This window comes from Corynebacterium breve, from assembly GCF_030252165.1.
GTDB classification, from domain to species: Bacteria; Actinomycetota; Actinomycetes; order Mycobacteriales; family Mycobacteriaceae; genus Corynebacterium; species Corynebacterium breve.
The window spans coordinates 456552-514222 of record NZ_CP126969.1 but is presented as its reverse complement, the minus strand read 5'-3'; the positions used below and the strand labels follow the sequence as shown (position 1 = coordinate 514222).

General features: G+C 58.6%; 59 protein-coding genes (2 of these 59 cut by a window edge). 23 read left to right on the top strand and 36 right to left on the bottom strand.

Annotated features, from left to right (window positions below):
* Window positions 1–1201: the 3' portion of a zinc-dependent metalloprotease gene (locus QP027_RS02590; RefSeq protein ID WP_284825766.1), read on the top strand. Its footprint begins 206 nt before the window's first position; only the last 1201 of its 1407 coding nucleotides appear in the window; its start codon lies off the left edge, out of view; its stop codon occupies window positions 1199–1201.
* Here the strand turns inward: QP027_RS02590 and QP027_RS02585 are convergent.
* A complete protein-coding gene (locus QP027_RS02585; protein WP_284825764.1) occupies window positions 1198–1686 on the bottom strand; it encodes a M48 family metallopeptidase in 489 nt (162 codons plus the stop codon). The two genes, QP027_RS02590 and QP027_RS02585, sit on opposite strands and share 4 nt — an antisense overlap.
* 65 nt (window positions 1687–1751) lie before the next feature.
* On the opposite strand from QP027_RS02585, the gene QP027_RS02580 reads away from it, so the two are divergent.
* Window positions 1752–2618: a TOMM precursor leader peptide-binding protein gene (locus tag QP027_RS02580; RefSeq protein WP_284825763.1), complete on the top strand. Its 867-nt coding sequence runs from the start codon at window positions 1752–1754 to the stop codon at window positions 2616–2618.
* Here QP027_RS02580 and QP027_RS02575 read toward each other — a convergent pair.
* From QP027_RS02575 to QP027_RS02540, 8 genes are read right to left on the bottom strand one after another with little or no spacing between them, the layout of a single operon-like run.
* Window positions 2593–4638 (bottom strand): ATP-dependent DNA helicase UvrD2, encoded by a 2046-nt coding sequence (locus QP027_RS02575; protein ID WP_284825761.1) that lies wholly within the window; start codon window positions 4636–4638, stop codon window positions 2593–2595. The genes QP027_RS02580 and QP027_RS02575 overlap by 26 nt on opposite strands.
* Window positions 4639–5397: an NAD(+) diphosphatase gene (locus QP027_RS02570; RefSeq protein ID WP_284825759.1), complete on the bottom strand. Its 759-nt coding sequence runs from the start codon at window positions 5395–5397 to the stop codon at window positions 4639–4641.
* An 8-nt stretch (window positions 5398–5405) separates the two neighbouring features.
* Window positions 5406–6503 (bottom strand): potassium channel family protein, encoded by a 1098-nt coding sequence (locus QP027_RS02565; RefSeq protein WP_284825757.1) that lies wholly within the window; start codon window positions 6501–6503, stop codon window positions 5406–5408.
* Between the two features lie 3 nt (window positions 6504–6506).
* A complete protein-coding gene (locus QP027_RS02560; protein WP_284825755.1) occupies window positions 6507–9785 on the bottom strand; it encodes an ATP-dependent helicase in 3279 nt (1092 codons plus the stop codon).
* Complete coding sequence (locus QP027_RS02555) at window positions 9778–12819, bottom strand: ATP-dependent DNA helicase (RefSeq protein ID WP_284825753.1); 3042 nt, start codon at window positions 12817–12819, stop codon at window positions 9778–9780. Before QP027_RS02555 ends, QP027_RS02560 begins: the two co-directional genes overlap by 8 nt.
* 21 nt (window positions 12820–12840) lie before the next feature.
* The gene (locus QP027_RS02550; RefSeq protein ID WP_284825752.1) at window positions 12841–13542 is read right to left on the bottom strand and encodes a hypothetical protein; all 702 of its coding nucleotides are present in this window, start codon (window positions 13540–13542) and stop codon (window positions 12841–12843) included.
* 37 nt (window positions 13543–13579) lie between these two features.
* Complete coding sequence (locus QP027_RS02545; RefSeq protein WP_284825750.1) at window positions 13580–14527, bottom strand: DUF3152 domain-containing protein; 948 nt, start codon at window positions 14525–14527, stop codon at window positions 13580–13582.
* Window positions 14528–14547: 20 nt separating this feature from the next.
* A complete protein-coding gene (locus QP027_RS02540; protein ID WP_284825748.1) occupies window positions 14548–14772 on the bottom strand; it encodes a DUF3107 domain-containing protein in 225 nt (74 codons plus the stop codon).
* Window positions 14773–14874: 102 nt separating this feature from the next.
* Here QP027_RS02540 and QP027_RS02535 point away from each other — a divergent pair, with 102 nt between their 5' ends.
* Together QP027_RS02535 and QP027_RS02530 are read left to right on the top strand one after the other, a co-directional pair.
* Window positions 14875–16164, top strand: coding sequence for a DEAD/DEAH box helicase (locus tag QP027_RS02535; RefSeq protein ID WP_284825746.1), 1290 nt, complete (start codon window positions 14875–14877; stop codon window positions 16162–16164).
* The gene (locus tag QP027_RS02530; protein WP_284825745.1) at window positions 16165–17385 is read left to right on the top strand and encodes an Rv3212 family protein; all 1221 of its coding nucleotides are present in this window, start codon (window positions 16165–16167) and stop codon (window positions 17383–17385) included.
* Here QP027_RS02530 and QP027_RS02525 read toward each other — a convergent pair.
* Window positions 17382–17819 (bottom strand): hypothetical protein, encoded by a 438-nt coding sequence (locus QP027_RS02525; protein WP_284825743.1) that lies wholly within the window; start codon window positions 17817–17819, stop codon window positions 17382–17384. The two genes, QP027_RS02530 and QP027_RS02525, sit on opposite strands and share 4 nt — an antisense overlap.
* 551 nt (window positions 17820–18370) lie before the next feature.
* Between QP027_RS02525 and QP027_RS02520 the strand changes: the two genes are divergently transcribed.
* Entirely contained in the window at window positions 18371–18634 is a 264-nt protein-coding gene (locus QP027_RS02520; RefSeq protein ID WP_284825742.1) for a WhiB family transcriptional regulator, read from the top strand.
* A gap of 104 nt (window positions 18635–18738) precedes the next feature.
* Window positions 18739–18813 (top strand): 50S ribosomal protein bL37, encoded by a 75-nt coding sequence (locus QP027_RS12330; RefSeq protein WP_370513275.1) that lies wholly within the window; start codon window positions 18739–18741, stop codon window positions 18811–18813.
* 57 nt (window positions 18814–18870) lie between these two features.
* Here the strand turns inward: QP027_RS12330 and rsrA are convergent, their stop codons facing one another.
* The gene (rsrA, locus tag QP027_RS02515) at window positions 18871–19116 is read right to left on the bottom strand and encodes a mycothiol system anti-sigma-R factor (protein ID WP_284825740.1); all 246 of its coding nucleotides are present in this window, start codon (window positions 19114–19116) and stop codon (window positions 18871–18873) included.
* A 29-nt stretch (window positions 19117–19145) separates the two neighbouring features.
* On the bottom strand, window positions 19146–19730 hold the full coding sequence (locus tag QP027_RS02510; RefSeq protein WP_284826891.1) for a sigma-70 family RNA polymerase sigma factor: 585 nt from the start codon (window positions 19728–19730) through the stop codon (window positions 19146–19148).
* A gap of 91 nt (window positions 19731–19821) precedes the next feature.
* Here QP027_RS02510 and ybaK point away from each other — a divergent pair, with 91 nt between their 5' ends.
* Window positions 19822–20325, top strand: a complete 504-nt coding sequence (ybaK, locus tag QP027_RS02505) for a Cys-tRNA(Pro) deacylase (RefSeq protein ID WP_284825739.1) — start codon at window positions 19822–19824, stop codon at window positions 20323–20325.
* Here the strand turns inward: ybaK and QP027_RS02500 are convergent.
* Genes QP027_RS02500 through QP027_RS02490 form a run of 3 tightly spaced genes read right to left on the bottom strand, consistent with a single transcriptional unit; the run spans window position 20322 to window position 22381 of the window.
* The gene (locus tag QP027_RS02500) at window positions 20322–20978 is read right to left on the bottom strand and encodes an SOS response-associated peptidase (RefSeq protein WP_284825737.1); all 657 of its coding nucleotides are present in this window, start codon (window positions 20976–20978) and stop codon (window positions 20322–20324) included. The two genes, ybaK and QP027_RS02500, sit on opposite strands and share 4 nt — an antisense overlap.
* 1 nt (window position 20979) lies before the next feature.
* The gene (gene hypD / locus QP027_RS02495; protein WP_284825736.1) at window positions 20980–22104 is read right to left on the bottom strand and encodes a hydrogenase formation protein HypD; all 1125 of its coding nucleotides are present in this window, start codon (window positions 22102–22104) and stop codon (window positions 20980–20982) included.
* Window positions 22105–22111: 7 nt separating this feature from the next.
* Window positions 22112–22381: a HypC/HybG/HupF family hydrogenase formation chaperone gene (locus QP027_RS02490; protein ID WP_284825735.1), complete on the bottom strand. Its 270-nt coding sequence runs from the start codon at window positions 22379–22381 to the stop codon at window positions 22112–22114.
* A 99-nt stretch (window positions 22382–22480) separates the two neighbouring features.
* Between QP027_RS02490 and hypE the strand changes: the two genes are divergently transcribed.
* Entirely contained in the window at window positions 22481–23569 is a 1089-nt protein-coding gene (gene hypE, locus QP027_RS02485; protein ID WP_284825733.1) for a hydrogenase expression/formation protein HypE, read from the top strand.
* Here the strand turns inward: hypE and hypF are convergent.
* Complete coding sequence (hypF, locus tag QP027_RS02480) at window positions 23552–25726, bottom strand: carbamoyltransferase HypF (RefSeq protein WP_284825732.1); 2175 nt, start codon at window positions 25724–25726, stop codon at window positions 23552–23554. The two genes, hypE and hypF, sit on opposite strands and share 18 nt — an antisense overlap.
* Before the next feature lie 32 nt (window positions 25727–25758).
* Here hypF and QP027_RS02475 point away from each other — a divergent pair, with 32 nt between their 5' ends.
* From QP027_RS02475 to QP027_RS02450, 6 genes are all read left to right on the top strand, one after another.
* Window positions 25759–26100, top strand: coding sequence for a hydrogenase maturation nickel metallochaperone HypA (locus tag QP027_RS02475; RefSeq protein WP_284825731.1), 342 nt, complete (start codon window positions 25759–25761; stop codon window positions 26098–26100).
* A gap of 27 nt (window positions 26101–26127) precedes the next feature.
* Window positions 26128–26892, top strand: coding sequence for a hydrogenase nickel incorporation protein HypB (gene hypB / locus QP027_RS02470; protein ID WP_284825730.1), 765 nt, complete (start codon window positions 26128–26130; stop codon window positions 26890–26892).
* Window positions 26893–27075: 183 nt separating this feature from the next.
* Entirely contained in the window at window positions 27076–28242 is a 1167-nt protein-coding gene (locus tag QP027_RS02465; RefSeq protein ID WP_284825728.1) for a hydrogenase small subunit, read from the top strand.
* Between the two features lie 3 nt (window positions 28243–28245).
* Window positions 28246–29994, top strand: coding sequence for a nickel-dependent hydrogenase large subunit (locus QP027_RS02460; RefSeq protein ID WP_284825726.1), 1749 nt, complete (start codon window positions 28246–28248; stop codon window positions 29992–29994).
* Window positions 29991–31151, top strand: a complete 1161-nt coding sequence (gene cybH / locus QP027_RS02455; RefSeq protein ID WP_284825724.1) for a Ni/Fe-hydrogenase, b-type cytochrome subunit — start codon at window positions 29991–29993, stop codon at window positions 31149–31151. Before QP027_RS02460 ends, cybH begins: the two co-directional genes overlap by 4 nt.
* Entirely contained in the window at window positions 31152–31631 is a 480-nt protein-coding gene (locus QP027_RS02450) for a hydrogenase maturation protease (RefSeq protein ID WP_284825723.1), read from the top strand. It begins immediately after the preceding gene.
* Here QP027_RS02450 and QP027_RS02445 read toward each other — a convergent pair.
* Window positions 31607–31951, bottom strand: coding sequence for a hydrogenase maturation nickel metallochaperone HypA/HybF (locus QP027_RS02445; RefSeq protein WP_284825721.1), 345 nt, complete (start codon window positions 31949–31951; stop codon window positions 31607–31609). The two genes, QP027_RS02450 and QP027_RS02445, sit on opposite strands and share 25 nt — an antisense overlap.
* Window positions 31952–31985: 34 nt before the next feature.
* Here QP027_RS02445 and QP027_RS02440 point away from each other — a divergent pair, with 34 nt between their 5' ends.
* The 4 genes from QP027_RS02440 to rsgA are packed head-to-tail and all read left to right on the top strand — an operon-like array spanning window position 31986 to window position 35648.
* On the top strand, window positions 31986–33086 hold the full coding sequence (locus QP027_RS02440; protein ID WP_284825719.1) for a nickel-dependent hydrogenase large subunit: 1101 nt from the start codon (window positions 31986–31988) through the stop codon (window positions 33084–33086).
* Window position 33087: 1 nt separating this feature from the next.
* Window positions 33088–33348: a HypC/HybG/HupF family hydrogenase formation chaperone gene (locus QP027_RS02435; RefSeq protein ID WP_284825717.1), complete on the top strand. Its 261-nt coding sequence runs from the start codon at window positions 33088–33090 to the stop codon at window positions 33346–33348.
* Window positions 33349–33376: 28 nt separating this feature from the next.
* On the top strand, window positions 33377–34648 hold the full coding sequence (gene aroA / locus QP027_RS02430) for a 3-phosphoshikimate 1-carboxyvinyltransferase (RefSeq protein ID WP_284825715.1): 1272 nt from the start codon (window positions 33377–33379) through the stop codon (window positions 34646–34648).
* A complete protein-coding gene (gene rsgA, locus QP027_RS02425) occupies window positions 34641–35648 on the top strand; it encodes a ribosome small subunit-dependent GTPase A (RefSeq protein WP_284825713.1) in 1008 nt (335 codons plus the stop codon). The genes aroA and rsgA overlap by 8 nt, the downstream gene beginning before the upstream one ends.
* On the opposite strand, the gene QP027_RS02420 is transcribed toward rsgA, so the two are convergent.
* The 3 genes from QP027_RS02420 to QP027_RS02410 all read right to left on the bottom strand — a co-directional run bounded on the left by QP027_RS02420 (window position 35641) and on the right by QP027_RS02410 (window position 37723).
* Window positions 35641–36723: an HNH endonuclease signature motif containing protein gene (locus tag QP027_RS02420; RefSeq protein WP_284825712.1), complete on the bottom strand. Its 1083-nt coding sequence runs from the start codon at window positions 36721–36723 to the stop codon at window positions 35641–35643. The genes rsgA and QP027_RS02420 overlap by 8 nt on opposite strands.
* Before the next feature lie 93 nt (window positions 36724–36816).
* Window positions 36817–37311, bottom strand: a complete 495-nt coding sequence (locus tag QP027_RS02415) for a DUF6912 family protein (RefSeq protein ID WP_284825711.1) — start codon at window positions 37309–37311, stop codon at window positions 36817–36819.
* 1 nt (window position 37312) lies between these two features.
* The gene (locus tag QP027_RS02410; protein WP_284825710.1) at window positions 37313–37723 is read right to left on the bottom strand and encodes an HAD family hydrolase; all 411 of its coding nucleotides are present in this window, start codon (window positions 37721–37723) and stop codon (window positions 37313–37315) included.
* Between the two features lie 132 nt (window positions 37724–37855).
* Between QP027_RS02410 and QP027_RS02405 the strand changes: the two genes are divergently transcribed.
* A complete protein-coding gene (locus QP027_RS02405; protein ID WP_284825709.1) occupies window positions 37856–38221 on the top strand; it encodes a hypothetical protein in 366 nt (121 codons plus the stop codon).
* A 6-nt stretch (window positions 38222–38227) separates the two neighbouring features.
* On the opposite strand, the gene secA is transcribed toward QP027_RS02405, so the two are convergent.
* From secA to QP027_RS02360, 9 genes are all read right to left on the bottom strand, one after another.
* Window positions 38228–40768 (bottom strand): preprotein translocase subunit SecA, encoded by a 2541-nt coding sequence (secA, locus tag QP027_RS02400; RefSeq protein ID WP_284825707.1) that lies wholly within the window; start codon window positions 40766–40768, stop codon window positions 38228–38230.
* Between the two features lie 152 nt (window positions 40769–40920).
* Window positions 40921–41592, bottom strand: coding sequence for a ribosome hibernation-promoting factor, HPF/YfiA family (gene hpf / locus QP027_RS02395; RefSeq protein ID WP_284825705.1), 672 nt, complete (start codon window positions 41590–41592; stop codon window positions 40921–40923).
* Between the two features lie 88 nt (window positions 41593–41680).
* Window positions 41681–42103 (bottom strand): ComF family protein, encoded by a 423-nt coding sequence (locus QP027_RS02390; RefSeq protein WP_284825703.1) that lies wholly within the window; start codon window positions 42101–42103, stop codon window positions 41681–41683.
* Window positions 42104–42282: 179 nt separating this feature from the next.
* A complete protein-coding gene (lpqB, locus tag QP027_RS02385) occupies window positions 42283–43998 on the bottom strand; it encodes an MtrAB system accessory lipoprotein LpqB (RefSeq protein WP_284825702.1) in 1716 nt (571 codons plus the stop codon).
* Window positions 43998–45566, bottom strand: a complete 1569-nt coding sequence (gene mtrB / locus QP027_RS02380; RefSeq protein ID WP_284826890.1) for an MtrAB system histidine kinase MtrB — start codon at window positions 45564–45566, stop codon at window positions 43998–44000. Before mtrB ends, lpqB begins: the two co-directional genes overlap by 1 nt.
* A 6-nt stretch (window positions 45567–45572) precedes the next feature.
* Window positions 45573–46256 carry an MtrAB system response regulator MtrA gene (mtrA, locus tag QP027_RS02375; protein WP_284825701.1) on the bottom strand — a complete coding sequence of 228 codons (684 nt, stop codon included), beginning with the start codon at window positions 46254–46256 and terminating at the stop codon, window positions 45573–45575.
* A 12-nt stretch (window positions 46257–46268) separates the two neighbouring features.
* Window positions 46269–46871, bottom strand: coding sequence for a dTMP kinase (locus QP027_RS02370; protein ID WP_284825699.1), 603 nt, complete (start codon window positions 46869–46871; stop codon window positions 46269–46271).
* 13 nt (window positions 46872–46884) lie between these two features.
* Window positions 46885–48312: an adenosylhomocysteinase gene (gene ahcY, locus QP027_RS02365; RefSeq protein ID WP_284825697.1), complete on the bottom strand. Its 1428-nt coding sequence runs from the start codon at window positions 48310–48312 to the stop codon at window positions 46885–46887.
* A 99-nt stretch (window positions 48313–48411) separates the two neighbouring features.
* Complete coding sequence (locus QP027_RS02360) at window positions 48412–48765, bottom strand: DUF4259 domain-containing protein (RefSeq protein ID WP_284825695.1); 354 nt, start codon at window positions 48763–48765, stop codon at window positions 48412–48414.
* Window positions 48766–49126: 361 nt separating this feature from the next.
* Between QP027_RS02360 and QP027_RS02355 the strand changes: the two genes are divergently transcribed.
* Both QP027_RS02355 and QP027_RS02350 read left to right on the top strand, forming a co-directional pair.
* Complete coding sequence (locus QP027_RS02355) at window positions 49127–49306, top strand: hypothetical protein (RefSeq protein WP_284825693.1); 180 nt, start codon at window positions 49127–49129, stop codon at window positions 49304–49306.
* A 61-nt stretch (window positions 49307–49367) separates the two neighbouring features.
* Complete coding sequence (locus QP027_RS02350; protein ID WP_284825692.1) at window positions 49368–49868, top strand: hypothetical protein; 501 nt, start codon at window positions 49368–49370, stop codon at window positions 49866–49868.
* Here QP027_RS02350 and manA read toward each other — a convergent pair.
* The 4 genes from manA to QP027_RS02330 form a co-directional block, all read right to left on the bottom strand.
* Window positions 49865–51034: a mannose-6-phosphate isomerase, class I gene (gene manA / locus QP027_RS02345; protein ID WP_284825691.1), complete on the bottom strand. Its 1170-nt coding sequence runs from the start codon at window positions 51032–51034 to the stop codon at window positions 49865–49867. The genes QP027_RS02350 and manA overlap by 4 nt on opposite strands.
* A 16-nt stretch (window positions 51035–51050) precedes the next feature.
* On the bottom strand, window positions 51051–52043 hold the full coding sequence (locus tag QP027_RS02340; RefSeq protein WP_284825689.1) for a hypothetical protein: 993 nt from the start codon (window positions 52041–52043) through the stop codon (window positions 51051–51053).
* A 20-nt stretch (window positions 52044–52063) separates the two neighbouring features.
* Entirely contained in the window at window positions 52064–53425 is a 1362-nt protein-coding gene (locus QP027_RS02335; protein ID WP_284825688.1) for a phosphomannomutase/phosphoglucomutase, read from the bottom strand.
* A gap of 71 nt (window positions 53426–53496) precedes the next feature.
* The gene (locus QP027_RS02330) at window positions 53497–53943 is read right to left on the bottom strand and encodes a DUF3499 domain-containing protein (RefSeq protein ID WP_284825686.1); all 447 of its coding nucleotides are present in this window, start codon (window positions 53941–53943) and stop codon (window positions 53497–53499) included.
* 93 nt (window positions 53944–54036) lie between these two features.
* On the opposite strand from QP027_RS02330, the gene QP027_RS02325 reads away from it, so the two are divergent.
* Entirely contained in the window at window positions 54037–54507 is a 471-nt protein-coding gene (locus QP027_RS02325) for a metallopeptidase family protein (protein WP_284825685.1), read from the top strand.
* A 21-nt stretch (window positions 54508–54528) separates the two neighbouring features.
* Here the strand turns inward: QP027_RS02325 and QP027_RS02320 are convergent, their stop codons facing one another.
* The 3 genes from QP027_RS02320 to QP027_RS02310 form a co-directional block, all read right to left on the bottom strand.
* A complete protein-coding gene (locus QP027_RS02320; protein ID WP_432418617.1) occupies window positions 54529–54819 on the bottom strand; it encodes a WhiB family transcriptional regulator in 291 nt (96 codons plus the stop codon).
* Window positions 54820–55122: 303 nt separating this feature from the next.
* The gene (gene manB / locus QP027_RS02315) at window positions 55123–56202 is read right to left on the bottom strand and encodes a mannose-1-phosphate guanylyltransferase (RefSeq protein WP_284825684.1); all 1080 of its coding nucleotides are present in this window, start codon (window positions 56200–56202) and stop codon (window positions 55123–55125) included.
* Between the two features lie 47 nt (window positions 56203–56249).
* Window positions 56250–57182: a glycosyltransferase family 2 protein gene (locus tag QP027_RS02310; protein WP_284825683.1), complete on the bottom strand. Its 933-nt coding sequence runs from the start codon at window positions 57180–57182 to the stop codon at window positions 56250–56252.
* 133 nt (window positions 57183–57315) lie between these two features.
* Here QP027_RS02310 and QP027_RS02305 point away from each other — a divergent pair, with 133 nt between their 5' ends.
* Window positions 57316–57671, top strand: partial view of an LCP family protein gene (locus tag QP027_RS02305; protein WP_284825682.1) — the 5' end (the start) only. 1213 nt of this gene lie beyond the right edge of the window; the window shows 356 of its 1569 coding nt (coding positions 1–356); the start codon lies at window positions 57316–57318; its stop codon lies off the right edge, out of view.

The following is a 57671-nucleotide window of genomic DNA, read 5'->3' as shown; positions in this document are numbered from 1 at the left end:
CGTCAACTACGACATGGCGACGCGCACAGCTCGCCAACATATCGGCAAGCAAAATTCGATCTCCGAGGGCGACCGCAACGCCGTCGAGGAGTCGGTTCGCCTCGCCGACCTGTGGCTTAACGACGCAACGACGCTGCCTACTTCCGAAGGCCGCATCGAAGCGTGGAATGCCGAGGACTGGCTTGAGAACACCATGGCGATGTGGAAGCGCTTGGTCTCCCCTGTCGCTGAGCAAATGAACCGCGCACAGTTAGATTCCATGCCGGCCGAGGCTCGCGAGATGCTAGGCCCCATGGCGCAAATGTTCAACCAGATCAACAGCATGCAGTTTGGTCTGCAGCTTGGCCATGCGCTGGGGGATCTCTCGGTCCAATCGCTTACTGGCTCGGACTTTGGACTGCCCGTGGCACCAGCTGGGACCACTGCTATCTTGCCGGGCAACATCGCCAAGATCTCGCGCGACCTGAACGTCCCTGGCCAGGAAGTGCTGGTCTACATCGCCGCGCGTGAAACCGCACGCCAGCGCCTATTCAAGCATGTGCCGTGGCTCGTGGAGCGGCTCGTTTCCTCCGTCGAGGAATATGCGGCCGGCTTAGAGATCGACACCTCCCATCTCGAGGAAGCCGCTCGTGGGCTCGATCTTGAATCCAACGATCCGGCTGCGATCCAGGACGCGATTCAACAGATGCAAGGAATGGATCTCTCTCCGAGGATTCGTTCACGCAATGCCGGTGCCACTGCGCGTATGGAAACGCTGCTCGCTCTCGTCGAGGGCTGGGTGGATCTTGTTGTTACAGAATCACTCAAGGAGCGCTTTCCTTCTGAGGTTGCGATGACGGAGGCGTGGCGTCGACGTCGCGCTACCGGTGGTTCTGCTGAGCAGGCATTTGCAAAGGTCGTCGGCATTGAGTTCGCCACCCCTCGCGTGGATAAGGCAACCGATCTTTGGACTCGCGTAACCAACGCCGTTGGCATCGAGCGACGCGACAAAGTCTGGGACCACCCGGATTTCCTGCCTACCGCAGAGCACCTGGAAAACCCGGCGGCATTCATCGATGCGCTCTTAGACGATGCCCCAGACACCAAGTTTGATGAGGAAATCGCCAAGCTCGAAGAGATGCTGCGCAACGAACCTTCAACGGAGGAGCGCGAAGAAGGCGATGGCTTGGACGACGGTCGCGACGACGGCACAGAGCTCTAGCCGAACCGCTGATACGCCTCTAGGTAGCCCTTGGCCCGCTCGGCTCTGGGCACCCTGTCTGCCCACTCCCAGAACTCTGCGCTGTGCCCGGTGATGAAGGTGTGGGTCAATTCGTGAACAATTACGGAATCCAACACCCAATCAGGAACGATTTTCAACCGATCGCTGATTCGGATATCGCCGGTTGAAATGGTGCACGACCCCCACCGCGAATTCTGATTAGATACCCAACGTATCGATCCGATGGTGGCGCGTCCCTCCAAAAGGTCTTTGTTGAGCATCTCTGCACGCGCTAGGAGATCATCGTCGCTCAGGCGTGTGGACTGGGTTTTCTTGGCAATCTTCGCCAACATCTCGTCGACAGCTTCTTGCTCTTGCTGGGCGGTGAAAGACGCAGGGATGCGAATTTCTATCACATCGCCTTTTTGCCGCGCCTGGATCGTGCGCCGGCGTTTTGTGGACCGGATGACTCTCACCTTCGACATGACAGCTGATTCTAGCTGTGTTCCAATGATTCAAAGCGATGCCATCTCAAGGGGGAGAGAGAATCGTGAATCAACGCCATCACATCACCACTGTTTCCTTGGCGCCGGGCACACACGTCTTCGCGCGCGATGCCACACACGTCCAATTCGGCATGGATGCCACCCGCGCCGGAATCATCGAAACACCCCACGCTGAGCGTCTCGCCGTCGTACTATCACGGCTCTCCTCTCCTGTGCGCGTGTCCGCGCTGATCGACGAAATCACCACCCACACCGGCGTCCACCCCACACAGGTCCAGGTACTTCTCGACGAACTCATCGACTACCGCATCCTGCGCGCCACAGAACGACGAGCCATCTACGTCGTCGGGCACAGCACCCTCGCCCGCGCTTTGGTGGGTCACTTCACGCAGCTCGGTTTCACAGTGCGCCGACCCTTGCGCAGTGAATCCGACGGAGAGTTCCTTACTCACTGTGTTCCAACCGTGCCGCTGGTGATCGTCGATAAGCTTGCTTATTCACGAGGTTTAGCGAAACACTTGGTCCAACCCCACAGAACCGTCATTCCCGTTAATGTGGTGGATCACCGTGTGCTTATCGGCCCGGTGCGGATGCGCGGTACAGGCGCGTGTCTTTTGTGTCTGCAGCTTCGACTCACCGACATTGATGAAGAGTGGCATCGAATTACTTCCTTGTTTCAATCCGGCCCGCCGCGCCCCGACCCCACCGTGATCTCCGCAGGAGTGGCAGAAACAAGCGTCTTGTTGCGCCGAGCGATCAAGGCGGATGTTCCCGCGGGGGTCACGCTTGAGCCAGTGTCGGGAGGCGAACTGATCGTGGTGGATCCGTTTGGGGGCGGGACTCGTCGTGAAGCAATTGCACAACACGGCCAGTGCCCGGCGTGTTCTAGCGAAACTGGCTCAGGACGCTAAGCACCCCGTCGCCGTAACTGTCTACCTTGGACGGGCCCACACCGGAGATATCGAGCATCTCGGCATGGTCGCGTGGCATGGCTTCGGCGATGGACATCAAGGTGGCGTCGGTGAAGATCATGAACGCTTTCATGTTGTGCAGGCGGGATTGATCGAGGCGCCATTCCTTCAGCGCGAAGAAGACGTCTTCGTTGAAACCGGGTTCACAATCCTCGTGGCGGCCGAGGCTTTTCTCCGCCGGCGAATTCAGCCCGAGACCGCACACGCGACACCGTTTGGACCGTCGCAGTCGCTCCGGAGTCTTTTCCACATCCAGCTCGGGCACGATCCCGTCGAGAAAGCGCGAACGCTTGCGAGACTTGTGCCCACCTTCCTGCCGTGCCAGCGCCCACGAAAGGTGCAGGTGCTCGCGCGCACGAGTGACACCCACATAAAACAGGCGGCGCTCTTCCTCGATGTGCTCGTGCCCGGCCTTGATCGCGTGGCTGATGGGCAGTGTGTTCTCTACCAAACCGGTGAGGAAGACCGCGTCCCATTCAAGGCCCTTGGCGGCGTGCAGGCTAGCGAGTGTCACGCTATCGACGTTCGGCGGATGCTTTGCGTCGGCCCTGCGTTTCAGGGACAGTAGGACCTCGGTGAGCGTTTCGGCCTCGCCCGAGCGGACAATCTCTTCGATGAGGTCGACCAGTGCACCCAACGACTGCCACCGCTCGCGAGCTTGCGCGCCCTGGGGCTCGGTCGGAGTCAGACCAAGGGGCGCGAACACTTGACGGGCGACATCCACCGGATTTTCCGAGGCTAAGTGCGAACGCGTTGCCGCAATGAGCGCGTTGGTGGCTTCACGAATCTCCGGTCGCGTAAAGAAACCCTCGCCGCCGCGAACTTGATAGACAACGCCGACGTCCGAAAGTGCTTGCTCGAACGCAGCCGACTGCGCGTTCACACGGTACAGGATGGCGATCTCGCGAGCTGACACGCCGGAATTGATCAACGAAAGGACTTTGCCGGCAACCTCGCGGGCTTCGGTTGGCTCGTCGTCGTAGGCGGTGAAAGTAGGCTGCGGACCATTATCGCGCATTCCGATCAGTTCGAGCCTGGTGCCTGCGACTCTGCCAGTGGCTTTGCTGATGACGCTGTTGGCCAAATCCGTGATTTCCGGGGTGGATCGGTAGTCTCGTTGAAGCTTGACCACCGTGGCGTTGTCGTACGTGCGCGAGAAGTTCAGCAGGTAATCCGGTGTGGCGCCGGTAAAAGAATAAATCGTTTGGTTTGCGTCTCCAACCACTGTGAGGTCGTCGCGGTCGCCGAGCCATGCTTCTAATACACGCTGTTGCAGGGGCGTGACGTCTTGGTATTCGTCGACGACAAAAGTGCGGTACTGGCTGCGAAATTCCTGCGCCACGCTAGGCGCGTTTTCTAGGGCACCCGCGACGTGCAAAAGTAGATCTTCGAAGTCCAGGAGCATCCCCTCAGAACTGGACTTCAAAGATTCGTAGTCGCGGTATACCTGGGCAACCTTCGCCTCGTCGGCTGGAGGGGTGCGGTGGTGTTGTGCAATCTTCTCTGCATACCCATCGGCGCTAATGAGCGATGCCTTTGCCCACTCAATCTCTGAGAGCAAGTCGCGCACTTGGTCACGGTCGGCGGGCAGTCCGGCGTTGCGGGCCGCGCGCCCAACGAGGGAGAACTTGTTGTCGATCATCTTCCACGGTAGGTCCCCTGCGATCTGTGGCCAGAAGTAGCGCAACTGGCGCATCGCCGCAGAGTGGAACGTACGGGCCTGCACTCCTCCGATCCCCATGTCGCGCAGCCGATCGCGCATCTCGCCTGCAGCACGGGTGGTGAAGGTGACCGCTAGTGTTCGTGCGGGCGTGGCCATGCCTTGGTCGATCAGATGCGCGATGCGGTAGGTAATTGTGCGGGTTTTGCCCGTTCCTGCGCCAGCCAAAATGCATACTGGCCCACGTGGGGCGGTCGCTGCAATCCTTTGGTCCTCGTCAAGATCATCGAGGTTGATCACTTATTTTTCACTCCGAATCTCATAATTGCCACTCGCCCATTGTTCGATCAAGGTTCGCGCCAATGAGCTCGGCATGGGCAGTTTCAATCCACCCAAATCATTTCGCGTAGCCCAGATGACCTCGGCCAGCTCTTCGTCCGTTTCTCTCACTGGGGTGTCATCTTCGGTCTGCGCAAAGAACCCGACCATGAGTGTCGACGAAGGAGCCCATGGCTGCGAACCAGCATAGGTGATGCTGTGCACGCGTCGGCCTGTTTCTTCCAATACCTCACGGTAAAACGCCTCCTCGAGGTCTTCCCCGTGTTCCACGTAGCCCGCGATGCAGGAAAAGAATCCTGGCCGGTGCCGATTCATACCCAACAGGATTGCATCGCGCGAAGGATTCTCCACCACGCCGATGACCGCTGCGTCCAAGCGCGGAAAGATGGGGAGGTCTCGTGCACCCCGAGACACGAATCCGTGGGCATCGAATGTCACACGCGAGCCGTCGCGCGGGTCGTACAGGTATTGCTCGCGATTATTCAGCAATGCGACGGCATGTGCGACCACGCGATCAGTGGCAAACCTGTGGGCCGTGGACACTCCCCGCACAGCAACATGCTTTACGACGTGACGTGGCACCCGCACCGCGTACACCTCATCGGTTACCCGAATCGCAGCACCCAGGCCTTCGCCTTTGGCATCGGCGATATAAAGCGGCCTGCCCTGCTGGTCTAGCGGGAAGCGTCCGCGATCGTCGATAAGCAAGATGCGTGGCATTGCTGGGGCTATGCCTCCGGGCGTTCGAAGTTTTCGGTGGTGTAACGGATGTAGAGCAAACGGTCGCCCGGCTCGACGGTCTCGGCCTCCGGGGAATCGATGCGATAAAGCTCGCCAGAGCGTACAACGCCCAGGACAATGTCAGCGAGGTGACGTGGGTTGGCCCCCACCTCGTCGTCAGTGATGTGGCGTTCGGAGACCGCAAAGCCTTCATCGGGGCTCAACAGGTCTTCCATCATCTCCACCACCGTTGGTGTCACGGTTGCCAATCCGAGAAGGCGGCCCGCGGTTTCGGAGGAAATCACGACAGAGTCTGCACCCGACTGGCGCAGCAGGTGCTGGTTCTCGTTCTCGCGCACACTGGCGACGATCATCACCTGTGGAGCAAGCTCGCGTACGGACAGCGTGACCAATACCGCCGTGTCATCGCTTGATGTTGCAACCACGACGGATTTTGCGCGCGTGACACCAGCGATCTTCAAGACATCAGACTTTGTGCCATTGCCGTTGACTGCGACTAGGCCTTCGCTTTCCGCACGGGCGAGCGCTTGGGGATCCGAGTCGATGACGACGATCTTGCTCGGTGAAAGACCGTCCGCGATGAGGGCATCCACTGCGGAACGGCCCTTGGTACCAAAACCGATGATGATCGTGTGGTTGCGCATATTTTTCCTCCAACGTTGGATTTGCAAGGACTTACGAGAATCCTCGGTAAGCACCGACAAGGTCGTGCCGACCAAAAGCATCAGGAATAGCACTCGCAGCGGGGTGATTAGGAAAATATTGACCAAGCGGGCGCTTTGCGTGACCGGCGCGATGTCGCCGTAGCCCGTGGTCGACAAAGACACCGCCGCGTAATACAACGAGTCGATGAAGGACATCTCCTCGGAATAGCCACCCTTATGAACGTAGACCGCTAGCGCCGTCACGACCAGCAAGATGATGGCGTAGGAGAAGCGTCGCGCGAGAAGCCCCCACGGGCTCGCGCTGTGCTGACCTGGGATGCGGATGACGCCTAAGAGGGCATGGTCAGGTAGATCAGTGAGCTCTACGTCTCCGCGGAATCTTTCGCGGAACCGTGGGCTAACCCCTGTTTTTCTGCTCACAAGTTATTGTCCCTTCTTCCTGTCTTCTGAAGAGAACTCTAGTAGGTCTTCCAGCTCAACCCGATCCGGCAGGTGATCCGGCGCGAAATCTTCTCCGCTGCGAACATAATAAAACACGGTGTGGACATCCTTGTCGTCATTCACGATGCGCTGCCACGCTTCCCTATACACGGCCAACTGGATCTTCGCCGTATCCATATCGCGGCCCTGTGGCTTCTGGCCCGTCTTCCAGTCCACCACCCACCAAGCGTCGTCTTCGTAAAACACTGCATCCATGCGTCCGCGCACCACAGAATTGCCGATCGCAATTTCAAACGGATGCTCAATGAACTGCGGTGTCTTGCGCGCCCAGTGACTCTTCTCAAAGGAGGCTTTCAACTCCGCCAAGATCGCTCCGTCAACATCCGACTCGTCGTTGCCAGGCAATTCGTTCTCGTCCAGCAATGGTCGTTCGCCAAAGAAGTCCTCCAGCCATTCATGAAATGCTGTTCCTCTCTTGGCGTACGCATTGGGTTTGAAGGGCACGGGTCGGCGCGCTCGACGCGCAAACTGCTCCGGATCGGCTTGGATGCTCACAACATCGGAAGCCGTCAGCTCGCCTGGCATTTCCACTGCCACGTCGGCTTGGCTAAGCGCCTGGTGTTCGTCGATAAGCGAGGTCGTGTCGCGTTCCCACAATCCAAACAGTTCGCCTTCTTGCGCCCCAGGTAGATTCTGTAACGCACTCGCCACGTCGGCTGCAGCCGCTTCTGCCTGCTTATCGACGAACACCTGTGGCCACTTTCCGATCTCCACCACAGGAGCTGGCTTCTCCGCCTTTTGGTTCTCAGCATCGCCGTCTGCGTGAGCCCACGCAACGATGTCTTCATCTGGCACAAGCTTCTTGATGGACTCGAAATGTTCATACGGACCGACAAACTTATTTCGGCTGACCTTCTGCCCGCCGGTGACGATGAGATCGTCCTCCGCACGCGTAATCGCTACATAAAACAACCGAGTTGCTTCTTCTTGATTGTTCGCACGGACTTCTTTCAAATATTCCTTACCCAACGCCTCAAATTCAGCTTTGTCATCGGCCTCGGCGACCGCGGTGAATTCCTCATCCGGCAGGCGCTGCACTTGGGTGAGAAAGGTCTCCGCTTGCGCGTCGTAGGTGCTTGCGTCCGCGTGCACCACCGCGACGGTTCCCCACTCCAGCCCCTTGGCCTTGTGTGCGGTGAGGATTTGCACGCAGTTGGCAGTAACAGTGACATTGCCGGGATCGAGCCCGTCTTCGTGTTCTTTTGCTAGAGCAAAGAAGTCCAAGAGGCCGTCGAGGCTGGCACCTGGGTACTTGGCTACCTCATCGGCGAAACGATCGAGGTGGATCGTCCCCGCTGCGGATTGCCGAGCGAGTACTTCAGTTCGAATACCAAACACGGAAATAATATCCGCGAACAGATCGGGCAGACGCTTACCCAACGAGTAGGTGCGTAGGTAGCGCAAGCGGGCGGCCAGGCGTTTGAGGCGGCGCAGTCCTTTTTCGCTATACCGATCCTCCTCGCCTAAGTCAGCCACTGCATCAGTCAAGCCAGAGAGTTGCTCTGCATGTGCAGCGGATTGCACGCCTTGGGCCACCAGTGCATCGAGCTGGGCTCGCAGCTTGTCCATCGGATCAAGGTGTTCAGGCTGTTCTAACGACTCCTCAGGAGTCTGTTCACCTGCGAGATTCCGTGCACGCGATGCGAGGGCCTTGATGTCGTGCACACCGAGCCCGCAATGCGGTCCGGCCAGGATGCGCAGCGCTGCTTGAGAATCTTGCGGGCGAGACATCATCGTCGCAATGGCGACAACGTCTGCGACTTCCGGCACATCCAGTAGTCCAGCCAGGCCGACGACCTCGTAAGGCACTCCGCGCTCTTCCAGTGCCTCGGCAAACTCAAGCGAATGCCGGTTCTTTCGCACCAAGATAGCCGCAGAGAATACCTCTTTGATGTCTTCGGAATCGGCAAATGAACGGTATTTCTCCGCCAGACGGTCCGCTACGTACGCGATCTCCTCGTCTTCGCTAGGGAAGAATCCAAGTTTGACGTCCCCAGTTTCCTTATATGGATTGTGGGTTAACGACTTCACAGCACGGGTATTCTCGTTAGTTCCCAAGACTGCCTCGGAAACTCTATTGGCCAGCGCGAGTACTTCAGGTGGATTGCGCCACGAAACCAAGAGCTGCTTTTTCGGCGCGGGAGTGCCGTCAGGCTGTGGGAAATCATCAACAAATGCCTGCAAGTTTTCCGCGGTCGCGCCACGCCACCCGTAAATAGCCTGCATCGGATCCCCCACCGCGGTGACGGTCAGGGGATGATCGTCAACATCGTGAGCCCCGCGGTTCTCTCCGAACAAGCTCCGCAGCAAAACCCGCTGGGCGTGCGAGGTGTCCTGGTACTCATCGAGCATGACGACGCGGAATCGGCGTCGCTGCGATGCCCCCACAACCGCGTGAGTCTGAGCCAGCTGGGCCGCAACCGACATCTGTTCGTTGAAGGTCACCACTCCCCGGTTGCGCAGTTCCTTCTTCAGCTCGTCGACAAGCGGAAGGTACTCTGTGCGCAGCTCTTGCACGTTGCGCCACTTCTGAAGTGGCTTGGTCATCTCGGAGCGCTGCCTAGGCCCCTTGGGCAAGTCGTCCGTGGTGGCGACGAAGGCGTGGGCATCTTCTCTGATCCGCTCGACATCGATAAGGCTGTTGCCCATCTCATTCATCAGTTTGAGCAGGTTAGACGTGACGGTTCCGATGGAATTGTCGGCTCGCAGCGATCCTTTGTAATTGGTCACGACGTCGTAAGCGATCGAGTTCAGCTCTGCAGCGGTAATGATGCGTGCGTCCGGCTCGACAGGGACGAGAAGTCCGTACTCACGGACAAGGTCTCCCGCATAGGAATCGTATGTGGAAACAGTCGGTGTGATCACCTCAAGGTTCTTGGCAAGCTCGCCCGTCGGGTCGAGATCACGCAGGAAGGACTCTTCTTTGCTGGCAAGAATACCTAGGCGGTCCCGGATTCTTCGTCCCAGCTCTTGTGCGGCTTTTCTGGTGAAGGTAAGACCGAGGATTTCATCAGGGCGCACGTAACCATTGGCAACAAGCCACACCACGCGGGATGCCATGGTGTCCGTTTTTCCTGCTCCGGCACCGGCAACCACCAACAGTGGACCCGGTTCAGCACCGATGACTTCTGCTTGTTCTTCGGTAGGGGGGAACTTCAGCCCCAGCGCGCGAGCGAGATCCGCGGGAGAGATTTTAGCCACGGGTGATGTCCTTTCCTTCGGGCTGTACGGGGCAGATGTGGCGCACTTGGCAGAAAGTGCAGTGGTCCCCGGTGCGGGCGGTAAGATGCGGCCCTTGCATCTCGTTGGTCAACGGAGTAATTAGATCTGCGAAGTCTTGGAGTTCTTCGGCAGTTTTCGCAACTTGCTCGCGTGTGGTGATGGACGACGAATCAACGGCTGGGTAGACCAGCGCGGCCCCTCCACAAGATAACGGCGAATCCCCCGGTGGCGCGGTAACTACTCGATCACCGTCGAGCACTCCATGTGACAGCGCTAGCTGATATGCAGTGAGCTGCGGGTTATCGCGAGTTTGGTCCGCGGTTGGGGCGTACTTCCCTGTCTTGAGGTCGATAATTACTGCTGCCCCATCGCCGTCTTTTTCAAGGCGGTCGATGCGGCCTCGGATTGTTAAGTCCTTGGTCACCGCAACATTGACCTCCACTTCGCTCCCTACGGTCTCAAACGCTGAGCGAGTATTCGTCAGCCACGCACTTGTCCGGTCTAAGATGCGCTCAAAGCTTTCAAGATCCTGGGCTTCCTTCCATCGCGGTACATCGCGAATCTCCAGGTAAGCCTCCAAAGTCGCGCGCCGTGCCATGTCTTCGTCCGCTCCGTTTCCGATGGCCTCAAAATAGGCATGCACCAACGAGCCACGGATCATCTGGATGGTTCCGGTCTGCTCAATAGTTTCTTCTAAAACGGCCCGTAGTGGACACGCAAGGAGTGCTTCAATGCGCGATGGGGATAGTGCCTTCCTGGCTGGCAGTGGCAGCTCACTACTCGGAGTGGTCGTGGTCGCCCACTCGTCGGGGTGAACGCCGGGAACCCCTGCTTCCACGAGTCGCGCTAATTGGCGAGAAGCCTGGCGCCTCGTCTCTTCAGTTAACTCTGGATTGATCAGTACGCGACGCAGCTCGGCAACGAGGTGGTCATGGGCCAAGACGCGCACTCCAGTTTCATTAAGATCTGTCATGTCCGTTTCGTCGGTCTCCGCCTTCTGCGCCTGCAGCCCAAAGCGCTTGCGGAATTCGTCGACAAACCGCGACGGGTCTTGCGGTTCTGCATCCTCGGGTGCGTTGATTGTTGTCACTAGGCACGCCGAAGTCGCCCGCGTCGTCGCGACGTGAAACAACCTGCGTTCCTCTTTCAATCGGTCCGCGCTGTGAGACACCGGGACATTAGGGTCCACCCCAGAATCCAGCAGGTCAATCACATCCTCCTGCCCGAATAAGGAACCGGTTTCCCCCAAACTCGGCCAGGATCCTTCCTGCACACCTGCTACTAGGACGTGGGAAAATTCACGCCCGGCGACACCATGCGCGGTGAGCAGCGCCACTGCATCCGGAGTTGCAGTGCGACGATCGCGCACGCCTGTTGGGAGCTCTTGGTCGTTGATATGGGAGATAAATGCCTCAAGGCCCGCGCTTTCCCTGCGTTCGGCGAAGTCGCCAGCAGCATCGAACAGCGTCATCATCGCGTCAAGATCACGATCTGCTTGGGAGCCCGTAGCCCCACCGCGCAACGCGACGGCCATGAGGCGCTGAGACAGGCCGGTCGCATTCCACACGGCCCAAAGGATCTCCTCCACGCTCGCTTCTGCTGCAACGGAAGTTTGCCCAGCCTCGAGAACGGAGCGGATCCGCAGCAAAATATCGATCTCACGTTGCGTCAACATTGCACCAAATTCCGGCAGTGGTCGACGTGGATCGATGACCTTTTGTAAGGTGACCTCTGCTCGCGTAGCTGGATCGAAACGCCGCAGCCCACGCAAGAGGCGTCGCAACGTCACCGGATCGGCTCCGCCTACTGGGCCTAAGAGTAGGTCACGCCACTCAGACACGGTGAGGTCTTCGATAAGGGCTCGAAGGCCCAATACCATCGCTGCGACAATGCGCTGCTCGCTCAACACCACATCAGTTGGGTTCAACGAAACCGGGACTCCCGCGGCCAACAAGGTGCGCCGCACTGGCTCGATCATCCCGGAGGAGCGAACAACTACAGCAATATCGCGCCACGGCACCTCGTCTTCTAGATGGGCACGACGCACGCGGTCCGCGATCGTGGCGTTGTGGGCAGTTGCTGATGACACCTCGATTACCTCGCGGGTCGGAATCCGTCGCGTGCTGCCAAGATGGATTGTCGGTGCCTGCAACTCGGCAAAAAACTTCGGCGATCCACCACGGAAGTGGAAGACCGACTGCTCCGCGTCCCCGCCGACTACTCCCAAGTCAGCGGTTTCCAGCAATCGCGCAACCAGCTCGGCTGAGGCGGGGTCGAGGTGCTGCGCATCGTCGACAAGCACCGTGTGCCATTGCGACGTGAACGGTGCTTGCAGCACCTGCGCCACTAATTCCGACGCCGAGTAACTGTCTGTGCCCCAGAGCTTCATGACTTGGTTGTACTCATCGAGAAAATCTCCGGCGGCCGACCACATCGGGCGTTGATGGAGCCGACCAAGCTCCCGAAGAGTCTCAGGAGTCATGCGTCGTTCCACCACACGCAGCAGGAAGTCGCGCAGCTGCCGGGCGAATCCGACAAATGTCAAAGCTGGGCGAAGCTCGGCTGGCCAAGAACCAGTGCCAAACTCAGCGTTTCCGCGGAGCAGATCACGAATAACCGCATCTTGTTCAGCGCCAGAAATTAGCCGAATCTGCTTATCGCTGCCCTGTCTGAGCAGCGCGAAAGCCAATGAGTGCACCGAACGCACCAACGGTTCATTGGCTACGAACCCTGAATTGGCCACACGATCCGAAAGCTCGCGGCGCAAGCGAGCACCAGACTCCTTCGAGGTTGTTACTACGAGAATTCCATCTGGATCGGCGCCGCTGCGCAAAGCATGCATCACAGTATCGATAAGGAAACTGGACACACCTGAGCCAGCCTCACCAGTGACTTTCCACAATCCCTTGGTCGGCAGCTCGAAATCCCACTCGCGCTCATCTACGGACCGCACCCGCGGAACAAGGTACGTGGTGGGGTTTGGCGGGAGTTGAATCTCAGGCACATTAGGCATGCCTTTGATTCTTCCATGCGGCTACGACATGAGGAGGGCACGAACCTCGCCGAAGCTCGCCATTGCGTTCGAATCCGCAGGTTCTTGCAGAGCTTCGCGGTAAGCCAAGGCTCGTTCACATAACGGTACAAAGTGCGGAACATGCGCCCAGCGATCAATCACGGCACCGTCGATCGCACCAGCCAGCAAGCCGTCTACGGCCGTCAACGCCGCCGAATAGCCGTGTGGTCGTGGCGCTGCAGTAGGAACGATGTCGGTTAAAGCTGGGGGCATTGTGCCGGAGAACACCACGCACGCCAAGAAATCCGCATGGCACACCTGCCGGTGGCCCGGAATGTCGATGCCTTCCCAAGCAAAATTCTCTGCCTTTGCCCAGCGGTCTTCGCGCTTTGTCTCGGGTTGTTCCACCACCGCCAGCGCGTCGTCGAGGCGTAGTGCTGCTGCGATCGCCTCGTCGACACGGCGCGCGGTCTCGCCCTCAATGAAGTCGTTTGCCTTGTATCCGCCGACAACGAAACGCCCGTCAGTGGTTCGAACAGGGCGTGAGACACGTACGCCTTCGATGTTGATTTTGTCACGCAGTTTCGCAGACCACACCGCTGTTTCGCTCGCGTGAGCCACCACAGTTTTGCCCACAAGCAGGCCGTTGTCCCAAGCCGGACCTAACGCCTGCGGGGTGTCGTTGTCCGCTTGAAATGCTGAAAGAACGTGGTCAGGAATCACGCTATCCTCGTTTCTGTTCCGGGCCGGATGGTCGTCGCTACTGCGCATTTGGTCGCGGGTACGGCCACGGGTTCGCACGACAAGTCTTTTGATCGTCCGGGTACACCTCAGTCGGATCGATCGAAAACAGCTCAGAGTTATTCAGACTGAGAGTTTGCTGCATCATGATCGGAGCCAGCTCTCCATCGTCACCACACGGAACGTGTGCCGCATACCCCAAGCCGTGCCCCACCTCGTGGTTGAGCAAGTATTGCCGGTAGCTGCCTAAGTCACCCTGGAATGGCACAGCACCGCGTACCCAGCGTGCCTCGTTGACAACCACGGTGTTCCCGCCGCCTAGAGTGGTCCGACAGCTGGTTTCCATGCCTAGATTCGCCCCGCACAACTCTTTGGTGGTCTCCACGCTCGTGAGCTGGATGCGCATCTCTGGGTCGTCGTCGGGACCGACGTGCTCAAACTTGAAGCGTGAGTCGTTGGTCCAACCGCGCGGGTCGGACAGGGTGGCATCAACCATCGACGCGAAGGCATCGTCTCCACCATATGCGGAAGTATCCACGCCATTTTCGATCTCAACGACGAAAGTCATCGTGGATTCTTCGCCCTCACCTGCACTCATGCCGGGCTTTCCGACGACCCGATAGGTGCCATCACCCTTCTCAGAGTAAGGACTTCCCGGGGGTAGGTCCTCGATCGCCAGAGCGCTCAGTGGAGACTGCGCTGGATCGGGGCCTGGTCCCTTAGATTCCTGCTCCGCAGGCTGGTCTTCAGAAGCGCTGACTTGCGTTTCACGGGCAGCCTGATCTGTACTGAGCGCGGGCTCGTCTGGACTGCGTAGAACGTCAAAAATAAGGAAAATAGTTATCACGGCAAGTACTGGGATGGCGTAGGCCCGCCACCCGTAGTCCCTAGCGAAGCGAACAAAAGCGGAGTCCTTTCGCTGTGGCCTCTCGCTTTCGTACGGTTCAGTGCCGTGATGCTGTGTCATAGTACAAATAACTTAGCGCATTAACCTGCAAAGCCCACTGCACGCGGAGCTGTGGAGCCGACCTCGACATAAGAAATTCGCTCGGTGCGGATGACGTACTTGCGACCTTTATCGTCTTCCAGAGTCACGGTCGCTGCACCGGACTCGATCGCCTGATTGATCTGGCCAACGACGTCATCCTGGGATGCAGTGCTGGAAATGACCAGTTCACGGGCGCTTTCTGCAAGTCCAATCTTGATATCCATGGGTGGAATAGTCACAATCCTTCTATGTTTCATGTCTCACTTGGAGCTACCACGAAATGCGGCAGTGATTCCATTGTAAACAGGTCGGGTTAAGATGACGTTGTGTCTTCCGATGCAACTGACCATAAACCCAGCACACCGTCTTTCGCCGAGCTCGGCGTGGCCGTGGAAATCACGGATGCGCTTGCTGCCCAAGGCATTACTCATACCTTCTCCATCCAGGAACTGACGCTACCGCTCGCCCTTGATGGAACCGACCTGATCGGTCAGGCTCGCACGGGTATGGGAAAGACTCTCGCATTCGGTGTTCCACTGCTTGATCGCGTTTTCGACGATGCCGATGTCGCAGAGCTGGACGGCACACCACGCGCCCTCGTCGTAGTTCCTACTCGTGAGCTTGCAGTTCAGGTGGGTGAGGATCTCAACCGCGCTGCACAGAATCTGCCGGTGCGAGTCTTCACCATCTACGGTGGCCGCCCGTACGATGAACAGATCCAGGCCCTCGACGAGGGGGTTGATGTAGTCGTCGGCACGCCGGGTCGCTTGCTTGACCTCTACAATCGCGACGCGCTGCAGCTGGATAAGGTGGCAGTCTTGGTCCTCGATGAGGCCGACGAGATGCTCGACCTCGGTTTCCTGCCCGACATCGAAAGGATTTGGGAGGCGTTGACTCACAAGCACCAGACGATGCTGTTCTCCGCCACCATGCCAGGCCCGATTCTGACCTTGGCGCGGTCGTTTATGAATAAGCCCGTTCACATCCGCGCTGAGGCTGCAGATGCCGGTGCTACCCACGCCACAACAAAGCAAGTCATTTTCCAGGCTCACCGCATGGATAAGCCTGAGGTCACCGCGCGGATTCTGCAATGTGAAGGTCGCGGTCGCACCATCATTTTCACCCGCACAAAGCGCACGGCCGCGGACGTCTCCGCGGACCTGGCCAAGCGTGGTTTCGCAGTCGGCTCCGTCCACGGCGACTTGGGCCAAGAAGCCCGCGAACGTTCTCTCGAAGCCTTCCGCGACGGCACCATCGAGATCTTGGTGGCTACCGACGTTGCGGCTCGTGGCATTGACGTAGACGACGTCACTCATGTAATCAACTACCAAACTCCCGATGACCCGATGACCTACGTACACCGCATTGGCCGCACTGGCCGCGCAGGTCACTCCGGTACCGCTGTCACTCTCGTCGGATATGACGAAATGCACAAGTGGGCCATGATCAATTCCGAGCTTGGCTTAGACCAGCCCGATCCGCCAGTTTGGTTCTCCACATCGCCCGAGCTCTTTGAAGCTTTGGACATTCCCGAGGATGCGGAGTCTGTCGTCGGCAAGCCACGAAAAGTTGTAGGTGCACGCGCACCTCGCGGACGATCCAGGGGACGCATTTAAATGACGCTTATCGACGACCACTCGGCCCGTAAACCACTGCAGCGCAGCAAGAAAGACCTAATCGCGTTGGCTGTGATCTCCGTTCTGGCGATCTCGTTATTCGCAATTGCTTTCTTCTCCGCGCCGATTCGCTCTGCTGAGTTGACTTCCTCCGACAAAGACCATGCCGACTATGGACAGCTGGCAGTCGTCCCAACGGAGCTCACCGAGATCACGCGTATCGACGACGCCTCCCCCGCTCTCAAACCAGTCATGGTCGAAGGGATGATCGCCGCATACGCCGACGACACGCTCACCGCGTACACACCGCAAGGCGATATAGCGTGGACGTACAAGCGTTCCGATGCCGAGTTGTGCTCTCTCTCCGGCGCCTGGGGCAAATTCGTGGCCACGTACAAAACCCACCTCGGCTGCGGCGATGTCATCGCGATCGATGCATCCTCCGGCAAGTACGCCGGCACTCGCTCCGCACCCGCACCTGAACAGGTGGTCAACATTTCATCCAACGACCGCATCGGCACCGTATCCGACAAACGCGTCGAGATTTGGCGCTCCGATCTGGTGCGCACCGTGGAGTACGGCGAAGTTGAGGCCCCGCAAGAATCCGACATGCAGCCCAATCGCGACTGCACGATCACCTCGGCGCTGACTCGCACCGAATTGCTCGCTGTGACAGAAAAGTGTTCTGACGAAACGTGGCTGCGTATGCAAGACACCACTCCGGAGGACTCCCGTAAACCCGAGGTCACTGCAAACGCAAAGATCTCAGACAACTCCGTGTTAGTTGCGGTAGGTCAAGAAGTTGCGGCCATCTACCTGCCGGAGTCCACTGAAATTGTGGGCATCGACAAGGCAGGTGAAGAAGTCTCCCGCTCCGCCGTACAGCCGATCGAGGCCACGGAGGGACTGTTCGAACCGGCTGTCGCCGACCTGCCGAATCACATGTCCTTCTTCGACGGCTCGCGCTTGCTCCTACTTAACCCCGCAAATATGGCCGTCAACACAATCTACGAGGGCGCGCTCGGCACCGGCATCGCTATCGACGGCAAGCTCCTATTCCCCGTGATCAACGGAATCGCAGTTGCCGACTGGAAGACCCAAGCCATCGAGAACACCATCCCCGTCGATCGCGGCAGCTACGACGGCCCTGTCTCGCTTGCCAATGCGGGCGATGCGATCGTCGAAAAGCGTGGCGACGAGCTGGTATTCCTCGGCAACTAAGCCCCGTAGTGCGATTCAATCCATTCGGTAGAACGCGGGTGGAAGATCATCGCGAGCGCGAGAACCGCGGACAGAAGCGTCACGATTCCCAGAATGATAGCGCCACCTTGGAACATGAAGAAAGCCACGCCGAGCAGGATAAACTCGATCAGCACGATGGGGCCCCTGCCCCAATTCTTCCCGCGCAGCAATGAGACCGCACCGGCAATTACTGTGCCAAAGATGATCGCTAAGAAGATCGCTGTGCCGTAACCAACGTATTCGGCGTTCGGGCTATCGGAGACAAGGCTTTGGTCTTCCTCGCCCAGAAGTTCGCGTACCACGATGCTAAGGGCGTAGCCCAGGACTACGAGGGACTGCACGATCGCGACGATGGCCGCCCAACGAAGCGTCGAGGGTGGCTGGGTACCGGCTGGAGTTGATTTGTTTGTCACAGGGATTAAGTCTAGCCCTACCAGGTCTAGGGTTTGTGCACTGTCGGTGAAGACGGTTACAAGGAGGTGAACCGGCGATTTTGGTTAACACAAATGTTGAACAATCCTCAAATCTGCCCTCCTGCCACCTTGGTATGACTTTGACAGATTTGACCTTTATACGAAAGTGCGCTTCGCCACATTTTCCACCTCTATGCAGGTAGACTGCTTGAGTACACATAAACAAAGCGGCCCGCTCGTGCCACTCGGAGGCCCCCTCCAAACCTGAATTATATGATGTCGGTCACATTTTGCGGGTTAACCCTAGCGGAATTCGAGTTAACATGTCATGATTCTCGGGTAGCAAAAACAACCGGCTGATAAATCGGCCATTAACTCTAAGTCACCACAGAGTTAACACCAGGTAAAGTTGATGGGCCCCGGAGCCACCGGCGGACTGCCGTCCCACCACCTGGACACCCAAAGATTTGCATCAACCCCGCAAAGAGGGGCTGATTGTGGTGCGTACAAAACCCGCTGTTCACAACATCTTGACCTAAGGAGCATTCACCATGGATTGGCGCCACGAAGCTATTTGCCGAGACGAAGACCCAGAGCTGTTCTTCCCGGTCGGAAACTCCGGCCCTGCACTGTCCCAGATCGCACAGGCCAAGCTGGTCTGCAACCGCTGCCCAGTAACCTCCATGTGCCTGAAGTGGGCACTCGAAACCGGCCAGGACGCAGGCGTCTGGGGCGGCATGTCTGAAGAAGAGCGTCGCGCACTCAAGCGCCGCAACAAGGCACGCGGTCGCGGTCGCGCACGCGTCACCGCATAAACCAGAACCACTAACCAAGCCCGATTTTCCCACCGGCGCATCCGAACACTACAGTCAGTGGGTAAGCAATTATCCACTTCCCTATTTAAATAAGGAGCCCGCATATGTCTAAGCGTGGTCGTAAGCGTAAGGATCGCCGTAAGAAGGGTGCAAACCACGGCAAGCGTCCTAACGCGTAAGAACAGCACAACCCTCCCCGGTCCCAGTACAGACCAGGGAGGGTTACTTATTTGTCCCTACCGGTAGCGAGTCTCCGTGTAGCGAATTGAGATCCGCTGCACAATCCGCTGACGTAATGCCTCCGGCGCCTGCTCCTGTGAGCAACAGTGGCGCACGATCGCGCGCACCTCGCGCTCGGACTGCAAACGGCTCACACAATGCGGACACGCCGCCACCTGCTCGTGGATCTCGGCGGCGCGAGCCTCGGACGTGTCGTCGTCGAGAAGCTCACAAAGAAGGGCTTGAATATCGCTGCAGTTCATGCCACATTTCCCCTGCTGATCCTGGGCACTCATTGCTCGGTTCCTTCCTTCATATCCGGGTGATCCAATCCGATGCCTTTTTCGGCTGCTACGTCTTTCAACAATCCACGCAGCTGTTTTCTTCCCCGGTGGAGGCGACTCATCACCGTTCCCAGGGGCGTATCCATGATTTCGGCGATTTCCTTGTACGCCATGCCCTCGACATCGGCGAGGTACACCACCAAGCGGTAATCGTCGGAAAGCGAATTTAGCGCGTCTGTGATCTGCTGGTTCGGGATGTTTTTCAGCGCTTCGACCTCGGCGGAAACAAGGCCAGTCGAATCGTGCGAGCTCGTGGTGTACAGCTGTGAGTCAGTCATCTCATCGGCCGAAGTCTCCACTGGACGGCGCTTCTTCTTGCGATACGTATTGATGTACGTGTTCGTCATGATGCGATACATCCACGCCTTCAAGTTGGTGCCCTGCTTGTACGAGCCGAAAGCGTTATACGCCTTCAGATACGTTTCCTGCACCAAGTCCTCAGCGTCCTGCGGATTGCGAGTCATGCGCAGCGCACCGCCGTACAGCTGATCCAGCAATGGCATGGCCTGCTCTTCAAAGCTCGCGCCCGCCATTGCGTCGTCTTTAGTCTCCACTAACGTGGGGCCTCCTTGTAGAGTTCATGGTCTTTCACATACTCTACCCGCGCGCCTACAATCACTTTTCATGGCCAAGAAGCACCACCGCGCAGCAACACCGGCACTCACGCTGTTGGAACGTGCCGGCATCGCGCACTCAGTGGCAACGTTCGAGGCCGGCTCCGACCATTTTGGAGACCACGCCGCTGAGTCGCTGGGTGTAGATCGCGATCGTGTTTTCAAAACCCTTGTCATCGACCTCACCGCCGGTAAAGGCGCTAAACGACGACTCGCCGTGTGCATGATTCCTGTGAGTCACCAGCTCAGCCTGAAGAAGGCGGCCACAACGTTCGGCGTGCCAAAAGTCACCATGGCGCTTGCCGACGACGCGTCCAAGTCATCAGGCTACATCCCCGGCGGGATCTCGCCACTGGGTCAAAAGAACGTTCTTCCCACTGCAATCGATGAGACCGCAGTGCTTTTCGACACCATCATGTTCTCGGGAGGTCGACGCGGGCTGGATATCGAGATGTGCGCCGCGGATCTCCCCCGAGTGATTGACCTAGTGTTTGGGGACTTGATCGCGGACTAGAAGAGGCTGGTGGGCGGCTGCTCGTCGATAAGTTCGGCGTAGTCATTGCGCACGTTTCCCACTGCGGGGTCGGCTTTGCGGGTAGCGAATCCGCGCAAGGTACTCGGTTCCAGGAGCTCTTCCCCGCTCAGCCACGGCATGATCTCGTCGCGCGCGAGAAACTTTGGCAGCCGCGCATGCAGCCAAGACATCTCGTCGGTGGCTGCCGTGGTCACCATTGTCGCCGAAAGCTGATCCATCCCCGTCGCCCACAGGCCCGCGGCCCACAGCATCCCCTCGGGGCCCGTGACGTAGTAGGGAACCTTGCCGGTGCCGTCATCGTGCCACTCGTAATACCCGTCTAACGGGATGACGCAGCGACCTTTTCTAAATGCATCGCGGAACGACGGCTTCGAGGCCACGGTCTCTGCACGCGCATTGAATAGTGGCGGGCCGGTGAGGTCCTTCTTCCAATGTGGCAGCAAGCCCCAGCGCGCAGGCGTGACCTCGGCGAACGATTCGCTGACGCGCACGATCGGCACCATCTGTGTCGGCGCAATGTTGTAGCGCGCAGGAGGGAGGTCCTCGGGGGCGTGAACCTCGCTGATGCCAGGCCAGCTGCCGACCTCTGCCAGCAGCTCATCTGAAGTAAAAAGAACGAATCGTCCGCACATATCACTGAAGCTGCGCTGTCATCTCGCGGTCGATTCGACCGAAATTGTAGTACGCGGCGCACGCGCCCTCCGGAGACACCATGCACGTACCGATCGGCGTGTCGGGTGTGCAGGCCGTGCCGAAAACTTTGCACTGCCATGGCTTGATGTAGCCAGTCAGCACGCTGCCACATTCGCACGCCACGGGATCCGGAACGTGGTTGCCCGGAACGTCAAAGATGTGCTCAGCGTCCCACTGCGCGTAGGCCTTGGAGATCGCCATCCCCGAGTTGGGTAGGGTGCCCAGGCCGCGCCATTCGAACTCGTCGCGGAGAGTAAAAACTTCGTCGAGAAGCGCGCGGGCGGATTCGTTACCTGCAGGGCGCACGACTCGGGAATATTGGTTGTCCACGCGCCTTTCACCGGAAATGAACTGTTCAAGCAACATACTGACTCCCTGCAGAATATCGAGCGGCTCAAAACCACACACGGCGACGGGCAGGGAGTGGTCCTCCACTAGGAAATCAAAAGCCTGCGTGCCGACGACCGTTGCCACATGCCCCGGCCCAATGAACCCATCCACCTGCGTCTGACCACCATTGGCGATTGCTCGGAGCGGCGGCTCGATGGTGACGTGATTGGAGAAAACAGAAAAGTTCGGCACGTTTTTGTCCTTGGCCGTACGCAGCGTGATCGCCGTCGACGGTGTGGTCGTCTCGAATCCGACGGCGAAGAAAATGACGTGCTTGTCGGGATTCTCTGCCGCGATCTTCAGCGAGTCCAACGGAGAATAGACAAAGCGAATGTCACAGCCACGGGCACGCGCCTGCAACAGCGAGCCGGTGGTGCCGGGTACCCGCATCATGTCGCCAAAGGTGGTGAGGATGACGCCGTCTTGCTCAGCAAGCCACAACGCGTCGTCGACACGCCCCATCGGAATCACGCATACCGGGCAACCTGGGCCGTGCACGAGGTCGATGGATTCGGGAAGCAGATTTTCGATGCCGTAACGGTAAATCGTGTGCGTGTGGCCGCCGCAGATCTCCATCAGTTTGACGGGACGCTCGAGCTTTTCGGCGTCGGCGGTGATGCGGTCGATGAGACGGCGTGCGGCGACTGGATCGCGAAATTCGTCGACAAATTTCATGGAAGCCTCACTCAATCCGCGACGAAGTAAAGGAATCAACTTCGTCCTCAAACGTATTCGCGCCCAGCTGCTTGATCTGCTGCAACGTGGTCTGGGCTTCGGCTTCGTCGATCTTGGACAATGCAAACCCCACGTGTACCAACACCCACTCCCCAACCTCGAGGCCCTCAGCCACCAGTAGGTCGGTGGAAATCATGCGGCTCACACCTGCGATGCTGACTGTTGCGCGGGTGGGGTCGTGAATGTCGACCACCTGCGCCGGTACGCCGAGGCACATATGTCTTCTCCTGATTCGATTGAGAACGCTAGTACTCAATCTACTCGGTTGCTCCCGCTAGCATAGAAAAGGAAGTATTTTACGCACAAGGGAGCTGCCATGGAGCCGAAGAATCGTCTCAACGAGGTCGAGGAGAAAGTCAACGACCAAATCGCGCGCGTGCGACGCCGAGGCGGGCGGCTCAAAGACGAGGTGGTCACCCTGTCGCACGGGGCCGGCGGCAAGGCATCGGCAGCCCTGTTGGACCATGTGTTTTTCGACATCTACGGCAACCAACTGCTTGAGCAGAGCAGCGATTCTACGGTGGTCACCGTTGAGGGCGAACGCCTCGCTTTTTCCACCGACGGTTACGTGGTTAGCCCGATCGAATTCCCCGGCGGTTCAATCGGCGAACTCGCCGTGAACGGGACGGTCAATGATCTCGCCGTAGCTGGTGCCGAGCCGCGGTACCTGTCTGTGGCGTTCATCCTCGAAGAAGGCTTGGAAATTGAAACTCTGCGCCGGGTCGTCGTCAAGCTGCGTGAAGCTGCTGATACCGCGGGCGTGCACATCGCTACCGGCGACACGAAAGTCGTACCGAAAGGTGCCGCGGACAAGCTGTACATCACCACTTCGGGAATTGGCGTGATCCCCAGGGGCCGCGAACTTGGCTTCGAGCGGGTGGCGGTCGGCGACCGCATCATCGTTTCCGGCCCCATTGCCGATCACGGAATGAGTGTCATGATGGCGCGCGGCGACCTCGCCATCGACGCGCCGATCGAATCGGACTCGCGCGAGGTCGCCTCCCTGGTCAAGAAGCTTTTCGACGACCGCATCGACGTCCACTGGATGCGCGACGCCACGCGCGGCGGCCTTGCGACAGTGATGAACGAACTCGCCGAAACCACCGAACTCGGCATCGCACTCGAGGACGAGAAGATCCCCGTGCGCCCCATGACCCGCGCCGCGTGCGACATTCTGGGCATCGACCCCCTCTACGTAGCCAACGAGGGCACCTTCGCTGCGGTCGTTGCCGAAGCTGACGCCACTGCCGCCGTCGAAGCACTCCGCGCTGCCGGTGCCGATGGGGCCGCCGTGATAGGTAGGGTCGTCGACAAGCCTGTCGCCTCCGTGGTGCTACTGACGGGTTTCGGCGGAGCGCGCATGGTGGACAAACTGGTGGGCGACCCGCTACCTCGAATCTGCTAGCAGCCTGCCGGCGACAGCTTGTCCAAGGCTGAGCCCACCGTCGCCTGCTGGGATCGTCGTGTGTTGCAGCAGCGGGTGCCCGACGAATTCCGCAATATCGCGCGCCAAAATCGTGTTGTAGGCGCTGCCACCGCTCAAACCCACCGCCGGGGTATCCGCCTTAACGAGCTCGCGGGAAATCAGCCACGCCAAATCCCGGTGGAACTGGCGTGCCTGATATCGCCTCTCCCCCGGCGCGACCACCCGCGCAATCATTTCCTCCCAGGTCGACGCTGGTTCCAGGGGAGCATCGCCCGTAGCCAAGGCTTCGAGTTTCATGGCGGCCTCGCCCTCGTAGGTCACTTCCGTGACGGCCCCGAGGAGGTAAGCAACTGCGTCGAACAGCCGGCCAGTAGAGCTTGTCTCCACCACGCCGACACCCGAAGTGAGTTGTGACCGCACCAGCGTTAGCTCGTCTTGATCGATGCCCGAAATGTCCATGTCCTGCCCCGCGCGGTGGCACAGAGCCAGGGCAAGTCGCCACGGGTGCTTTACCGCCCGGTCGCCGCCCACGATCCCGAACGTCGGCAGGTGCCATGAGCGCTCAAAACTGCCGTCGGGCAGGATTGTGAGCACTTCGCCGCCCCAAATTGTCCCGTCAGTTCCGTACCCCGTGCCGTCGAGCGTGGCTACCGCAGCACGCTCCCCGATACGCCCATGTGATGCCAGCAGCGACAGAGCGTGCGCATGGTGATGCTGCACCAATGCCAGCTCCAACCCATGCTTGTCGACGAACCGTTGCGCCCAATTCGTCGTCGCATAGCCCGGATGCAGATCAGCCACCACAAGTTCTGGATGAGCGTTTCGCATCGAGAGCATTTGATCGACGGCCCGCTCGAAGTTTCCCTGGGCGGTCCACGACCCCATGTCACCCACGTGCGCTGAAACATGCGCGTACCCGCCAACTGCGAGAGTAAACGTGTTCTTCAGTTCGCCCCCAACGGCGAGCACAGTCGGTCCGGAGCGAATCGGCACAGGCACGGGCGCGAAACCACGGGACCGGCGGATTGGCATCTTGCCGAGGAACACCGAGTCCTCCACAGGGACGTGAATTTCTCGGTCATGCATGAGGAACATGTCGCACAGGTGCGCCAGCTGCACGCGGGCTTGCTCGTTGGTGAAACACACCGGCTCCCCCGACGGGTTGCCTGAGGTTGCAACGATCGGACGGTCCACTAGCAGTTGGTGCAGCGGCGAGTACGGCAGCATAAGGCCGATCGAGTTGAGCCCCGGCGCGATGCCCGCCAATTGCCTCTGCCCCACCGGCACCGTCACGATCGGACGCGCGGGCCCTGCCAGCAGTGTCTCGTCGTCGACCACACCGAGCTCGTGCGCTGTCGTCAGATCTGGCACCATCACCGCGAGAGGTTTCGTCGGCCGGCTTTTCTTTTCACGCAGCCGCGCCACCGCGTGCGGATCCGTCGCGTCACAGGTCAGGTGGAAGCCGCCGATCCCGCGCACGGCCACGATCTCGCCTGCGTCCCAAGCCTTGCGGACGCGCATGACGAGTTGGTCGAAGGGGTCGTCGATAAGCATGCCTCCCTGCTCGATCCAACACCGCGGCCCGCAGTCAGGGCAGCTGATCGGCTGGGCATGGAAGCGCCGGTCGGTGGGGTCAGAGTATTCGCGCTGGCACTGTGGACACAGCGGAAAGACGCTCAGCGTTGTGTTTGGCCGATCATAGGGAAGCGACGTAATAATCGACAGCCGCGGACCACAGTTCGTGCACGTAGTAAACGGGTAGCGGTAGCGCCGATTCGTAGAGTCGTGGATTTCGGCGGCGCAGTCGGCGCACATTGCAACGTCCGGCGGGATCAGCGTCTTTTCGCCTGGGGTATGCTGCGAGGGCCTAATGTTAAAGGCTTCCTCCCCTGGGACGGGTGCAAGAGTGGTAACCTCACGCGACATTACGTGCGCCAACGGAGGGAGCTTATCGACGAGCGCCTGAGCAAACTCATCTACCCGCTCACCCTGCGCCTCGACGAATACTTCGGTGTCACTGTTTCCGCAAAAGCCGGTGACGTTAAATGCGCTAGCCACGGATGCAATAAATGGGCGCATCCCCACGCCTTGCACAATGCCGCGCAGAATGATTCTTCGGCGCCCGAATTCGCTCATAATGTCTCAAATTTAGCGGTAACGTTGAACAAGTGCACGAAGTAGCCCTAGCCACTCAACTCTCCCACGTTGTCGCACGGCACGCCGAAGGCCGACGCGTGTGTGCAGTCGACATTGAAGTAGGGGCGCTCCGACAAGTGGTACCCGCAACTTTGGCCTACGCGTGGAGGTTTGTAGTCAAAGACACTGTGCTTCAAGACGCACAGCTCAACATCACCTGGGTCGACGCAGAAATCGCCTGCTCGTCCGGCCACCACACGCGCCTCGACGCCACCGACTACTTAGACGTGCGCTGCCCGACATGCGCTTCCCCCACCACCGTGATTGCCGGCGAAGAATTCCGCGTAATCGACATCGAAGTAGACCTAAGCTAAAAACCAGAACCGCAGAAAGGACCCGCCATGGGACGTTTCCATCGCCACGACGACGGCACCGTACACTCACACGATCACGACCACACAGGACATGCACACGATGTCGGTGATCATTCGGGCTACGCGACTGGACGCGAGCGCATCACCGTCTTAGAAGACATTTTCACCGAGAACGACCACCGCGCTGCCGACAACCGCGCTGCGTTCGACGAGCACGGGGTCACCTGCATCAACTTGATGAGCTCCCCCGGCGCGGGCAAAACGACGCTGCTGGAACGCACGCTTACTGCGGGGCAAGGCAAGGTCCGCTTCGGCGTGGTCGAGGGAGATATCGAGACCTCCATCGACGCCGATCGCTTGACTGATCTCGGGGCGCAGATTTCGCTGCTCAACACCGGTGACGGATTCGGCGGTGAATGTCACCTGGATGCACCGATGGTGTCCCAGGCGCTCAAAGGGCTCAACCTAGCGGAGTTGGACATCGTCTTCATTGAAAACGTAGGCAACCTCGTCTGCCCGGCTGAATTCGAAGTCGGCGAGCATCGCAAGGCCATGGTCGCCTCCGTCACTGAAGGCGAAGACAAGCCTCTGAAGTACCCGGTCATGTTCCGCGCCGTCGAGGCGGTCGTTGTAAACAAAATCGACCTACTGCCCTACCTCGATTTCGACGTTGACCTGTTCTTAAGCAATGTCCGTCAGGTAAACCCAGACGCCCGGATTTTCCTCATGTCGACGAAAACCGGAGAAGGCTTCGATGCTTGGATGGATTGGGTTCTTCAGCAAAACGATTAAGGTCACACACTTATAGGTGGGATAACATTCACTTTGTACGCGAAACGCTACTGAACTTGGACACCAACTCGATACGCTGAAAGTTGTATGAGTTTGGCCAGAAATTCCGTGGTTGACGCGCTGCCCCGACAACGAGCACACCGAATCCGTGGAATCTCTTAACAGTGAAACGGAAGTGTCTCGATGCAATTGCTCGACACCTGGCAGGGCGGGACCCTGCAAGAAAACCTCGAACGTAAAGGTGTGAAGCGCCGCGATTTCATTAAGTTGTGTGGCAGCTTGGCCGCGATCTTCGCGGTCGGAGCCCCGATCGAAGGTGTCGCCAGTGCCCAAGAAGCAGAGGAAATCGCAGAAAAGCTAGGCAGCGTAACCAAACCCAACGTAGCGTGGCTCCAGCTGCAAGAGTGCACAGGTTGCATGGAATCCGTCCTTCGCTCCGGCTCCTCCACCATCGAAGACTTGGTACTCAACCAGCTCTCACTAAACTACAACGAACTGGTCATGGCGGCAGCCGGCGAGGCGGCCGAGAAGGCCCTCCATGATTTGAACCAAACGGACCACATTCTCGTCGTCAATGGCTCTGTTTCGCTCGCCGAAGATGGCGTTTACTGCATGATCGGCGGCAAGACCTCCGAGCAAGTGCTTCGCGAGGCGGCCGAGAATGCCTCGGTGATCCTCGCGGTGGGTGCGTGCTCCGTGTACGGATCCGTGCAGGCAGCGCGCCCTAACCCGACACGTGCTGTGGGCGTCGACGAGATCATCAAGGACAAGCCCGTGATCAATGTATCCGGCTGCCCACCCATCGGCGAGGTTATTACCGCGACCATCACGTACATCTTGACATACGGCGAGCCTCCAAAAGTCGACGCCGAAGGTCGGCCGCTGTTTGCTTATGACCAGCGTATTCACGATTCGTGCCCACGCCGCGCCCACTTCGATGCCGGGCAGATGGTGCGCACTTTCGACGACGATGCCGCCCGTAACGGCTGGTGTCTCTACGAAGTCGGCTGCAAGGGCCCATCGACGTACAGCCCATGCCCCATCTTGCAGTGGAACATGAAGGCGGGCTGGCCGATCGGGGCGGGACACCCCTGCATCGGATGTACGGAAAAACACTTCTTTGATCGCTTCACCCCGTTTTACGACAAGCTGCCAAACGTTGGGGCATTCGGAGTCGAATCGACAGCGCAAAAGGTAGGCCTAGGGCTTGTCGGCGCCGCAGCCGCCGGCGTGGCCGTCCACGGGGCGATAACTGTTGTTAATGAAATCGGCGTGCGACGAAAGAGCGGCGATGTCGAACCCCTCGCGTCCTTCGGCGACGAGACCACCACGACCAAGCAGGGAGAGTAACCCATGGCTACCGAAAGAATTGTTGTTGATCCCCTGACCCGCATCGAGGGCCACCTGCGCGTGGAGCTCGAGGTCGATGGTGGCCAAATCAAACAGGCGTGGAGCGAATCCACTCAGTACCGCGGAATTGAGCAGATCGTCCTCGACCGCGATCCCCGCGACGTATGGGCGTTCGTCGGACGTATCTGTGGTGTGTGCACCGCGACTCACTCTGTAGCCAGTGTGGTCGCCGTGGAAGATGCGATCGGCTGCGATATTCCCGTCCAGGCTCAGCTCATCCGTGACCTTCTGCTTGGTGCGCAGGAGATCCACGACCATGTTGTGCACTTCTACCATTTGCACGCGCTCGACTGGGTTAACGTGGTGTCCGCTGCGGAGGCGGACCCCGAAAAGACCGCCGAGTTTGCCAGCTCTATTGGCTCAAGTTGGAGGGGCAATACCGCCTCACAGTTTGCCAAGGTGAAAGAGACCATCCAGGGCGTGCTGGACTCTGGCCAGCTGTCCATTTTCACTGGCGGCTACTGGGAGCACCCTGATTACCGACTCCCGCCCGAAGCCAACCTCATGGCCGTCAGCCACTACTTGGATGCGTTGCAGTTTCAGCGCTCGATCACCCGTATCACCACAGTCTTCGGCGGCAAGAACCCACACCCGAACTTCCTCGTCGGCGGCATGGCGTGCTCCATCGACCCAGACAAGTCCGAGACCGTCAACCAGGTACACATCGACCAGATTAAGAACTGGATTGCCGAGATTCAAGAGTTCTGTCACGACTGCTACCTGCCAGATGCCCTTGCAATTATGGGCGAATACAAGGACTACTTTGACATCGGCAAGTCGGCCGACACTTTCCTGGCGGTGGGCATGGCTGGCGCAGTAGTCAATTCCAAAAACATCGACCGGCACCTTGGCTTCAGTAGCCCAACTGTTAAACCGGGAGTAATCATCGACGGTGACTACACCAAGGTCCAACCACTGGACCCAAGTTTGATCGAAGAGTACATCGCCTCCGCGTGGTACTCCTACGAAGACGGAAAAGACGTCGGCCTAGTCCCCGGCGAAGGAGAGACAACGCCGGCCTACTCGGGCCCGAAGCCACCGTACGAGTGGCTTGCAGAAAACGACGAATATACCTGGTCCAAGGCTCCCCGCTACGACGGCCGGCCCGCCCAGGTTGGACCTGTCGCTCGCGTGTTGTTGGCCTACCTGCAAGACGAACCACAAACAAAGCAGCTTTGCGACGAAGCCTTCGACGCACTCGGCATCACTGTCGAGCAAATGAACTCCACCGGAGGTCGCACCCTCGCCCGCGCGGTTGAGGCCGTGACCTCCGCAGACACACTAGCGAACGTGCTTATGCCGAAATTCGTCGAAGGTCTTCAAAAGGGCGACATCGACGTCTTCAATGAGACCACCTGGGAGCCATCCCGCTGGCCAGACGAGTGCGACGGATTCTCCATGATGGAGGTAGCGCGCGGAATGCTGTCGCACTACATCACCATCAAGGATAGGAAGACGGCTCGCTATCAGGCAGTTGTGCCGACCACATGGCTTGCCGGTGGCCGCGACCCCGAGGGAAATCTTGGCCCGTACGAGTCCTCACTTGCAGGCGATGGAACTCATCCGTTGGAAGATCCGAAGCAACCTCTTGAAGTCTTGCGCACCATTCACTCCTTTGATCCGTGCATGTCTTGCGCCGTGCATCTCTTGGACGAGGAGGGAGAAGAAATCATCAAGGTGATGGCACAATGACAACCGCTAGGGAGTCGTCGACAAGCAAAATCTCCGTTGTAGACTCCGTCCCAGTTGCTGACATCGGTCGCGAAACGCTGCTGCGTTTGGCGGCGGCGTCGCCGGAAGGAAGCTCGGACCCTGTCGACCAGGCGCTCGTACAGTCTGTGCAGGGCAATCAGGGGCGCACGAGCAACTTCGATCCAGCAACGCCCGAGCGTAAGTATTCAATCGCGATCGTGCGTGACAGCGAGACCGACATCGCGGTTATGCGCGGCGACGTTGATGCAGTCCTCGACGCTGCCCACGGTCATGATGGGTCACGCCGACTCATCCGCAAGGGTGTGGATTCCATGCAGCGCAAGGGTCACCGCTGTCTCACCGTGGCCACTGCGCCAGTAACGGGCAACGACCCGGGCGAGTTCGAATTGAAGGGCTACGTGGTGCTGGGCAAAGGTGAGCACCGACGGCCGGTATCGCAAAGTCGTGGTGGTTTTACTCGCGTTGAGCTGTGGCCTCGCGCCCTCCGAGTGCAACATTGGCTCAACATGGCGCTGATCATTGCGTTGACTGTGACCGGGTACTACATATTGGACCCCTACTACGCCACCCCGGCGTCCGGGGACACTGGATTCATCATGGGGTGGGTACGTTTGGTGCACTATATTGCTGGTGCATCGTGGATCGCTTTAGCAATTTGGCGATTATGGCTCACGGTGACAGCGAAGACTCGACAGATGCACCGTCGCTCACTGTGGCCGATTTACAATCGCGAGGGCCTCAAAGACATGTGGGGCACGATTCAGTATTACCTCTTCATCAAACGTGAAGAACCAATACACATCGGCCACAACGCGCTGCAGCAAATCACCTACACGGGCATCTACGCCCTGTGCATTGTGCAAATGGGCACCGGGCTTGCTCTGTGGGGGCTGGCCAATCAGGATAATTGGTTCTGGGTCCTGATGAGCTACCCGGTGCACTGGATTGGCATCGCGGGAATCAGGCTGATTCACACGATCATTATGTACGTCATTTGGGCGTTCGTCGTAATCCACGTGTACTTGGCGTTCCGTGCTGACGCGCTGGAAGACCACGGTGGTGTGTCCGCAATGATCAACGGTGGTGTGTGGTTGCCCACGGGCACCAAACCTGTTGACGGGCCGGAAGTTGAGTAGATGGCTAAGAAAATCACTGCCATTGGCATCGGCAACCCGATTATGGCTGATGACGGGGTGGGGCTTGCGATTCTTAATGCACTAGCGTCGGAGCCACTCGGCGATGTCGAGTACATCGACGGGGGCACGTCTGGCATGGAGCTTCTCCCCGATGTGCAAGATGCCGACCGGCTCCTGATTCTCGACGGCATCAAAGGCCCCACCCCGGGCGAAGTCCGAGTAGTCGCGGGAGACCAGATCAAGATTCTGCAGCGAGCGCACCTCAGCCCACACCAAGTGGGGTTGCTCGACTTACTCACTGCCGCACGGCTGCTGGGCAAGGAGCCTGCAGAAGTAGTCGTCGTCGGTGTGGTCGCTCAGGAAGTTGACCTTCAGGTTGGGCTGAACGACGTGGTTGCCCAAGCTGTCCCGGAGGCTGTTGGCAAGGCGCGCGCTGTGCTTGAAAGTTGGGTCACTCAGTCCGTCTCTACGTCGACATAATCGACATGGAATTCCTTCCCACGGCGCAGATCCGCGGTGGGAGTCCCGCACTCGGGGCAGGTCAGGGCGAAATACTCGTCGATTTCTTGCTCACCTTCACAAGCCGGGCACCACACTGTGGCCGCTACTTCTGTGACGTGCAAAGAAGCTCCCGCGCAGCACGTTCCTTGCTTTGCGACGGGCCAAGCAGCAAAGAGGGCGTCGACAAGCACTCCGGACCTAGCGCCGACGACGAGGCCGACATCACGCACCACAGTAGAGGGCTCGACCGCCTTCGATACGATATCGGTGACTCCCCCGAGCAGCGATAGTTCATGCATGTCTCCATTGTTTCATGAGTAGAAAGGTCATTTCGTGGCTCGCATCAAATTACCTATTGACGCGGTGGTTGATCCGCTAGCCGTGTCGGTGATCGTGGAGGGTGATGCCGCCCGCTTCGACGTTGCCGGAGTGCCTCGCGTTGACCCCCATCTGGTCGGTCGCCCCGCACACACAGTGCCAACGCTGGTGACCCGCCTGTGCGGCCTATGCCCGGTCACCCACCATCTCGCGGGGATGCGCGCGCTGGACCACCTGGTGGATCAACCGGTTGACGACACCGCCCGCGCAGTCCGCGCGTTACTCCACCACGGCAGTGTGTTTGACGTGATGGGCCCGCGCTTGGCGCCGACCCACGCCCTCGAGCTCAAGCGGTTCGGTAAGGCGGTACTTTCTGCTGCTGGCTGTCCAGGGCATTTCCCGGATGTTGCCGTGCCAGGCGGGGTGCGCGCAGCAGCCGATCCTGACCTAGTGGCAACGCTTGTCGACGAGCTGCCTCGGATCCAAACGATCGTCGACAAGCTGCAGGGCGATCCATGGCAACCACCGACTACCCCGCTCGACGTCTGGGTCAGCAACGGCGACAAGTGGGATCCGCTTGGTGACTTCTTGCAGGCTGAGGAGCTTATTCCTATCTCTGAGATTCCTCAGCGCATCCGCGAAACTCGACCGGGCGAAATCAACCCCCACCCTCAGATTATCGTCGATGGCACATGGCACGATTACCGAGTCGGTCCAGCTTCCCGTCACCCCGAAATGAGCCCGGCCCAAGCGCAAATCGCCACGCTGCACGATTCCCTCTATGCACTCCGAACCCTTCTCGACGATCCCGCATTGACCACACCCGTCACGGCCCCCGATCTGCCGCTCCGAGACGGCACCGGGGTGGGCGTCGTTGATGGCCCGCGTGGACTTCTGATCCACGAGTATGAAGTGCGCGAATCCATCGTCACCCGCGCCCGCATCCTCAGTCCCACCGCGCAAAATGAACCCTGGCTGGCCGAGATGCTCACGCACGTAATCGCACACGGCGGGGACGCCCGTGCCGTCGAGGAACCCATCCGGGCTGCCGACCCCTGCCTGCCATGCACGAACGCCCCACGTGGGATGATGAACGTAACGATCAAGGAGAAATAGCATGTGCCTCGGAGTTCCCGCCCGTGTCATCTCAACCGGCGACACCACTTCCCCGATGCCGATGGGCGAAATCGATATCAAAGGTGAGCGTCGCCCATGTTGCTTCGCCTACACTCCCGATGCTCGCCCGGGCGATTGGGTGTTGATCCAAACCGGGTTCGCCATGCAGCTTCTCGACGACGACTCTGCCCAAGCGGCCCTCGCCACCATCGACGAGTTCAACCTCTTGCCATCGCAACACGAGCCTCCATTGCATCGCTAGTGCGCAGGTAATTCATTATGATGATCACATGTCAGAATTGTGGAATGCGCCTGTAGCTCACCAGCCGATCTTTCGTGAGGTGACTGTACCGGGATCTAAATCGATCACGAACCGCGCTTTCATCCTCGCAGCCCTTGCAGAATCGCCCTCTGTTTTGAAAGACCCACTAGTCTCTCGAGACACTCACCTAATGGGAGCCGCTCTTCGATCGATGGGTATCGGAGTCGAGCTCATCGGCGACGATGTACACATCACCCCCGGGCCCCTGCGTGGAGGCTCCGTCGACTGCGGACTAGCCGGCACAGTGATGCGCTTCACCCCGGCGGTCGCAGCTTTCGCCAGCGGAGACGTCCGCTTCGATGGCGATCCGTATGCCCGCAAGCGCCCAATGACCGAGATCCTCGACGGCCTTCGTGCACTCGGTGTCGAAATCACGGGAGACGGGCTGCCGTTCACAGTGCATGGCACCGGTTCTGCATTAGGTGGCGTCGTCGAGATCGATGCGTCCAGTTCGTCCCAGTTTGTCTCCGGTCTCCTGTTGGCCGGTGCACGCTTCGAGCAGGGCATCACTGTTAAGCACACGGGCGCATCGCTGCCTTCCATGCCTCATATCGAAATGACTGTAGACATGCTGCGCCTCGCTGGCGTTGAAGTGACTTCGCAAGAGACTGAATGGACAGTCAACCCGGGCCCGATTCTTGGTTGCACCTGGATGATCGAACCCGATCTTTCCAACGCCACCCCCTTCCTCGCCGCCGCAGCCGTTACTGGGGGCGTCGTGCGCATTCCTCACTGGCCCCTGCGAACCACCCAGCCGGGTGACGTCATTCGAGACATTCTCGACCGGATGGGCTGTGAAGTCGACCTCTACTCCGAAGGACCAACCTATACCCTTCAGGTTCGAGGTCCGCAGCGTCGCGATCTGAAGGGCATCTCCCTCGATATGAGTGACATTGGCGAGCTGGCCCCAACTGTCGCTGCCCTAGCGGCGCTTGCATCGACGCCTTCGGAGCTTACAGGCATCGCCCACCTGCGCGGACACGAAACCAACCGACTTGCAGCACTAACCACCGAAATCAACAAGCTAGGTGGCACCTGCGAGGAACTCGGCGACGGCCTCCGCATTACTCCAGCGCCACTCCACGGAGGCGAATGGAACTCCTACGACGATCACCGGATGGCTACCGCTGGGGCCATCATCGGACTCGCCGTCGAAGGAGTGAGTGTGGAAAACATCGGCACTACCGCTAAGACTCTGCCGGGCTTCGAACACATGTGGGCGGACATGGTCCGTGGCTAGGCGTTACTACGACGAGTCCGACGTACGGGTCCGCGCAGGTAAAGGCTCGCGCCCCCGCACAAAAGACCGCCCCCTGCACAAAGATGCCGTTTTCGGAATGGTTGTGACCAAAGACCGGGGCCGCTGGGGCGTTGTGCTTGACGACGACACGCTCGTCACATGCATGCGTGCCCGCGAATTAGGCCGCACATCGATTGAAGTGGGTGATCGTGTCGGCATCGTAGGCGACACCACTGGGCGCAAGGACACCTTGGCGCGCATGGTGAGGCGCGAAGACCGCACCAGTGTTTTACGACGCACAGCAGACGATACAGACCCATACGAACGAATTGTCGTCGCTAATGCGGAAATCTTGTTGATCGTTTCCGCCGTAGCAGATCCACCGCCCCGTACCGGTTTCGTCGAACGCGCGCTGATCGCCGCATTTGTTGGCGGGCTGAAACCCGTCATTTGTCTGACCAAGTCTGACCTCGCCGACCCCTCCGAGTTCGCCGCAGAGTTTGCCGAACTAAATGTGGACGTCCTTACAACAGGCATTGACGACGATCTCGCTGCCCTTCACAACCTCATCGACGGTCACGTTTCGGCGGTGATTGGACACTCTGGGGTCGGTAAGTCTACCTTGGTAAACCGACTCGTACCGGATGCGGATCGCGAAACAGGTGCCGTGTCAGGGGTGGGCAAAGGTCGCCATACGTCGACGCAATCCGTGGCACTGCATCTCCCGCAGGGCGGTTGGATAATCGATACGCCCGGAATTCGGTCGTTCGGTTTGGCACACGTGGCACCCGACGACATCGTGTCCGTGTTTGAAGACCTCGCCGAGGCCACACAAGACTGCCCCCGACTCTGCACGCACGCTGGGCCACCCGCAGACCCCGAGTGCGCTTGGGACAAGCTCGACGGCGAGAGCGCAACGTACCGCCGCGCGATGGCAGTGCGAGGATTGTTGGTAGCGCTTCGATCCAATAATGAGTGGGAGCTCAAAGATCTCAAGTGACCCGCATCGCCCCGCCACGCGCAGTCGGGTGATCGTTTAAGGTGTAGCCGCCGTTGAAAGGCCCCACGTGGTAGGTCAAGCCCCCATGTTTTACGAGGTGGCCGTTTCGCGGCTGGCGACGGTCGTCGTCAAGCCTGCCGTTGTGAAACGGACAGCTCATCGAAAGATTTGAGAGGTTCGTCGGTCCGCCATGTGACCATGCCACATTGTGGTTTACTTGGCATCTGTCGGCGCCTTGCCCGCAATCAGGAACTCCACAGGTCGGGCTCTCTAGCGAACACATCTTTCGTTGCTTCGAGGAAGCCAGTCGCTGGGTAGTGTACAAATCCACTGCCCCATGAACTCTTGAAACCAACATCGCGAGGCCGTGATCTGTGAGCTTCTGTTGCAAAAACTCCGCCCCGGTCATGCGGGCACCGTTGGTGGCAGAGAGTATTACATCGTCACCAGCTCCGCCATAGATTGCTTCTAAATCGCCGATCGATACGATGACGGCAGGTGTGTACTCGGCCTGGCTGATACCACGGTTGCTGAACAGCTCGAAAAGCGCATCCGACTCGTTGATATTGTTCTTGGTCGCATGATCACGCACCTGGTCCCACACTGCTGCGATCTTTGACTCGGCCCCGGTCCAGTGAATCGTGCGCTCCAACGATCCTGGTGGATTGCTCATCGACGCCCGCGGGCGCGCTGGCTGTTCTTCCCGTGGGCCGTTGTAGTGCTCCACGCGTTCTCGCGCAGCAGTGCGTAATTTTCGATAATTGGCAGCGAGACGGCAAAGGTCTCGGCGAAGTTTCCATGCATAGGCCTCGTCGGCAAGCTTTGCGACGTTACTTTCTATCAACTGCAGCGTATCTAGGGTATGCCCTGCGCGAATGGCTTCCTCGCGGGCTTGACGCTGTTGCTTTCTGAACCGAGTAGGCCCGAAGTAAATGGTCGAGAGCTTGCACATTCGGCGCGCGGTCGGCGTGGAGAAGCCGGCAGATTCGATTTCGTGCACGCTCATGCCGGCCGCCTCGGAAAGGAGATGCATGGCTCGGGCTTCCGCAGCCCCTCTGGATTGAAAATCGTTCATGCTGGTGACGCTATGGCACAAGCGACACGGAAGGGTTTTGCTCGTTGGCACACTGTGGATAGAAGTGTCCGATCGGGCAAAACCTGTGGAAAACTAAAGTAGCTCGATCAGAAACGGCAACTCTGTGGGATCATAGAACGCCATGTAATTGTCCTGCGCATCACCAACAGCAAGCTCAGCATCCTCATCGCCGAGGTCAGCAGCGTCCACATTCTCAATGGCCTTTTTGGTCGCTTCTTCGGCCTCCTGTACATCTACGTGGATTGCGGCCACGTCGTCTAGGGAAATCGGACCGGCCAGTTTGACGACGGAATCACCCATGTCAGGCATTCCTTCTGCCTCGACATCTACAGAAACGACGACGCGACGGTGTGGGAAGCGCGACTCGTCGCCAATGGCGAGAAGACGAAGGGACGCGAGCGCCGCATCGTCGAACGCAATCATCTCGATCTCGTCTTGGTCGCCGGAGCTGTAAAACTCGGTCAATTCAGGCGTCGCTGCGAAACCCCAACCATTACGTACCGGCATCGATCTAGTGGAGTCCAAAGTCTCCAGCATGCTAAACACCGCGGGGATGTACACGCGCACTCTAGAACTCACCTTCAATGTCGAACAAAGACTGAATTTCAACAACAGTACGGTCGAAAGCAGTGTGGTAGATGCCAATCAAGCCATTATCGACGGCTCCACGGATATTCAATATGTTGTCGTCGATAAGCACGCAGTTAACCAGTTCAACATCCATCGCGTCAGCAGCCGCCTGGAACGCTTCACGGGCAGGCTTTTCCGCTCCGATCTCGCCGGACAGTAATACCGCATCAACGTCTCCGCGGAACTCCCATTCGCGGATGTGGTCAGCGCCTTCCCCACCTGGATCGTTAGAGAGGATGGATGTGGCCACTCCTGCCTCGCGCACGGCAACGAGCAGTTCGCGCCAACGACGCTGGTCCTCGTCGTCCATGTCGAGTACGCCGACATAATCCACAATGAGTCCTCGCATGAATGCCTTTCCTTTGCTGATCTGTACTTAGCTCACTTGACAGGCGAGCTGAATCGATTCGTGACACAATAATACCCAGCCCGCCTCTCGTCTGTCCCTCCACTGCCCAACTATTGGAGGAAAAGACTCGCGATGTACGCACCCATCCCCGGAAATACTTACCTGCAGGCGCTGGTTCCGCGAACGCCAAGTTCGCCGGAAAAGCCGATTCCTCAACCTGTAGAGCCGAAACTGTCCCCGCTGATTCGTGTCGCACTCGATGCGACTTTTGGCATTCGTGAATTGGAAGCGCTGCGCCGAACCCGTTATGACGTGGGCGTGCGCACGCATATTGCGGCGCGCCGTCGCGCTGGGCTGCCCCCGGGACCGGTACGCGTTCTGTCATTCCACGCGCGGGAAGAAGGTGAATTTTATGGCACTGCGCAATCGGGTGGCCGCAAATACGGGTTTGCCGCCCGGGTCGAAGGCGGGCGGCTCACCAGCTTTAAGGTGCTCTAAGAGCGATTACGCCTCGACGGGGCCTTCTTCTTGCGGTGCGAACTGCTTGCGCAGCATGAAAAGCTGGCGGACAGTTTCTTCCTTGACGGCGTCGTTCATCGCGTTGAACATGTCGCCGCCCTCCTTTTGGTACTCAACTAGAGGGTCTCGCTGCGCCATCGCACGCAGGCCAATACCTTCCTTGAGGTAATCCATTTCGTAGAGGTGCTCGCGCCACTTTGTGTCGATGACCGGCAAGATGACCATGCGCTCGATGTTGCGCATCTGTGCTTCGCCGCCGATCGCTGCAACGTTGGCTTCAAGCTCATCGTAGGACTTCAGCGCGTCGTCGACAAGCGCTTCGCGCAGATTGGCTGCAGAAAGTTCCCCTGGCGCACCAAATTCGTCACCGTCGATGAGCTCTTGAGCAGTGAAAGTCGGCCCGTACAGTCCGTCGAGAGCATTCCACAGTTCGTCGAGATCCCAGTCCTCAACGTATCCATCGTAGGTCGCGCCATCGACGTATGCGCCGACGGTATCGGTGATCATGCGACGAATCTGGTCTTGAATGTCCTTAGCCTCAAGGATCTCGCGACGCTCTCGGTAAACCACCTTGCGCTGCTCGTTCAAAACCTCGTCGTACTTCAGGACGTTCTTGCGCATCTCGAAGTTCTGGTTTTCCACCTGCGCCTGTGCGTTCTTGATGGAGTTAGACACCATCTTCGCCTCAATCGGCACATCATCCGGCACGTTCAGGCGGTTCATCATGTTTTCCATGGACTGGCCTAAGAAACGGACCATCAGTTCATCGCGCATGGACAGATAGAAACGGGTCTCACCAGGGTCACCCTGACGCGCGGAACGGCCACGCAACTGGTTGTCGATGCGGCGGGACTCGTGGCGCTCAGTACCAACAACGTAGAGGCCGCCTGCCTCGCGGACCTCGTCGCCAAGCTTCTTGGAGCGCTCCTTCGCTTTCGGCAGCTCCTCATCCCACGACTTTTGATATTCTTCCTCGTCCTCGAACGGATCGAGCCCACGCGCTTGCAACTTTGCGTCAAGCAAAATCTCTGGGTTGCCACCCAGCACGATATCAGTACCACGACCAGCCATGTTGGTAGACACGGTGACATTGCCCGGAAGGCCTGCCTCTGCGATAATGCGACCTTCTTCTTCGTGGTGCTTCGCGTTTAGAACATTGTGCTTGATGCCCTTCTTTTGCAACAGTTGCGACAAGAATTCGGAGCGCTCGACGGACGTGGTACCGACTAGGACTGGCTGGCCTTTCTCAACGTGCTCGGCAATGTCCTCGGCGACGGCAGCGAACTTGGCTTCTTGAGTCTTGTAGATCAAGTCGTCACGGTCGACGCGCTGGTTGTCCTTGTTCGTCGGGATCGGCACAACATCGAGACCGTAGATCGAGTGAAGCTCGGCTGCTTCGGTTTCAGCGGTACCAGTCATACCGGCCAGCTTCTCATACATGCGGAAGTAGTTCTGCAGCGTCACCGTGGCGAGGGTTTGGTTCTCATTCTTGATCTCCACCCCCTCTTTAGCCTCGATCGCCTGGTGCATACCTTCGTTGTAGCGACGACCCGGCAGGACACGTCCGGTGAAGCTATCGACGATCATCACTTCACCCTGGCGGACGATGTAGTCCTTGTCGCGTTCAAAGAGTTCCTTCGCCTTGATCGCATTGTTCAGGTAACTCACCAGTTGCGAGTTCTCCGGCGCATAAAGGTTCTCGATACCCAACTGATCTTCGACGTACTCCACGCCTTCTTCGTTGATGCCGACGGTGCGCTTGCGCTTGTCTACTTCATAGTGACGGCCCTCGCGCATCCGAGGAGCAAGCTGGGCAAACACGTTGTAGAACTGGCTAGACCCATCAACTGCGCCGGAGATAATCAGAGGCGTGCGGGCCTCATCGATCAGGATGGAGTCGACCTCGTCGACAATCGCGTAGTTGTGGCCACGCTGCACGAGGTCGTCGAGCGAGCGGGTCATGTTGTCGCGCAGGTAGTCGAAACCGAGTTCGTTGTTGGTGCCGTAGGTAATGTCTGCATCGTATGCCTTTTTGCGCTCGGCTGGGCGCATGTCCGACAAGATCACGCCAACCTCAAGACCGAGGAAGCGGTGCACACGACCCATCATCTCAGCGTCGCGCTTAGCTAGGTAATCGTTCACGGTAACGATGTGGACACCCTTGCCCTCGAGAGCGTTGAGGTACGCAGGCAAAACCGAAGTCAGGGTCTTGCCTTCACCCGTTTTCATTTCGGCAACATTGCCAAAGTGCAGTGCGGCACCACCCATGATCTGCACTAGGTAGTGCTTCTGTTTCAACACTCGCCAAGAAGCCTCGCGGGCGGTGGCAAACGCATCGAGCAGAATCTCGTCCAGGCTCGTGCCGTTAGCAATCTGCTCTTTGAACTCGTCGGTTTTCGCCTTAAGTTCTTCATCAGAGAGCTTTGCGTAATCGTCCTCGAGCGCAATGACATCTTCAGCGATTTTGTGAAGTCGCTTGACCCTACGGCCTTCACCGGCGCGGAGCAGCTTGGACAGTCCAAACACGTGTTTTTGTCCTTCGATCAGGGGTGGAAAATTTCTGGTATTAAAGGGCCATTGTACGCACACAATGCTTGTCGACGACTAGTGAGGTACACGCACAACGCCGCCCCAGGCTACCTCTTGGTTTACCTGGGGCGGCGAATATTGATTACCGACTACTGAGCATCCTCATCTGGAACGAGGGAGATCAGGCCGTAGTCAAACGCATGGCGACGGTACACCACGGATGGACGGCCGTTCTCTTCGTTAATGAAGAGGTAGAAGTCGTGGCCAACGAGTTCCATTTCGCTCAGTGCTTGGTCAACACTGATAGGGGTTGCGGAGTGCTCCTTGGTACGTACGATGTGGCCAGGTTCTACGTCCTGCACCTTGTCTGCGTATGGGTCGACGTCGTACTGTCCGCTCTTTGCTACTGCTTCCTCGGCCTCTGCGACCATTTCGGCAGCAACCTGACCGGTGGACTTTGGCGCACGGTGGCCGGAACGCGAAATTTCACGACGCACCTTGACCTTGCGTAGCGAGCGCTCCATCTTAGCAAGAGCGGTCTCAAGGGCGGCGTAGAAACTATCTTCCTTTGCCTCGGCGCGGGCGATGTGGCCCTTGCCAGTTGCGGTGATCTGAATGCGTTCGGCCTGCGACTCGCGTCGCGGATTCGGCTCGTGCTGCAGTTCAACGTGGAAGAACGTGAGGGTTGGGTCAAGCTTCTCAATCTTGGAAAGCTTGGCGTTCACGCGGTCTTGGAAGTGCTCTGGCACCTCGACGTTTCGGCCTGTGATGGTCACCTGTGCGTCGGGGCTCAGGACTTCGTTGTTTTCTGCAGTGGTCATCTGCTTCCTCCCTACTAGGCGGGGACTGATTGTTCTTCTATTGTACGTCTGGTCATAACCGCTTCGCCACAACACCCCTGCTTAAGCTTTAGGCTGCTGCGAGAACAAGGGCACCGACGACTTCACTACCTCGTCCAATGAGGGATTCAGCGGCGGTCTGCAGGGTAGAACCGGTTGTGACCACGTCGTCGACAAGCAAGATTTTTCCTTGCGGTATGTCCGAAACATGAACCCTACCGGCAAGGTTTCTACGTCTATCGAGGGCCCCTAAATCAGACTGGTCTGCGATGTGCTTGCCCATCGATAAGACGGGCGCTACTGACCTCCCAGTCGCCTTGCACATGTCTGTGACAGGGTCGCCGCCTCGGCTTCGAGCGACATGAGCGCGCGTCGGGGCGGGAACCAAAACGGTGTCATAAGGAAGTTCTCCACGTGCTTCGAGATATTCGAGCCCAGCACGCAGGACCGCTCCTGAGTGTTTGCGCACGGCGAGGTTGTTGCGTTCCTTCATGGCGAGGATAATGTTGCGATGCGGACCCGAGTACGGCCCCATCGCCCAAACAGGCGCGTGCGGGTCCACTCGTGTTGACACTCGAAAAGGGGGCGACGCGAGGGATCGTCGACAAGCAGCACACAGATGTTCCCCCGGCGTCCCGCAACCGGCACACGCCCGCGGGAGAATCAACTCAATCACTTGGCGACGACTGGCGCCGACCTGACACCCTGCAGCCCCGGCACCTCGCGCCAGTTGGTGTACTCGGTGCCTGTGGTGGGAAGCTGCAGAAGGGCATTCGCGTCGGTGGCATAGATCATGGTCGGACCTGCCGAAACGGCAACAACGGGCCCGTTGATATTGCCCGATGGGTAGGCCGTCACGCTGGAACCATCGAGTTCGACACGCTTTACCGGTGAGTCTGGGGAGGAGGTGCCCACGACCAACGAACCATCAGGATTCCAGTCCACGCTTACTGCCGCCCCGCTAAGCTCGGTGGCGTACTCCATCACGTTGACAATGGAGCGTTCGCCGGCACGGGTGCGTTCAACGATGCCGATGAACAGCCTCCCATCGATGATCATGGCAGCGCGGGAACCGGTGCGCGAGAGGCGCAGCATGGATATTTCCCCACCGATATCCTCAAGGAACGGGGTTCCTACTTCGCTGCTGACGATGTCGCCGGAGTCAGTGGACTGCACTGCGCGCACCACCTTGGTTCCATCGACCACAACCCACGCCACATTGGAGTTTTGCTCGAAGCTGGGCCGCGAAATCGTGCGGGCGCGCAACACTTCGTCCTTCTTTCCACTCAAGTTGCCGACCGCGAAGATCTGTTCCTCCTCGTTGTCGGGGTTCTTCAGCACGGCTGCCACGCCACCATCGCTGGAGATCTCGACAGAGGACACGTTGCCCTCACTGCCTAGTTCTCCCTCCAGTCGGGTGACCTCTCCGCCGCTGACTTCATGCACATCGCCATTTGTAAGCGCATAGAGTTTCGCAACGTCGTTGGAAGCGGTCTGTGGGTTCATCGAAGCAAAATCGTCGGTTGTGAGCTCTTCTTTGTCGCCAAGAATTGGGGCACCGTCGACATTGAGTTTGTACGGTCCGGACACGCCCGCCATTGCGAGAGTCCAGACCACTTGGCCGGCGAATTGCGTGCGCTTCTCGGTGTCCATCGAGGCCATGTTGGAAAACTCGTAGATACCGTCCGACTTGCCTGTGAACGCCGCATCGGGAGGAAGGATGTTCTCCACTGCCGGAGCAAGCCTCTCTGACGGCCCTGCGGTAATCAAGCTCATGATCACAGTGTCGAGGGAATCACGCCCCGAATATACCCAGCGCCGGTCGCCAACAATCACGTTGCTCGACTTTCCCGCGAAGTAGATATTGAACGGCTGGTACTGGTTGCGCAGCTCGTTGCGCTCCATGATGATGCCCGATGGCAGCGACGAAATTCGCCACTCGCCGCCTACCTGCTCGAGTTCGACGGTTGCTTCGTAAACACCCGCCTCTGGTACGAATGCGCCGCCCTCCTCCAGCGCGCCAATCACGTTGCCTCGTACCGACAGGCTTCGGCGTTGGTTGTTACCACCCGGCTGCGTGTTTAAGTCAATGCGGTCCACGATCAGGACTGACTCACTCGGGTTCCACACGTCACGCGCGGCTGGAGTGAGGTAGCTGCGGGCCGCCTCATAATCGCCGGCCGGGACAGCGCCCGCTGCGTAGAAATCACGTAACAGAAGGTCGGCCTCTCGTCCGGGGATCGGAGCGACTACTTCCGCAGCAGTCGATTGTGGGTCGAAGGGGCGCAGGGCTTGTGGTTCGGTGTTCGTCGGTAAGCGAGTGCAAGATGCAGTGAGGGCGACGGACAGCACAATGGCCGTAAGCGTCAGAGGCTTCTTTGCGAACATTACGCTTCCTCCTTAATGGGCCCTACCGGTGGTGACAATGCTAGTGGCGCTTGCGTAAAGCCAGCTTCCGGATCCCTGGGGAGAACCAGGCGGAACTGCGAACCCACCCCGACGGTACCTGCTGCATCGAGAATACCTTTGTGCAGCAGTGCGTCTTCGCGCGCAATAGCCAATCCAAGGCCGGTACCGCCAGAGTGCCGCTTGCGCGATGCATCCGCGCGCCAGAACCGGTTGAACACCAGCTCTTCCTGCCCCGGCTTAAGCCCCACGCCGTGGTCGGTCACGGTAAATGCGACAGCTTCCTCGTTGGAATCAAGCTTGACGACGATCGGGTTGCCTTCGGAATGGTCAATCGCGTTGGCAATCAGGTTGCGCAGGATGCGCTCGATGCGTCGGCTATCGCCTTCGATTGCTACAGGTTCGTCGGGCAGGTCGTAGCTGACATCGACGTTGAGTTCGTCGGCCAGGTGGCGCGTCTGGTCCGCGGCAGATTCGAGAGGCGCCCGTGCATCCAACTTGGTTGCGGCCAAGTCTGCGACGCCGGCATCGTGGCGAGAAATTTCTAGGAGATCACCCAACAGGGATTCAAACCGATCCAGTTCGCGGATCATCAGTTGGCTTGCGCGCTTGGTGTGTGGCTCCAGCGAATCATCGTCGGCCGCAATCATGTCGGCGGCCATGCGCACTGTAGTAAGCGGAGTGCGCAACTCGTGCGATACGTCGGACGTGAACTGGCGCTGCAAGTCGCCGTACTCTTCCAATTGGTGAATTTGGCTAGAGAGTTTGTCGGCCATGTTGTTAAACGACAACGCCAAACGCGCCATCTCGTCCTCGCCCTCGACGGCCATGCGCTCGCGGAGGTGGCCAGCTGCGAGACGCTCCGCGATCCGCGAAGCTGAGCGCACCGGCGCGGTAATCTGCTGGGTCGCAAGCCACGCGATGCCCACCAGCAACACCACGACGACAAGGCCGGCGGTAGCAAGAAGGCCACGCATCAACGCCATGGTCGATTCTTCCTGCTCCATACTCATGACCATGTACACCTGCAGATTCTGGATGTCTGCATTCGTCGGAGTGCCGATAATCAAAGCGTTGTAAGTCGATCCGTCCGCGCGATTCATCGTGGCGTATTGGTTAGACACTTGGCCTTGGGCCACAAAGTCCCGCAGCGCCTTAGGAATTCGGTACCCCTCTGGCGAGGTCACTACCGTGCCGGTTTGGTCTTCGACAACCAGCACAGGCTCGTACACCACGGCTTTATCCGCGGTTCCCTGCGACTGCTGTGTCAGCGTGGCACGGGCTGAATTGAGTCTGGCCTGCAGCGACGTTGATGATCCCGTGGCATTGATCTGCTGCTCGACGGTTTCGCGGGCGCGCTCAATCTCACTGAGTGCGACTTCCTCTTTTGCATCGACAAGACGCTGCGTGACCACCGAGGCCAACGCAAAACCCAATACCAGCATGACGACGCCGGAAGCTATCAGCACCGAGCCGATGAAGCGCACCTGAAGGGAGGTACGCCAGGCTTCGGATACTCGCTGCTGAAGCTTTGCTAGTTTTTTGAACAGAACGGCCTACTCCCCTGGCGTGCCAGTTTTGTAGCCCACACCTCGCACGGTGAGAACGATTTGTGGGTCCTCCGGGTCCTTCTCGATCTTGGAACGAAGGCGCTGGACGTGCACGTTAACCAAACGGGTGTCCGATGCATGGCGGTAACCCCAGACAGACTCCAAGAGCTCCTCGCGGGTATGCACCTGGCGGGGTTTCCGTGCCATCTCAAGAAGCAGATCGAACTCGAGGGGTGTGAGCTGGATTTCTTCGTCGCCACGCTTGACCATGTGTTGTGGGACGTCGATGGTGAGATCGCCTACTTCGAGAATCTCAGTCGGTTCGTCGTCGGTACGGCGCAGGCGCGCACGAATCCGGGCAACAAGCTCCTTGGGCTTGAACGGCTTAGTGATGTAGTCATCGGCGCCGGACTCCAGGCCGAGAACAACGTCGACAGTATCCGTCTTCGCGGTGAGCATGACGATAGGCACGGAAGACTCCGCGCGAATCGCGCGACAGATGTCCACGCCGTTCATGCCTGGGAGCATGAGGTCCAGAAGAATCAGGTCCGGATCGCTGTCGCGGAACGTGGGCACTGCGTCGTTGCCGTCGTTGACCACGACGGGTTCGAATCCCTCAGCCTCCAGCACGATGGACAGCATTTCAGAGATTGCGGGATCGTCATCAACGACGAGAATCTTGGCGGACATGCACCGGCTCCTTTATAGTTTTTCGATCTCTTGCAGAATAACGCCAGAATCGCCGGAGTGCACCCAGCGACCCGCCCAGTTCTGCTCAGCAAGGCGCACGTAAGCAGCATATGTGTTGTTTTGCAGATCCGAGTCGCGCTCATAACGGTCGCGAGCTCGCGCAGAGTCCTCGCTCTCCCGCTTCTTTGCGCGTGCCGACGCCTCTTCGGGTGCCGTGGCCAACAGCACCTGCAAATCTGGTGTCGGAAGCCCGAGACGCTCAAACTCCAACTGATACACCCAGTCAAAGACACCGTCGTCGCCAGTGCGCGCCGCGGAGTACGCGGCGTTAGAAGCTACATAGCGGTCCAGAATGATCATCCGGTCCTGCGCCCCCTTATAGGGACGCAACTCTTCCGCCACCCCGGCGCGGTCCAACGCAAAAAGCGTGGCCATGGCGTAGGCAGAATCAGTCAAATCCCCCATCCGCCCGTGGAGCGCTTCCTGCGCAAGCTGCGCGTGGACGGAGTCCTCATAGCGAGGAAAGGACAACGTGCGGGCGTCGATAAGCCCTTTGAGAGCCGTGACAAGCGTGTTCTTCCCTGCCCCGTCGATGCCTTCGACCGCGATGATCATTAAGTTGCCTCTTTTAGTAGCGGTAGTGCTCTGGCTTATATGGGCCAGCGACGTCGACGCCGATGTACTCGGCCTGTTCCTTGGTCAGCTCGGTGAGTTCGCCGCCGAGTGCTTCGACGTGGATGCGTGCGACCTTCTCATCGAGGATCTTTGGCAGGCGGTAGACCTCGTTCTCGTAGTTGTCGCCATTTGTGAATAGCTCGATCTGTGCAATCGTCTGATCCGCGAAGGAGTTCGACATCACAAACGACGGGTGGCCGGTTGCGTTACCCAGGTTGAGCAGGCGGCCTTCGGAAAGCACCAAGATAGAGTTGCCGCTTGGCAGCTCGAATAGGTCAACCTGTGGCTTAATCGGGGTGCGAGTGACATCGTCGCGGTGCAGCAGGGATGCCATGTCAATCTCGTTGTCAAAGTGGCCGATGTTACCCAGGACCGCGTGGTCTTTCATCTTCATCATGTGATCAAAGGTGATGATGCCCAAGTTGCCGGTTGCGGTGATGACGATATCTGCATCCGCAATTGCGGTGTCAGTGTTGACCACGGCAAAGCCGTCCATCAGTGCCTGCAACGCGTTAATCGGATCAACCTCGGTTACGGCAACAATCGCGCCTTGGCCGTCGAGCGCCTCCGCAACGCCCTTGCCTACGTCGCCGTAGCCACATACGAGGGCCTTCTTGCCTGCGATCAGCATGTCGGTGCCGCGGTTTAGCCCATCGATCACCGAGTGCCGGGTTCCGTAACGGTTATCAAACTTGGACTTGGTCACAGCATCGTTGACGTTCATCGCAGGGAACGGCAAAGTGCCTTCCTTGGCAAAGTGGTACAGACGGTGGACACCAGTAGTGGTTTCCTCGGTAACACCTTTCACCGACTCAGCAATTTTGCCCCACTTGCCGTTTTCACTCTTCAGCGTCTCTGCGAGCATCGCGTAGAAAGCGATCTGTTCGTCGGAGTCAGCGTCCTGTGCAGAAGGAACTGCGCCTGCCAGCTCAAATTCCAGGCCCTTGATCACGGCCATGGTTGCGTCGCCGCCATCATCCAGGATCATGTTTGGCAGGTCGTCACCCCAGGAGAAGATTTGGTTCAGGCACCACCAGTATTCGTCGAGGGTCTCGCCCTTCCATGCGAATACGGGAACGCCCTGGGGATTGTCTACTGTGCCTTGCTTACCGACGACGATGGCCGCAGCGGCCGCGTCTTCTGTGGAGAAAATGTTGCACGATGCCCATCGGACCTCTGCGCCTAGCGCCGTCAGCGTCTCGATCAGAACCGCCGTCTGGGTGGTCATGTGGATCGAGCCCGCGATTTTCGCGCCCTTCAATGGCTGCTCGTCTGCGTACTCGCGTCGCAGCTCCATCAAACCCGGCATCTCATGTTCAGCAAGCTCGATTTGCTTGCGGCCGGCTTCGTAGAGGTTGATATCCGCGATCTTGAAATCCATGAAGGCAAAACTCCTATCAAAGTGGTGTAAAAGACACAGGCCACGGTGGGCCTTGCGTACTAGACCACTCTAGCGCGAAGTAGGGAGAGTGCCGAAGAACTAAGCCAACGCTTCTACGAATTGGTCGATGTCATGCTCGGTGTCTACGGATTCCAGCACCTGCGCTGCCGCCTGAAGAAGTGTTTCATCCACATCGCCCGCGAAGCCGCGGATGAACGGGTAATCCTCGGCAACGTCGCCTGCCGCGAATGGCGCACCGGCCCAAATTGCCGCGATGGTGGCTGCAGCCTGTCCGTTGAGGACCTCGTCGTCAGTAGCTGCGTCTGGGTCTGCAGCAAGTAGACATGCATCCCGGACTGCCTCGACGATGTCTTCTTCTTCAAGATCGGCGAGCTCGTCGAGGAAATCAATGTTGACATCCTCCGCGAAGATCTCAATATCCCAAGCACTCATGATTTGCTCCTAACAATTCAAAGTGAGACCGATCCTAGGCAGTCTCTATCTGTCTGTATTAATGCCTACTTGGTATCGGGATGCTTTGTCCACTGGACATTAATGCTCAGCAAACCTTGCCCATCTAACCGTATCTTCCCCTACTGCTATCAAGCAGGCAATCCCCTAAATTGTGTGTGGTTGGCCACGTGTCTTCATGGATTTTTCATAGCGTCTGCTATCTTGTTACCAAGTTGTTACCCATTCTGAGCAAGACCTGAGAATCTAGGGGTTCAGCCAGCAGATAAGCAGCTTTTGACGCACAATAGCACCGATATAGCCAAACACTTATTCAAACGATCACACCGGGAAGGGGTAGAGAATGGAAGCAGACCGCCGTCGCGTACTGCTCTTCATTGCAGCAGGACTACTTGTTGCGACCCTCATCGGTGTCACCGTTTGGTACGCCGGCTCCCCTACCGAGAACAGGGATCAGCAAACCTCTGGTGCCGCATCGGTGGCCACATCGACGGCTCACACCGAGAAAGCCTACGGCGTTTAGCGAAACTGAATCTGCAGCACCACAGGAAGGCCACGGAGAGCTTCCGGAAAGCGACCCATATTTGCCGCCCAACGCGGTAATCGCAGCTCCCAACGGGCAGCCCAGCCCGACCGTTGTCTATCGCCCGTCTAACATCGTTCCTCTTTCGGGGTCGGAGCCAGAAACCACTGAGACAGAATCAGCATCAGCGGAGCCAGAGATTCCTGAAACCACCGAAGTTGCTCCACCAGAAGAACCTGCTGACACCGCGATGAATGCCCCTGCGACGCCAACGGAAGCAGCACCAACCGCGGAAACGACCCCGACAACCCCTGCAGAGCCAACCGGCGCGGTGACTGCAGATGAAGCACCGTTGGAAACTGCAGTTCCGACAGAGCAACCAACAACAGAGCTTGAAACCGCAGCGCCACCGGTCGCAACGACGCCCCCGGCGGAGACACAGCCTGCTGAAACACTGGAAGCAACACCAACCACAACGCTGCAGCAGGAAGGCCCCGAGCCTGGCTCACAAGAGCCACCAGCGACGAGCTGGTGGGACCACTTCCGCAATTTCTTCCGCTAAACGCGGGCGTAGAAAACCTGAGTTCCTGGCTGTCCCGTAAACGTATGGGCGCCGTCGCTTGCGGGGACCCACACAGCTGCGCCGGGGGTGAGCGTGCGGTGATCGCAACGAGCTTCGCCCGCAGTACACAACACGATAGCAGGGCCATCACTATCGACGACGAGGTCGTGTTCGCTGAGGTCATGGCTGCTCACGATGAAGTCATCCACGGTCACTGGGTACGCCACTTCCCCGTCGGTTGATTCGGTATCGACCATCGGGTGGGCAAGCGCTGTGAAGTCCAGCACGCGCACCAATTCCGGAACGTCAACGTACTTGCTGGTGAGCCCACCTCGCAGTACGTTGTCCGAACTCGCCATCACCTCGACGCCAAGCCCATGCAAGTACGCGTGGAGCTGACCAGCGCGAAGGTGAATCGCCTCGCCGGGCTGGAGCACAACGTGGTTCAGCAGCAGGGCTGCCAAGGAGCCGACATCGTCTGGATACTGTTCTGTGAGCTGTAGGAAGCATCGTGCCATGTCGCCGATCCAGTCATCGCGGTCGCGCAGTGGTGCGCAGCTTTGAGCGACAGCGTCGATAAGCGTGGTGCGCGCGGCACGCGGAATTGTGATCCACGTGGTAAATAACGCGCGCAAGCTCGCATCTTCGTGGGCTGGGTCGATCATCGTCAGGTAGCGGTCGAGGGCCGAACAGTTGAGCGCTGCGAAAAGCTCTTTCGTCTGGGCGAGCGGACGAAAACCAGCCAACGCACGGAATTCGGTCAGTGCAACAATCAGCTCAGGCTTGTGGTTGTCATCCTTGTAGTTGCGATTTCCATCGTGCAGAGGAATCCCCACTTCGTTCTCACGAGCGAACCCTTCCCGCGCCTGTTCTAGCGATGGGTGCGCCTGAATGCTCAGGGGCTCGGCAGCGGCCAGAAGTTTCACCAGGTAAGGCAACTTGTCGCCAAATTTGGCACGAACCCGTGGGCCAAGCTGGCCCTCGGGGTCCTTCGCGATGATCTGGTCCAACGGGCGATCGTCGATAAGCGAAGGGCCTCCCGGGTGAGCGCCGTACCAGAGCTCCGCCTCCGCGGTCGAGGCTGGGGACGGCTTGCCACACAGGTCTGCGAGCATGGTTCGAGAACCCCAAGGATAGTTTCTTAAAGATCCGGTTAGTAGTTCCATGATCGTGCGGGGCTCCTTAGACTCCATCGGATGCGGGTTGGTCTTGCAGTGCAGTGGCTGCAAGACCTCTCACCGCTAAGCGAAGGGCTGTCGCTGCATCGCCGAGCCCCGAAGGGGCACAGTTCTCAACGCGGGCATGCGACAGCGGGGCCTCTTCTTCGGCCCAGATAACGGCTTTCAACGGTACCAGTTCGTTCGGGCCGTCAAGGATTGGGTCGTAGAATATGTCATTCTGGGCCCCTGTCTGCTCCAACGCTTGGGGTAGCTCAGCTGGGGAAACGTAGCTTGAAGCGAGTCCTCGTGCAGACCACACGGAAGCGATCAATTCCGCTACCCCCATGCCTGTTCGGCGGAAACCCGAGTGCACAATTCGCGCGCCTTGAGCGTATCCGCGAAGCTGCCGCGCGGGGTTCACAGTCTCGTCGCGTTCTGGGGAAAGCTGCTGGATCTCTTCGTCTACGGCATCTGCTAAGTCGGAGAATCGTTGGGACACGATGGCTGCGTCCTCGTCGAGGCAGTCGAGCACTGCCCCAACAGCGGCGATCCCTCTCACCGGGGAGGCACCGGCAACCGTAGGAAGCGCAGGAAGGACGACTGCGTCGCTGGGCGCGTCCTCCAAGATTGGCCCTCGTGCCGGGCCCGCAAGAATCACTGTGGCGCCACGGTGGCCTGCCGTGATCAGCGAGCGCGACAACGTCTCATCATCGGCCACGTCGCCTACAAAAAGCACGACATCCAGTGCGCCGATGTAGGCCGGCATCACATCGGCAATCACAACTGGCAGGCGCAGCGGGCTGCGTTGCTGGACGACGAAGCGCGCAGTCGCCTTGGCAATTTGATCCGTCGCAACGATCACGACGCTTCGCGGCTGCATCCCATAAAGATCGGCGAGTTGCTCACACGCGCCGGCAATTGCGCGCAATTGGGCACCTTCATGGGCGACGTCGAAAAATCGTACGGTTTCGACATCGTAGTGTCCGGCGCCTTCAAAGTACTCCTGGCTTTCCATAGAGACTAAGAATAGGGCTTTTAGGTGCGAATAATGTTGAGAATTTCTGCTGATAGCGTATCAACCTGGTCACGGGTTTCCGCCTCGACGTTCAAACGCAGCAACGGTTCGGTGTTCGACGCGCGTACGTTGAACCACGCCTTGGTGCCCTGCAAGGTCACAGTCACACCGTCCAGCCGGTCTACTTGGTCGATGCGGTCTTCAAACGCATCGAGCACCCTCTGGGTGGCGGCCACCTGGTCGTCGACAGTGGAATTGAGCTCACCGGAAGCGATGTAGCGTTCATACTTGGCCATCATCTCCGACAACGGGCCATCGAATTCTGCCAGAGCCGCAAGCACGTGCAGCGCAGCCATCAGACCGGAGTCCGCGTTGAAGAATTCGGCGAAGTAGTAGTGTGCCGAATGCTCCCCACCAAACAGCGCCTTGTGTCGCGCCATCTCCGCCTTGATATAGCTGTGCCCGACGCGAGTGCGGACAGGCACACCACCGGATTCTTCAATGATCTCTGGCACCGCACGGGAGGTAATCAGGTTGTGGATGATCGTTCCGCCCGGGTTCTTTTCTAAGTAGCGCTGCGCGACCAGCGCCGTGATGGCCGAAGGCGACACCGGCTCACCCTTTTCGTCGATCACGAAACAGCGATCTGCGTCGCCATCGAATGCTAGGCCAATGTCGGCCCCTTCCTGCACGACGAAGTGCTGCAAGTCAACAAGGTTCTTCGGATCAAGCGGGTTCGCCTCATGATTTGGGAAGGTGCCGTCGAGTTCAAAGAACAACGGACGGATGTCCATATCGCCTAGCACTGCCGGGACCGTCAGACCAGCCATACCATTGGCAGCGTCCACCGCGACGACCAAATTGCGCTCCGTGTTAACCGGAACCAAGGTACGCAAGAATTCCGAATAGGCGTTGAGCACATCACGCTTGTCGACGACGCCCGGTGCACCCTCATAGGCCGGGACCTCGTCGACAAGCATGTCAGTGATCTCGGACAACCCGGAATCCTGGCTAACCGGAGTAGCACCGCTGCGGCAGAGCTTGATGCCGTTGTACTGAGCCGGGTTGTGCGAGGCTGTGAACATAGCGCCGGCGCACTTCAGGCTGCCTGCCGCGAAGTAGAGCTCATCGGTAGAGGTGAGGCCGAGATGAATCACATTGAGACCCTGTGAGGTGACGCCCTCAGCGAAAGCGTCCGCCAACGCTGGCGACGAGGGACGCATGTCATAACCGACCGCGATGGTGCTTTCACCTTCACCACGCAAAATGTGGGCAAAGGCAGCACCGGTATCGCGAACGAATGCCTCGTCGATGCTCTCGCCGACGACGCCTCGAACGTCGTAGGCCTTGATAACCTTGGTTACTTCCTCACGGGTACGCATGAAAAATCCTTGCACTAAAGGTTGGTGTTATAAAACACTCAGCATACCCGGAGTGCAAGGATTGGCGGACTCTAGTCTTCCCCATCCGGCTCTGCATCGGGCACTACGCGAAGGTGTGCGCGGCGAGCGTGCTTGTATTCTTCAACGCGTCGAGTGCGATGGATGGGGTGATTCGAGGTGTTTGGGTCGGTGTAGTCGTGGGTCGCCTCGTACTCGATTGGGTCCTCCCCCGGGTCGACAAGCCCAGTGGTCACCCGACCGGCCTCGCGCACGGCCTCAGCCAGGGCAGTGATGTCCTCGTCATCCTCATCGATGTCGATGTGGTTGACGCGCAGCATTTCCCAGCCCAGTGGTGCGGTGATACGGCCAGCATGGTGTTCGCACAGATCCCACGAATGTGGCTCGGCGACTGGCGCTAGCGGACCAACAACAGCTGTTGATTCCGCATAGGCGTAGGTCAATGTGGCTACGGCTGGTTTGCCGCAGCCGGTACGGCAGCAACGACGGAATTTACTCACGGTCACCAAGTCTAAACCCCAACTTTAGATTTGAACAGTCCCCGGCGGCGTGGCCACCCCTATTAACGGATTTCTCCCCCTAGGATCATAACCATGAACGTCGCAGATCCGCTCCATCTTCGACCCGCTCGCGACCGACGCGGGCGCGGCGCACGCGGCCCCCTTCTCCCGGTGGGAGTGCCACGGTACCGATCGCGCTCCATGAGCTTTGACCAGGCGGTTCTCGAAGCATATGCCCCACTACAGAACGCCTACTTCGATCAATTGGTCGGCGTGGATCTAGCCGTTGACACGGTGCCACGCATGCGCCTTCGCACTGACATCGCAATTCTTCCCGACGACATTGTCGCTGACGGCCCGGTCCCCCTCGGGCGCGTTCTTCAGGCAGGCGTTGACCCCCAAGGTCGCCCGACCCGTGCGCGCATTGTCATCTTCCGCATGCCAATTGAGCAGCGGACGTCCAATGCGCAAGAACGATCAGAACTCCTCACGTGGATACTGACCGCACTAGTGGCGAATTACCTTAACATCGACCCGGCCGATATCGACCCGAGGTTTCAGTAGCAATTCATCGATTATTTACTTTTAGCCAATCTGCTTCTTCAGGCGGCGGCGTTCACGATCTGAAAGGCCACCCCAAATTCCAAATCGCTCGTCGTGCTCCAGTGCATATTCGAGGCACTCATCACGAACACCACAGGCTTGGCAAATTCGTTTCGCTTCGCGGGTTGAGCCACCTTTTTCTGGAAAGAAAGCTTCAGGATCAGTTTGCGCACACAGCGCCTGGTCCTGCCATTCTTGCTCCATCGCGGTGAACAGTTCTTCCAAAGTCAGTTCACCTGCAGCTCCCCCACGGAGGATTGCGTTGTCAGCCATGTCTTCCACGCCCTGCCCCTCTCCGTTGGTCGGTCTTTCGGTCTCAATTTCATAACCCACCGTACCCACCTTCTCCACGGGCGATGGATTACTTATTACACAATTGTGATTACACACGTTGTCTCTAAATAGCGTCAACCTCAAAGTGTGAAAACCGCCAGGCTCTAAGGTTCTTACCAGGTGAATCGCCACACGAGTCACACCCGCAACATCCAACCAGGACCAGGGGGAGACCTTGGGGGTACTACATCTAGTGCCACTCGCCTCTCCGGCAACTAGTTCCCTCGTCAACCGGCGTGTCGGCTAGGCATCCGGCGAAAAGCGCACTCCAGAATCTGGAATGACAACTCCCGGCCACACACGCATGCCACCCATCAGCTCGCACCGGGCACCAATCGAAGCCCCCTCACCGATTACGCAGTCCGTAATGCGGGCGTTCGCCCCAATAGTGGCCCCAGCAGCGATAATGGAGTTTTTCACCACTGCGCCTGGTTCGATCGTGACGCCATCAAAGATCACGGAGTCGTCGACACGCGACCCAGCGCCAATCTCAGCGCCACGCCCCACCGCAGTGCCGCCGACCAAAATGACTCCGCCGGCGACGCCCGCGCTTTCGTCGACAAAGCTCTCGCCGGTCTTACCCTTAAGTAGAGGTGAATACGCGATGCCACGCACAAGGTCCGAGGAGCCCTGCACAAAATCGTCGGGGCGCCCCATATCTCTCCAGTAGGCCGTATCCACATGGCCGACAACCTTCGCGCTATTGGCCAACAGCTTCGGGAACGTCGTGCGCTCGACAGAAACAACGCTGTCGGCCGGAATTTGTTCGATGATTTCTTTCTTGAACACGTAGCAGCCGGCGTTAATCTGGTCGGTCGGCGGATCTTCAGTCTTTTCCAAAAACGCCAAGACATTTCCATCGCTATCCGTTGGCACCGATCCAAACGCGCGAGGATCCGGCACGCGCACCAAGTGGAGGGTCACATCCGCGTCGTGGGAAGTGTGCGTTTCCAGGATCTCTCCGAGGTTTGCTCCTGAAAGCACGTCGCCGTTGAACACCATTGCAGTGTCATAGCGCAAGTGGTCATAGACGTTGCGAATACCGCCACCGGTGCCTAGCGCTTCTTCCTCCACGACATATTCGATTTCAAGGCCGAACTCTTCACCGTTGCCAAAATATTCCTCAAACACCTCGGCTTTAAACGATGTACTCAAGATGACGTGTTCCATCCCCGCTTCCTTGATGCGCGCAAGTAGGTGCGACAGAAACGGGAACCCAGCCGTAGGAAGCATCGGCTTGGGAGTATTCACGGTCAAGGGGCGCAGTCGTGTGCCGCGGCCACCCACCAGGATCACTGCATCGGTGGTAGAAGGCTGTGCCATCGGTTCTTACCTCTTTTACTTAAGTTGATTTCTGATTGATTCGTATCTCATGCTTTGCGACGAGCCGTGCGACTCGCCCACAATGTCTGCGCATATCCGCGTGCCTTGAGCCCCAGCCACAACACCGCCCGGAGCGGAGCCTGCCACATGTACGGGTGGCGATCCGCTTGGAAACGATACGCAGAGTCGTGGTGCGCAGGGACCGTCACCCTACTGTGCTTGTTAGCTGAGTGACCTTGGTCATGCATTATTCGTGCTTCCGGGCAGAAAATACTCTGCCACCCGGCGCGCGTCAGCCGATCGCCGAAGTCTACGTCCTCCATATACATGAAGTAACGCTCGTCGAAACCACCAACCTCTTCGAAGGCTTCCCACCTCACCAACAGGCAGGCACCGGACAGCCAGCCCGCCACGCGTTTGTTATCCATATCGGCGTCGTCTTTGTACGCCTTAGTAAATGGATTGCCCGGCCACACTCCGGACAAAAGTGCGTGACCGATACCCGTCACCACATTGGGCACTGCGCGGGCAGACGGATACGCGGACCCATCTGCCTCTTCAATGCGCGGCCCTACCGCGCCCGCCCGAGGCTCGGACTCGATGCAATCCAGCAAACGGTCAATTGAGCCTGGGAGGAATTCGACATCGGGGTTTGAGATCAAGAAGAAGTTCGAGTCGATCTCCCCCGCTTCCCGCTGCGGACGCAGGTAATTAGCCGCGGCATTAATCGCTCCCCCGTAGCCGATGTTGCCGCCTGTCGGCAGAAATACGACCGTGGAATTGTCCCGTGCAGCTGCTTCGGGCACGCCGTCGGTCGAGCCGTTGTCCGCCATGATGGTGACAACGTTGCGATGCGTCGCCTGGGGCAGGGATTCTAAGAATGCTCCTAGGTGACGTCCGGGCGAATACGTCACGGTAACTATGGCTAGTGGCGCTGCTGGCCCGCCGCCCTGCTGGTTGGGATTGTCGTTTTTACACACAATGTTCTAAGCATACCCAGAACCTGATGAACTCACGATTGCAGATCCTCATTTCGATGGAGTGTGTCGTATAATTCCTTGACGGCCCTCTCCGCCCCCGCGGAGTTAGATTCGAGAAAGGTGCGTGACGTTTGTGAGCAGGTCTTATCGCTACGCGCGCGATATCCAAGCTGCTCCGTCGCAACGTCGTGACATCACGCAGTCGGGCAATACTGCGACCAAAACTTTGCTGACTTTCCTCGCCGTTGTGATTTTGGCTATATCCGCTATCGGCTATGGCACAGTCGGACGCCTAGGCAATCAGATCTCCGCTTCCGAGCTATCACTTGGCGGTGGCTCAGGGGTCAAGGGCAACGCCCCTGATGGTGCGATCGACATCTTGCTTGTTGGCTCCGATTCGCGTACCGATGCCCAGGGCAACCCGCTTTCCGACGAAGAACTCGCCCGGCTCAACGCGGGAGTGTCCGACGGCGAACTCAATACCGACAC

Bases quoted from the DNA above. Each gene is read 5' to 3' on its own strand.
- QP027_RS02585 (WP_284825764.1), bottom strand. From the start codon at position 1,686: ATGTCGAAGGTGAGAGTCATCCGGTCCACAAAACGCCGGCGCACGATC.
- QP027_RS02570 (WP_284825759.1), bottom strand. From the start codon at position 5,397: ATGCCACGCATCTTGCTTATCGACGATCGCGGACGCTTCCCGCTAGAC.
- QP027_RS02555 (WP_284825753.1), bottom strand. From the start codon at position 12,819: ATGCCTAATGTGCCTGAGATTCAACTCCCGCCAAACCCCACCACGTAC.
- QP027_RS02545 (WP_284825750.1), bottom strand. From the start codon at position 14,527: ATGACACAGCATCACGGCACTGAACCGTACGAAAGCGAGAGGCCACAG.
- QP027_RS02540 (WP_284825748.1), bottom strand. From the start codon at position 14,772: ATGGATATCAAGATTGGACTTGCAGAAAGCGCCCGTGAACTGGTCATT.
- QP027_RS02530 (WP_284825745.1), top strand. From the start codon at position 16,165: ATGACGCTTATCGACGACCACTCGGCCCGTAAACCACTGCAGCGCAGC.
- QP027_RS02520 (WP_284825742.1), top strand. From the start codon at position 18,371: ATGGATTGGCGCCACGAAGCTATTTGCCGAGACGAAGACCCAGAGCTG.
- rsrA (WP_284825740.1), bottom strand. From the start codon at position 19,116: ATGAACTGCAGCGATATTCAAGCCCTTCTTTGTGAGCTTCTCGACGAC.
- QP027_RS02510 (WP_284826891.1), bottom strand. From the start codon at position 19,730: ATGGCGGGCGCGAGCTTTGAAGAGCAGGCCATGCCATTGCTGGATCAG.
- ybaK (WP_284825739.1), top strand. From the start codon at position 19,822: ATGGCCAAGAAGCACCACCGCGCAGCAACACCGGCACTCACGCTGTTG.
- QP027_RS02500 (WP_284825737.1), bottom strand. From the start codon at position 20,978: ATGTGCGGACGATTCGTTCTTTTTACTTCAGATGAGCTGCTGGCAGAG.
- hypD (WP_284825736.1), bottom strand. From the start codon at position 22,104: ATGAAATTTGTCGACGAATTTCGCGATCCAGTCGCCGCACGCCGTCTC.
- QP027_RS02490 (WP_284825735.1), bottom strand. From the start codon at position 22,381: ATGTGCCTCGGCGTACCGGCGCAGGTGGTCGACATTCACGACCCCACC.
- hypE (WP_284825733.1), top strand. From the start codon at position 22,481: ATGGAGCCGAAGAATCGTCTCAACGAGGTCGAGGAGAAAGTCAACGAC.
- hypF (WP_284825732.1), bottom strand. From the start codon at position 25,726: ATGAGCGAATTCGGGCGCCGAAGAATCATTCTGCGCGGCATTGTGCAA.
- hypB (WP_284825730.1), top strand. From the start codon at position 26,128: ATGGGACGTTTCCATCGCCACGACGACGGCACCGTACACTCACACGAT.
- QP027_RS02465 (WP_284825728.1), top strand. From the start codon at position 27,076: ATGCAATTGCTCGACACCTGGCAGGGCGGGACCCTGCAAGAAAACCTC.
- QP027_RS02460 (WP_284825726.1), top strand. From the start codon at position 28,246: ATGGCTACCGAAAGAATTGTTGTTGATCCCCTGACCCGCATCGAGGGC.
- cybH (WP_284825724.1), top strand. From the start codon at position 29,991: ATGACAACCGCTAGGGAGTCGTCGACAAGCAAAATCTCCGTTGTAGAC.
- QP027_RS02450 (WP_284825723.1), top strand. From the start codon at position 31,152: ATGGCTAAGAAAATCACTGCCATTGGCATCGGCAACCCGATTATGGCT.
- QP027_RS02445 (WP_284825721.1), bottom strand. From the start codon at position 31,951: ATGCATGAACTATCGCTGCTCGGGGGAGTCACCGATATCGTATCGAAG.
- QP027_RS02435 (WP_284825717.1), top strand. From the start codon at position 33,088: ATGTGCCTCGGAGTTCCCGCCCGTGTCATCTCAACCGGCGACACCACT.
- aroA (WP_284825715.1), top strand. From the start codon at position 33,377: ATGTCAGAATTGTGGAATGCGCCTGTAGCTCACCAGCCGATCTTTCGT.
- QP027_RS02420 (WP_284825712.1), bottom strand. From the start codon at position 36,723: ATGAACGATTTTCAATCCAGAGGGGCTGCGGAAGCCCGAGCCATGCAT.
- QP027_RS02410 (WP_284825710.1), bottom strand. From the start codon at position 37,723: ATGCGAGGACTCATTGTGGATTATGTCGGCGTACTCGACATGGACGAC.
- QP027_RS02405 (WP_284825709.1), top strand. From the start codon at position 37,856: ATGTACGCACCCATCCCCGGAAATACTTACCTGCAGGCGCTGGTTCCG.
- hpf (WP_284825705.1), bottom strand. From the start codon at position 41,592: ATGACCACTGCAGAAAACAACGAAGTCCTGAGCCCCGACGCACAGGTG.
- QP027_RS02390 (WP_284825703.1), bottom strand. From the start codon at position 42,103: ATGAAGGAACGCAACAACCTCGCCGTGCGCAAACACTCAGGAGCGGTC.
- lpqB (WP_284825702.1), bottom strand. From the start codon at position 43,998: ATGTTCGCAAAGAAGCCTCTGACGCTTACGGCCATTGTGCTGTCCGTC.
- mtrA (WP_284825701.1), bottom strand. From the start codon at position 46,256: ATGTCCGCCAAGATTCTCGTCGTTGATGACGATCCCGCAATCTCTGAA.
- QP027_RS02370 (WP_284825699.1), bottom strand. From the start codon at position 46,871: ATGATCATCGCGGTCGAAGGCATCGACGGGGCAGGGAAGAACACGCTT.
- ahcY (WP_284825697.1), bottom strand. From the start codon at position 48,312: ATGGATTTCAAGATCGCGGATATCAACCTCTACGAAGCCGGCCGCAAG.
- QP027_RS02360 (WP_284825695.1), bottom strand. From the start codon at position 48,765: ATGAGTGCTTGGGATATTGAGATCTTCGCGGAGGATGTCAACATTGAT.
- QP027_RS02355 (WP_284825693.1), top strand. From the start codon at position 49,127: ATGGAAGCAGACCGCCGTCGCGTACTGCTCTTCATTGCAGCAGGACTA.
- manA (WP_284825691.1), bottom strand. From the start codon at position 51,034: ATGGAACTACTAACCGGATCTTTAAGAAACTATCCTTGGGGTTCTCGA.
- QP027_RS02340 (WP_284825689.1), bottom strand. From the start codon at position 52,043: ATGGAAAGCCAGGAGTACTTTGAAGGCGCCGGACACTACGATGTCGAA.
- QP027_RS02335 (WP_284825688.1), bottom strand. From the start codon at position 53,425: ATGCGTACCCGTGAGGAAGTAACCAAGGTTATCAAGGCCTACGACGTT.
- QP027_RS02325 (WP_284825685.1), top strand. From the start codon at position 54,037: ATGAACGTCGCAGATCCGCTCCATCTTCGACCCGCTCGCGACCGACGC.
- QP027_RS02320 (WP_432418617.1), bottom strand. From the start codon at position 54,819: ATGGCTGACAACGCAATCCTCCGTGGGGGAGCTGCAGGTGAACTGACT.
- manB (WP_284825684.1), bottom strand. From the start codon at position 56,202: ATGGCACAGCCTTCTACCACCGATGCAGTGATCCTGGTGGGTGGCCGC.